Origin of the sequence: Falsiroseomonas sp. E2-1-a4 (assembly GCF_051433165.1) — a bacterium.
Taxonomy (GTDB): domain Bacteria; phylum Pseudomonadota; class Alphaproteobacteria; order Acetobacterales; family Acetobacteraceae; genus Falsiroseomonas.
In genome coordinates this window covers 1-56350 of sequence record NZ_JBHMFS010000023.1, presented here as the reverse complement: position 1 = coordinate 56350, position 56350 = coordinate 1, and the positions used below count along the sequence as shown (strand labels likewise).

Below are 56350 nucleotides of genomic sequence, written 5' to 3'. Positions count from 1 at the left end.
GCATCGGCACCATGCGGTTCGGGCTGTGTTCCAGCGTCGCGTTCATATGGGCGAAGACCTCCCGCGTCCGGTCGGTCTCGATCGGCCCCGGTGCGACGGCGTTGATGCGGATGCCGAAGGGTGCGACCTCCAGCGCCACGTCGCGGATGAAGCCGTGGATGCCGGCCTTGGCCGCGGCATAGGCGGCGCCACCGCTATGGCTCGCGGTCCATGGCGTGCCCTCGCGGGAGCCGGAGGACATGCAGACGATGCTGCCCGCCTGCCGCTGCATCATCGCCGGCAGCGCGGCGCGCGTGCAGAGGAAGGCGGAGCGCAGGTTGAGGTTCACCGTGAAGTCCCAATCGGCGAGCGACATCTCCCAGATCTTCGCGTTGCGACTGCCGCCGACATTATTGACCAGGCTGTCCAGAGCGCCGAATTCGGCCTCCAGCCGCGCGAAGGCATCCAGCACCTGCGCCTCCCCCGTCACGTCCACGGTCAGCGCAAAGGCCGGCGTACCGGCGCGCGCCAGGTCCTCCGCGACTTGCGCCAGCCCGTCTCGATCGATATCGAACAATGCCAGGCGCGCACCTTCGGCGGCGAGGCGGGTGGCGATTGCCCGGCCGAGCCCGTTGGCAGCACCCGTCACCAGAACCCGTCTATCCTGCAGACGTCCCACGGCCTTCACCTCGCTTGTTGCCGGATCTGGAAAGTCTCGAACCCGTCGCTTCCGGTTGCGACGGGGCGCCCCGGCCGGTAGCGTGCCGAAGCGGCTGGCACGGAGGGTTTCAGGATGGCGAGCACACCCGGCAACACAGCGCCCTGGGCCATCGTTACCGGTGCCGCGGGTGGCATAGGCCTCGCGACGTGTCGGCAACTCGTGGGCCAGGGTCTGGCGGTCTTCATGGTCGATCTCTCGCAGGACGCGCTGGATGCAGCCGCGGAAGGTATCCGGCGCGGCGGCGGCAAGGTCGCGGTCTTTGCCGCGGATGCGACACAGCCCGGACAGGTTGCGGCGGCAGTCGCCGCGGTGGAAAGTCAAGGGCGCATCGACGTGCTTGTCAACCTGGCCGGTGGCTCGGGCACGACGCCGATCCGCACGATCGAGGACATGACGGACGAGATCTGGAACCACGTCATCACGCTGAACCTGACCAGCGCCTTCCTGTTCTGCCGCGCGGTGGTGCCCGGTATGCGGGCGCGCGGCTACGGGCGCATCATCAACTTCTCCTCGACCGCCGCCTATGGCCGCAAGGGCCCCGTGACCACCCAGGGCGCCCGCCTTGCCTATGCCGCGGCCAAATCCGCGCTCATCGGCTTTACGGCGCAACTGGCGAAGGATGAGGTGAAAAACGGCATCACGGTGAATGCGCTGGTGCCCTCGCTGATCCTGGCCGAACCGGGCTCCCGCATCCGCGAACGCTTCACCAGCCTTCCGGCCGAGGCGCAGCAGGCCATGATGCAGCACTATCCAATTGGTCGGGCGGGCGAGGCGGAGGAGGTCGCGGCGACCGTCGGCTTCCTTGCCTCCGGTGCAGCGAGCTACATTTCCGGCGTCGCGCTGCCGGTCGATGGAGCGATGCTGGGAGGCTGACCGCGGCCGGCACGCGGCGTCAGAGGATCGGGCTGCGCCGCAGCGTCCGCGGCACCGCCGGGTCGAAGGGCGTGCGCGCGTGCTGCAGGCGCCGGTTGTCCCAGATCAGCAAGTCACCGGGCCGCCAGCGGTGTGTGTAGATGATGCGATCATCGTACAGGGGCTTCCGCACCTCGGCCAGCAGGGCGAGGCCCTCCTCCTCCCCCAGGCCGAGAACCTCGAGCGTGCTCAGCTTGTTCACCCACAGCGCGCCGCGATCGTCCGGTTTTTCGCGCCAGACCATGGGGTGGATCGCGGACAGCGCCTGCTTTTCCTTGTCGTCCACGTTCCAGTCGCGGGCCAGCTTGCCGCTGAAGGTGTAGGCGTTGCGGCAGCGCAGCGGTGCGATCCGCGCGCGCAGTTCCGGCGACAGCATCTCATGCGCCGTGACGGAATCCGCGAAGCGCGTATCGCCGCCAGCATCGGGCACCTCGATGCCGTACAGGATCAGGGCGGAGAGCGGCTCCGGCTGGAAAAGCTGGTCGAGGTGGAAGTCGAGCTCGCCCAGTCCGAACACGCCATCCTTGCGGACGTTGGAGACATGCTGGGCGGTCGCATCCGCGCTTTGGATGCGGTTCTTCTCACGCAGTGCAACCTGCCCGAAGATTTCCGCGAAGCGTGTCTGATGCGCCGTATCGATCTCCTGGTCGCGCAGCAGCAGCAGGCGGTGCTGACGAAAGGCAGCCCGGAGCGTCGCTCGGGTCGTGTCATCCAGCGGATCACGGAGATCGAGCCCCGTCACCTCCACGCCGAAATGCGGATTGAGCGGACGCATGGAAATCCGTTTCGTCAGCAGATTGTCTGTGATGGCAGTCATGCTCGGTTTCCTCCGCGTTCGGTTGCAGAAGTGGTCCTGGTCGGATCGCGTTCTCCCCGCAAGCATCGAGCCCGGATGCCTCAGGGGCTGTGCCTTATCCTACGGCGGTCGTCACCCGGTGATTATCCGATCGTCCTGATGATTGCCTGTTCTTGATTTATAGCTTTGCAGCAGCGGCTGCACGTGAAAAGCTGTTTTAAAGGCACGGGGAACGATAGGAAGCAATCCGGGGTGCCGTCGTTGGTGCCGGCATTCGCCGTCCTACTGCGCGCGTCGTGGGTGGCCTCGTATCGCAGGAAAGAACAGATAAGGATCCAGGGAATGACGAAGCCATCACTCCTGTTCGGACTGGCGCTGCTCGGCGGCGTCGCAGTCGGGCCCGCCGTCGCGCCTGCCGTCGCGCAGCAGCAGCAGCAACCTTTCCGTCTCGTAATGAACACCGAGTTGCAGACGCTGGACCCGATCATCACCACCTCCGTCATCACCCGCGCCTTCGGCTTCATGGTCTGGGACACGCTGGTCGCACCGGACAGCGAGGGGGTGATGCGGCCGCAGATGCTGGAGAGTTGGGAGGTGAGCGAAGACCAGTTGACCTGGACCTTCAAGCTGCGGCCCGGCCTCGAATTCACCGACGGCACGCCGGTCACGTCGGAGGATTGCATCGCCTCGATTCGCCGCTGGGGTGAACGGGATGGACTGGGCCGGCAGCTCATGGCGGCGATGCGGGAAATGCGCCCGGTGGATCCGTCCACCTTCGTGTTTGAACTGAATCGCCCCTTTGCGCAGGTGCTGGAAGCGCTCGGCAAGACCGCGACCCTGGTGCCCTTCATTATGCCCGCGCGCATCGCAGCAACGCCGTCAAGCCAACAGATCGAGGAGATCGTCGGCTCCGGCCCCTACCTGTTCCGCCGCGAGGAATGGCGGCCGGGCGATCGCGTCGTGTTCCGCCGCAATCCGGCCTATCGCCCGCGCTCTGAACCGGCGGATGGCCTGGCGGGCGGCAAGGTGGTGCATTTCGACCGCACCGAATTCGTTAGCATCCCCGACCACGCGACCAAGGTTTCTGCGCTGCGGCAGGGTGAGGTCGACTACCTCGAGCGTGCGCCGCTGGATTACATCGAGTTGCTGCGCGCAAACCGGCAGGTGGTGGTCACTGCCGGCCGTGGTGGCGGTGAGATCATGGGTGCGCTGACGATCAACCACACCCAGCCGCCCTTCAACAACGTGCTGGCCCGCCGGGCGCTGCAGCAGGCGGTCAACCAGAGCGACGTCGTCGCGGCCACCGGGCTGCCGGCCGACATGGTGCACCAGACCTGCTACACCTTCTATATGTGTGATACGCCCTATGCGACCGACGCCGGGACCGCAGTGTTCGACAATCGCAGCATGGACCGGGCGCGCGCGCTGCTGCGGGAATCCGGCTACAACAACGAACCCGTCATCGTCCTGCATGCGGGTGATTCGGCCGTCATCAACCCGATCGGGCTGGTCGCGATCGACCAGATGAAGCGCGCCGGCTTCAACGTGGACGTGCAATCCACCGACTGGAGCACGGTGGCGCAGCGCCGTGCTCGCCGGGTGCCGGTTTCCGAGGGCGGCTGGAGCGCCGTGCCGCTGGTATGGACCGGTTTCGACATGGCCAACCCAATGACCAACCCGGTGATGGTCTACAATTGTGCGGGCGTCTATCCGGGCTGGTGGTGCGATGAGGGCCAGGTGCCGCTGCTACGCCAGTTCTCGGAAGCGGTCGAGCAGGACCGCCGTCGTGAACTTGCCGCGCAGATCCAGCAACGCGCGATCGAGAACGTCTCGGTGGTGCTGCTGGGCCAGTATGCCAGCCCCGCGGTCTATCGTGCGGAACTTAACGGCGTGCTGGAGGTCGGCTTCCCCGTCATGTGGAACATCAGCCGCGGCAGCCGCTGATCCCGACACGGACCGCCCGTGCGTTGTATCCTCGGCACGGATAGAGAGTGCGTAGCAGATGTCTCACCCAATCATCCATCCAACCCCGAGTGTCAACGGCGGAGCAAAATCAGGCCAGTGTGGCGGAGTGAAACCAGGTCACTGGCGGCAGGGCTGATGGCGGCTCCATTAATGGTCAGGCGGGCAGGATCTCGCCCGTGTCCGGGTCGCTGCTTTGAGCGATGCCGGCGTCGGCCTGCGCTGCCTTGGCCGACGGGCGGCGCCGGGCGGCGGATTGTGCCAGGCGGTAACTCTCGCCGTTCATGGTGAGGATGTGGACGTGGTGGGTCAGGCGGTCGAGCAGGGCGCCGGTAAGGCGCTCCGAGCCGAACACCGCGGTCCATTCTTCAAACGGCAGGTTCGAGGTGACGATGATGGAGCCGTGCTCCTAGCGCTGCCTGAACACCTCGAACAGCAGTTCCGCCCCGGTCGGCGACAACGGCACGTAGCCGAGCTCGTCGATGATCAGCAGGCTGGCCGCCTGCAACTCCCGCTGCAGCCGCAGCAGGCGTTTCTCGTCGCGCGCCTCCATGAGCTGGTGGACCAGCGCCGCCGCCGTGGTGAACACCACGCTGAACCCCCGCTGGCAGGCAGCCAAGCCGAGGCCCAGCGCGACATGGCTCTTGCCGGTGCCGCTGTTGCCGAGAGCGATGATGTTCTCGCGCCGCAGGATGTACTCGCAGCGCGCCAGCTCGAGGACCAGCATCTTGTTCAGGCTGGGAATGGCGGTGAACACGAGGCTGTCCAGGCTCTTGGTCGCGGGAAACCGCGCCTGGCGGATCCGCCGTTCGACCAGCCGCCGCTCGCGGTCGATCAACTCCAGCTCGAGTAGCCGCAGCAGACCCCAACCTGCTCTCCCCCACCCGATTGGTGCCGGCCTGGAGGACCTGCGACTCCATACCGCCCGGCTGCAATTCGGTCTCAGGCGCTCGAACGACGCGGGATCGAAACGGCTATGGCTGGGCGAACATCTCCCCCTTGAAGCAAAGTATTTGTAGGCGGAGTTTGATCGGGGTGGAAGGCCGGAGACTTGGTTCCCGGCATTCGAGTGCCGTTTGGGCGCTCAATCGTACTTCGGAACGGCCCTATCCCCGGGTTGCGGGTTGGATGAGTGAGCGCCCGGATGTGGGTGCGCTGCCCATCCCATGGGACCGGAAAGGTTTCCATGAGCGCTGGTAGGGTCACCCCCTCCGCCTGCCGCCCGTCCAGGATCGCCTCGACGATGTCCGGCGCCAGCAGCGTGAGCCGGAGCAGGCGCGAGACATAGGACGAGTTGATCTTCTCCGCCGCGGCCAGCTCGTTGATCGTGCCGAAGCACCCGGTCTCCATCATTCGCCGCCACCGGAACGCACGGGCCAGTGCATTGACGAGCGTAGTGTCGGCAGGCGAGGCCCCACGGAGCGCCATGCCGCCCGGCATCAGGACCAGTTTCCGCCCACCCAGCTGCTTCCGGACCGCCAATGGGACCCGCACGGTCAGCATCTGCGCGGCGCCGGTCATGCTGCCTTACCCCTTTTCTAGCGTGCCGACGGCTGCGATGCTGAAGGCGCGCAGGCGATGCGGGTATGGCTATCATGCTGGCTGCCATTGATGGTTCGGGTCGCTGAGCCGCCCGCATCGCCGCCCCTGATCGACCGCTGATTACGCGATGCCCCCGATGGCTGTGTAATGAGACCTGTGCGCGGAAGTGCTTGAGGCGAGTGGCTTGACCTGATTCCATGGCGTTGTGAGTGGGAGACGGGCGATGGCACGACGTCGGATTGGGCAGGAGGACCTCATCGCGCGGCCCGAGCCGCGCGCGGCGTCGTCGCTGAGCGAGATTGCCGCGCTGCTCGACTGGTCCGCGATCGATCGCCACCTGATCGACGTCTCGGCAGCGGCGAAAGGTGAGCCCGGCTGGCCGCCGCTGGCGCTTTTCCGGTCCTTGCTGCTGGCGACCTGGCACGATCTCTCCGACGTTCGGCTGGCGGAGGCGCTGGACGATCGCGCCAGCTTCCGCCGGTTCTGCGGCTTTGCCGCGCACGAGGCGACGCCTGAGCGCACCGCCTTCGTCCGGTTCCGGCGCGAACTGGTCAGGCGCGGCCTGGATCGGGTTTTGTTCGAGGCGGTCACGCGCCAGCTCGAGGGTAAGGGCGTGACGGTGCGGGCGGGCACGATTGTAGACGCGACGCTGCTGCCGTCTGCCAGCATCCGCGCCGATGCCGACGCGCGCTGGGCCGGGCACCGGCGACGCAAGCCGACCCACGGCTACAAGGCCCACGTCGCCACCGACGAGGCTGCCGGTCTGGTGCGCGCGGTCGAGGTCGCCACGGCGAACGTGCACGATGCCGCGGAACTCGCGGCGGTGCTGCCGGACGAACCCGGCAAGGTCTACGCCGATAGCGCCTTCGCCGGGCGCAAGGCCGAAGACCTCATCCGCGCACGCGGCGGCATCCCGTGGACGGTAGGGACCGGCACCTGGGGCGGCGCCGAGGCGCTCGCCCGGCTGCAGGCACACAACGCTGCCGTGCGCCGGGTTCGCTGCCGCATCGAGAAGGTCTTCGGCACCTGGAAGCGGTCCTATGGCCGGCGTCGCATGCGCTGGCTCGGGCTGGCCAAGGCGGGCTTGCAGGTCCGCCTCGCCGCTATGGCCTACAACCTGCGCCGCACGCTCACCCTGCTGCGCCCAGCAGCGTGATGCTGTGGGACGAATCTGTCCAAAGCGAACCCAGCGCCCCGATGCCAAGCCAGATCGCCTCCATGTCGACGTCCATGGCTCTTGCGGCCGCGCAATGCCACATCATGAGCGCCAAACCTCGCTGCCGCGCACAGGTCTCGTAATACCAAATCCCGCGGATCGTGACCGATCCAGGCCTCAGGCGCCGGCGCTTTGCTTGGCTCGCCGTGTAAGCGGCGGGCCGCATTCGCGGCCTCGGCCGGCGTCGTGCGTCGAGCACGCCTGCGCGGTGACGCCGGCCGCAGGTTCCGATCCATGAGATCTGGTATAAGGCGATGCTGGGGAGACGGGGTGCGCCAGGAGGAACCAGCGAGGAGGGCTTTCCATGAAGATCAGCATCGGGATCGATGCGGCAAAATATACCCACTGGGCCTGCGCCGTGGACGAGGCAGGCCGGGTCGTTCTCGACCGCGCCGTCGAGAACGACCCGGAGACAATCGAAGGTTTCGTCACTGACCTGCGCGCGCTGTGCGGCGATCCCGTCATCGGGCTCGACGTGGTCGGCTCCTTCGCGCGCTTCCTCGAGGCGGTTCTGCTGGCCGAGGGCTACGCGCTGGTCCACGCGCCCGGGATCGCGGTCAACCGCGCCGGCCAGGGCTTCGCTGGGGGCGAACGCAAGTCCGACCCCAAGGACGCGCGCACCATCGCCGAACTGGTGCGCACCCGCGACCTGCGCCCCATCGCGCCCAACAACGAGACCGTGGTCGCGGTCCGCCTCAAAGTCGGCCGGCGGCGCGAGCTGGTCACCGAGCAGACCCGGCGCCTGGCGCGCCTGCGCGACCTCCTGTGCGGCATCCATCCCGGCCTTGAACGGGTGCTCGACGTCACCACCAAGGGGCCGCTCGCGCTCCTCAGCCGCTTCGTCCCACCCGCCGAGATCCGCCGCGCAGGCAAGGCGCGCCTCATCGCCCAGATGCGCAAGACCCCGCAGGCGCGCAACGTCGAAGCGCTCCCCGAGCGTGCGCTGGAGGCCGCACAGGCCCAGCGCATCGCCGTCGTGGGCGAGGCCGCCACCGCAGACCTCATCCGCGAACTCGCCGCCGAGGCCCTGCAGGCGCGCGAGCGCATCACTCGCATCGATCGTGACCTCGAGGAGCTCCTCACGAACCACCCTGACGGCGCCCTCATCCGCTCGCTGCCGAGGATGGGGGCGGTGCTCGCGGCAGAGTTCATCGCCTGCGTGGGCGACATCGGGCGCTTCTCCTCCGCCGACGCGCTCGCCTCGGCTGAGGCCGGGGCAGTCCCCCCCCCCGTCAGCCGACGTCAGCCGGCGGCGCTGATCCCCAGGCGGCGGATGATCTCGCCGAACCGTTCCCGCTGCCCGGCCATGAAGGTGCCGAATTCGGCGCCGGTTAATGACAGCGGCTCGGCGCTCAACACCGACAGGGTCTCAGCCATCTGCGGGCTGGCTACCGCCTCGCGCAGGACGGTGCCGAGGCGGTCCACGATCGCCTGCGGCGTTCCGCGCGGGGCAGTGACGCCGAACCAGGACGAGATCTCGAAATCCGGCACGCCGGCCTCGATCATCGTCGGCAGATCGGGGGTGAAGCGGGAGCGTTCGCGCGTCGTCACCGCAAGCGGCCGTACGCCGCCGGAGCGGATATGTGGCAGGATCTGCGGCGTGTTGTCGAAGGCGATCTGCAACCGCCCGGCCAGTAAATCCTGCAGCATTTGCGCGCCGCCGCGATACGGCACATGCACGATGTCGATCCCGGCGATGGACTTGAACAGTTCCCCCGCCAGATGGATCGACCCGCCGGAGCCGGCCGACCCGAAATTCAACTGCCCGGGATTGGCGCGGCAATGCGCGATCAGTTCCGCAATGCTGTTTGCGGGGACGGAGGGATGCACCACGCCGATGCTGCCAATCTGCGCGAAGGACCCGATCGGGACGACATCGGTCACGCCATCATAGCCGGGGTTCGGATACAGCAGCGGCCCGGTGATATGCGTGGACGGCGCGGCGAAGGCCAGGGTGTAGCCATCCGGATCGGCGGTCACGGCCTGCCTTGTGCCCGCGGTCCCGCCGGCGCCGCCGCGATTGTCCACGATCACGTTCTGCCCGAGTTTGGCAGTGAAGGCCTCGGCGACGATGCGGCCCATGCGGTCCGACAGGCCTCCGGCCGGGAAGGCAACGATCATGCGGACCGGCCGGCTTGGCCAGGGCGTCTGCGCGATGGCAGGCGCGGCGACCAGGCCGGCGGAGGCGAGGCCGAGCGTGCGGCGGGTAATCATGCGATGTCTCCTTGAATGCAACGTGAAAGCCATGTGGCGGCGCCGTTGGACCGGCGCTCGGTGTCAGCCCTTCAGGCAGGCGGCGATGCGTGTGATGCCCTCGTCCAGCGTTGGAAGCGGGCAGCCGAAATTCAACCTGGCGAAGCCTGGCGCGCCGAAATCGGGGCCGGGATTGAGGCCGATGCGTCCGCGCTCCAGCAGCGCGCCCGTCGGGTCCGGTCCGAGGCCTGCCTGCCGCAAATCGAGCCAGGCGAGGAAAGTCGCCTCGGGCGCCGCCATCCGCACGCCCGGCAACCGTGTCGCGACAGTCTGCAATAGATGGTCGCGATTCGCCTGTAGCGCCGGGATCAACGCGTCGAGCCACGCGCCGCCCGCCGTGAAGGCCGCGTGCGTCGCCGCCATCCCCAGCCCGTTCACGCTGTCCACCATGCCGAGCCGGCAGCCCAGCACGCGCGCGCGCAAATCCGCATCTTGGATGATGGCGAAGCCGATCTTCAACCCGGCGATGTTGAACGCCTTGCCCGGCGACATCAGGGTGATGGTGCGGCGGGCGATCTCGGGCGCGAGCGCGGCGATCGGCACATGGCGCCTGCCGTCGAACAGCAGGTCGCAATGGATCTCATCGGCGATGATCCAGGCGCCGGCGGACAGGCAAGCCTCGGCGAGCGCGGTCAGCGAGTCCGACGTGTAGGCGTGGCCCGTCGGGTTGTGCGGGTTGCACAGCAGGAAGGCGTCGCCGGGTGCGAGCGCGTTCCGCAGCGCCGCCGCATCGGTGTTGACCGGAATCGGCGCGTCCCGAAGGTCCCAATGCCGCGCGACCTGGCGGATCGGCGGGTAGGCCGGGCTGTGATAGACGACGGCGCCCCCCGCCGGCACCAGCGCGCGGACGGCCATGTTGAAGCCGGGCACGACGCCAGGCAGCAGCACAACCTCCTCCGGCCGCACCGCCCAGTTGTAGCGTTCGCCCATGCGCGCGGCGATCACCTCCAGCAGTCGTGGGTCGGGTGCGGCGTAGCCGAAGACGGGATGGGCGAGGCGTTCGCGCAGCGCGTTCTGAATGGGCGGGGCGACGGCAACATCCATGTCGGCCACCCACATCGGCAGCACATCCGGCGCGTAGCGCGACCATTTGGTGGAATCGGTGCCGCTGCGGTCGGGGCTGTGGCCAAGCGGATTCATCCCGGCAATCCACCCACAACCACGGGTCGTTCCGGATCGACCGCCCAGGCCGACCAGGACCCCGGAAACATCGCCGCCGTCACCCCGATCGAGGCCAGCGCCAGCACCGAATGCGCCGCCGAAATACCCGCGCCGCAGGACACGCCGACCGGCCGCGATGGGTCCACACCATGCGCGGCGTACAGATGCCGCAGCGTGGCGCCATCCGCGAAACCCCCGGCCTCGGTCAGCACATCGGCTGCGGGGGCGGAGAGGGCGCCCGGGATATGGCCGCGCCGCGGCTCGCCCGGACCGCCGATGTAGTTCACCCGCACCCGGCTATCGAGCAGCAGGCCGGTGCGCGCCAGTGCCGCTGCGCCATCGGCATCGAGCACCGGCAGATGGCCAGGGCTGAGCGCGACATCGCCCGGCTCCGGCCGGCCCGGCGCGCTGGCAGCCGGCAGCCCCGCCGCCTGCCAGGCCGCGAAGCCGCCATCGAGCAGCCGGACATCCGCAAGCCCGGCCCATCGCAGCACCCACCAGCCACGCGCGGCAACCAGACCCCGGTCATGGTCATAGACCACCACCGGCACGTCGCGGCGCAGGCCCCAGCGACGTGCATTGCGGATCAGCTCGGCGATGTCCGGCAGCGGGCGGCTGCCCCGCGTGCCGCCGCCGGGTGCGGCGAGTTCGCTTGGCAGATCGACATCCACCGCACCACAAATGCGGGGCGCGGCCGTCCAGTCACCGGGTGCGTTGCGGATCGCCAGCACGGAAACCGGCGCACCTTCGGCAAGCTGCGCGGCCAGGGCGGCGGGGGTGACCAGCACCGTATCGCGGGGGTCCATCGGTGATCCTTCAGGCGAAGTGCAGCACGCCGCGATGATCGAGCGCAAGCGGCGGCAGGCCGGCGCGCGCGGCGAACACCTCGACCGGGTGGAATAGGAACAGCCAGGGCGGGTTGTCCTGCAACCGCGCGAGGCAGCGGCCATAGGCGGCATCGCGCGCGGCCTGGTCCTGCGTTGCGACCGCGGTGCGGAACAGCGCCTCCAGCGCCGGGTCGTCATGGCCCTGCCACCACGGCCCGCGGGAGCGCGCCGAGATCTTGTCGTCGATCACGCGGAAGCTGCTGTGCGGCGAGGAATCGAACAGTGCGACGTCGCCGATCTGCCTGGCGGCAACCTGCCGTGCATAGCCGGGACGGTCGGCGATGATCTCGACCGTCGCGGGGCAGCCGCAGGCGGTAAGGTCCGCGGCGATCATCGCCGCGATGGCCGGCGCACGTTCCGGCATGTGGTCCGGCGCGCGGATCAGGATGGGCGCACCGACCCCGGCCGCGGCAAACAATGCCCGGGCGCGGGCGGGATCATGCGGAATCGTCGGCGGCCGCGCCGCGCGCATGCCGAGGTGGAACGGGCTGACGATGGTGGTCGCCGGCAGACCGAGGCCATGGAACAGCCGCGCGATGATCGCATCCCGGTCCACGGCGAGATTGGCGGCGAGCCGTGCGCGCGGGTCGCGGAACAGGCCCTCCGCGCCATTCAGATAGGCCATGACGGAAAGCGTGTTCGGCGCCTGGCCCCAGATCAGCCCATGGCCACCCGGCGCCGCATCACAACGTTCGAGGTTCAGCGCGACATCGGCCGTATCGTCGCGCAGCGCGGCGAAGCGGGCCTCAGCATCCGGCATGGCGATGGCGCGGATTGTGGCCGGCGCGCGCGCGGGGTCGGTCGTGACCAGATCGGCTTGCTGGTGCGGCACGTAGCGCGTGATGCGATAGAGGCCAGTGCCCACCACCGCCTCACCCGACGCATCGGCGCGCGCGCAGATGAATTCAGAGAGAATCTCCGGCAGGTCGGCCAGCGGCTCCGGCGTCGTAATGCGGATCGCATCTGCGCCATCCGCGACGATCTCCGCCCCGGCCAGGTAGCGCGCATAGGACCACGGCATGCCGAACATGTCCCGCCCATCCAGCGTCGCGCGGATCGTCGCCAGCACATGCGCCGCGGTGCAGGCGACGCCATCATGGAACGCCGAGCCCGCACGCAACACGAAGCGCCATGCCCGTCCATCGGCACTGACCGACCAGCCGGCCAACAGCCCCGGCAGCACGCGGCCATCCTGCCAGCGGCAGAGTGATTCAAAGGCCAGCGAACGCAGCGTCAGCACCGATGTGTCGTCGGTGACGCGGCCGAGCGGCGGCAGGTAGATGCGCTCCAGCGCCAGCCGCATCACTGGCCGCGCATCCAGGCTTCGTAGCGCGCCTTGATACCGGCATCGGGCGGATAGGTGCCCTCGAGCGGTGCGCCGGCCGCGATCTGGTCAAGAATCCAGCCATCCATCCGTTCCTTCTCGGCTGCCGCCTCGGCGATTTCGCGCAGTATGGCGCGCGGGATGCAGACCACACCGGAGGCATCGCCAACCATCACATCATCCGGAAACACCGCGACGCCGGCGAGGCCGACCGGCAGGCCGTGATCGACGATCATCACGGCGGCACTTGACGGCACGGGCGCGGAGCCGCCGCCATAGAACACCGGCAGCGGCAGGCGCGCGACGGCGGGCAGGTCGGACACGCCGGTATCGACGACCACGCCGGACACGCCGTTGCGGTGCAGGGCCGTCACCATGATGTCGCCCAGCACGGAGACATGGCCCGCGCCGCCGGTCGCGCAGACCATCACGCATCCGGCCGGTGCAGCGCTGAAGATGGCGCGATGCAGGTTCGGCGCCTCGCCACGCGCCACCGCATCGCGCAGATCCTCGCGCACCGGAATGGCGCGGATGGTGAGCGCGGGGCCGATGCAGCGCGCGGCATCACCGGCGGGCGCGATGCCATGCAGGAAGCGGCTTCGCAGCCCGCGGGCGAACAGCACGGCCGAGAGGGTCGGCACCGCAACCGCGCCGAGCAGCGCCGCGACATCCTCCGGAATGGGCGTGAGGTCACGGACGGTCATTGCCCGAGCCGCCCTCGCGCGCAATAGAATGGCGCACCCCATGCAACGGAGGACCCATGCCGCGCCCCTTCATTGAACAGAACGTCACCTGGTTCTACAGCGATGATCTCGAAACCCATGCCGCCTTCTATCGCGATGTGATGGAGCTGCCGCAGGTGCTGGACCAGGGCGTCTGCCGGGTGTTCCAGGTCAGCCCGACCGGCTTCCTCGGCGTCTGCAACAAGGAAGGGCGTCCGCGCGGCACCAAGGGCATGATGTTCACCTTCCTCGTCGCGGATGTCGAGGAAACCTATCGCCACCTTCTGGCAAAGGGCGTGGCGTTCGACGGGCCGCCAAACATGCTCGGCGGACGCACGGTGTATTCCGCCTTCTTCAAGGACCCGATCGGCTACTGGCTGGAGATCCAGGAATTCAACGATCCGCGCTGGCCGTATCCGGAGGGCCGCGGACCGCGAAGGGGATAGAGTCACGGAAATGCGACGCAGATGTCGCGGCCGATCTCGGCCGCCTGCGCCTCCGCCCGCGCAATCCAGCGCCGCATCAGTGGCGCGTCCTGGCTTGCGCGGATGAAGGCCACGCTGTCGGGCGCAAGCTCGACGCCATAGGTGATGTAGCGGCTGCACATCGGCGCCAGCACCGCATCCGCGAAGCACCAGGCATCCCCCGCCACATAGGGGCCACCCCAGCGGCCGACGCAGTCGCGCCAGATCGCCTCAAGCCGTGCGGTCGAGGCCTGGGCGCCGGGCCTGGCCATCAGCTTGACGTTGGATGGCAGCCCATTGCGAACTGGCCAGCGCTTCAGCAGGTTCATCGGCAGCGCCGCGCGCAGATCATCGAAATGCCCGTGCACCTCGGCGGCGACCGACCGCGCGAAGGCGCGCCGCGCCGGATCGGCGGGCCAGATCGCGGAGGTCGGGTCGCGTTCCCAAAGATACTCCGCGATCGCGAATGTGTCCCAGAGCACCAGCCCGTCGATCTCCAGCACCGGCACACGGCCGGAGGGTGACAGGGCGGCGAGCTTCGCCTTGCTGTCGTCGCGCGACAGGTAGATCACCCGTTCCTCGCAGATGAGCCCTGCCAGTTCGCATACCATCCAGCCTGGAATCGACCAGGAGGAGGACCATGCACCACCGAGATGCAGAACAGGTTTGGTCATGACGAGCCAGTTTTTGTTGCGATGCTCAGATTGCAACGTCACTCTCGGGAATTGCAACCCACACGGAGATGCCCGCATGCTCGGTCGCCGTTTCCTGCTGGCCGCAACTGGCGCAGTGCTTGCCTCGCCCGCCCTTGCGCAGGGCGGCTTCCCAACGCGCCCGGTACGCTTCGTGGTGCCCTGGCCGCCGGGCGGCGCGACCTCCAACATCAGCCGCATCGTCGGTGACGCGATGGCCCCCTTTGCTCGGCCAGCCGGTGGTACTCGATCATCGTGCGAGCGCCCGAATGGGCGCCGCGCCAAGTGGCGCGGAGCCAAGCGAAGCGCCGGCGCGTCAGGACGGACCGGTCACGATCCGCGGGATTTGGTATAATGCCAGCATCCGGGGCGGCGTCGTTTGCACGCACTGGGAATGCTGCGCTACGAGCTAGGCGCCATCGAAGATGGCGACGGGACCCGGCGAAAGGCTAAACTCAGTTTTCATTTCTGGCGTAATGAGCGCCGGAAGCCAGGGTTCGAAGCGACGAAATTGTGTCGCCGAGCCCGCCGAGCAAGAATTCTGCGCTGATGCGTCCCCGTCCTTGCCGACTCAATTTCCCGGACCACACATCTCGCGTGAAGCATGCGCTCGAACAGCCATCGCGCATGGCTCGCGAATGCGCCTGTCCGGCGACTCGCAGATCCCCACGTGCCAGCGCTCGGCCGCCCATCGACACAAGCGCGCACCGCTGCCTTACTCCTCCCGATCCGGCCTGAGTTCCTCGCCCGGCACGAAAACATTTCGAGTACGTCGCCTCGGAAGCCGCAGCGAATTGCTAGGATGTTGTTTGAACGGCGCTTCCCGTGTGTCGTGCTGCAAGTTGAGATGCAACTATTTGGCCGCGTCCGCCTTTGCTGCGGTGCAGGGTATCCTATCCCATCTGCAAACGGGTCCCTCTGACTGGGTGACCCCTCGGCGGGGGGCGCTGAGCCACCCAGGATTATTCCACCGGAAGTCGATCTTAGTGCCATTTGCGCCCGGAGATGGCTGTTATCCGCCATTTCTTGTGAAAAAAAACCCCTAGAGCGCCATTTTTGCTCAGCCGAGCGCCCCCTGAAAGACCCCGTTTCTGTCTTGGTCTGGGCTTCTGACTTGGTAAATCCCCTGTTTTTGACAAAGTACTTTCTCCTCTCTGTATGCATATTTCCCTCCTTACTACTTATTCTACCCTTTCTAACAAGACAACCAAGACAGAGAGTAGAAATAGTAGTAAAAACAATGGGTTAATCTGTCTCGGTAGCTGTCTCAGTAGCCCCAAAAACGCGAAAACGCACCGAGACAGGCTCCTGCCGAGACGATTTCGCACCTTCTTGGCCGGTTCGCGTCCTCCCCTGGACGCGCGATCCATGTGTCACCCCCGCAACACAAGGGTAAGCGAGGCTACGAGGCCCAGCGTCAGTCGCAGGCCCGCTTCGTGGCTGTCAGCCGTCTTCCTTGGAGGTCCAGCGCCACGGCATGAGCTCGTCGATGCGGCTGTTGGGCCAGCCGTTGACAAGGCGGGTCAGCACATCGGTGAAGTAGCGCTGCGGGTCGACGCCGTTGAGTTTGCATGTCTCGACGAGCGAGGCGACCGTCGCCCATCTCGCCCCGCCATCGTCGCCGGAGGCGAACAGCGCGTTCTTCCGGCTGAGGCAGATCGGGCGGATGGCGCGCTCGACGGTGTTGTTGTCGAGTTCGATCCTGCCGTCGTCGAGGAACCGCACCAGGCCCTCGCGATGGTTCAGCACGTAGCGGATCGCACCCGCCGTTGGGCTGCCGCCCGGCAGGCGCGAGAGCTGTGCCGGCAGCCAGGCGAACAGGTCCTCGACGAGGGGGCGGCTCTTCGCCTGGCGGCCTGCACGGCGGAGGTCGGGCGGCTTGCCGCGCAGCTCCGCCTCGATGGCGTAGAGGGCGGCGATGCGCTGCAGCGTCTCCGCGGCGACCGGCGCGGTCTTGCTCCTCGCCAGTTCGATGAACTCCCGCCGCGCGTGGCTCCAGCAGAATGCCAGCGTGATGCCGTCCTCCACCGCGACCAGCGTCTTGTAGGCGCCGTAGCCGTCGCATTGCAGGATGCCCCGGTAGCCGGCCAGCAGCGCCTTGGCGTGCTCGGCGCCGCGGCCCGGCGCGTAGTGGAACACCACCGCCGGCGGGTCCGCCCCGCCCCAGGGCCGGTCGTCGCGCGCGATCGCCCAGGCATAGCCCTTCTTGGTCTTGCCGCGGCCGGGGTCGAGGACCGGCATGGTGGTCTCGTCAGCGAACAGCCGTCCCGAGGCGAGCAGGATCTCCCGCATGCGGCGCACCACGGGCACGAATTCCATCGCGCCCGTGCCGGCCCAGTCGGCCAGCACCTCGCGGCCGATCTCGATCCCTTGGCGGGCCAGGATCTGCGACTGCCGATAGAGCGGCAGGTGATCGGCGTAGCGGGAGACCAGGACGTGGGCGACCGTCGCCTCGGTCGGCATGCCCCCCTCGATCAGGCGGGCGGGCGCGGGCTCCTGCAGCACCACGCCGGGGCACGCCCGGCAGGCCAGCTTCGGCCGCTTCGTCACCAGGACGCGGAACTGCGCCGGGATCACGCCCAGTCGCTCGGCCGTGTCGGTGCCGATCTCGACCAGTGGGCCCTGGCAGCAGGGGCAGGCCGAGGCCTCGGGCGCCAGCACCTGCTCGACGCGCGGCAGATGCGCGGGCAGTCGGCCACGGCCGGCACGGCGGCGCTTGGCCTGACTGGCGCGCAGCGTCGGTGATGCCTTGCCCGCCTCGGCCACGTTCTCCGCCAGCGTCGCCTCGATCTCCTCAAACGCGAACAGCAACTGCTCCTCGGGGAGCCGCTCCGACTTCGTGCCGAACTGCCGGCGCTTGAGCTTCAGCAGCAGGTGCTGGAGCCGCTCGTTCTGCGCGGCCAGCGCGTCGCGTTCGGCGGTGATGCTCCCAAGCTCGGTGCTGAGCGTGTCGACCAACGACCTCGTCTCCAGCAGCAGCGCATGCAGCGCCGTGGCATCCTCCGGCAGGCTCGGCGTGTCGTTACCCGCGGCGCGCATCACGTGGTGATTCTATGCAGGAACACTGGGCGTGGGAATCTCCCGCACCGCCTGAACACGTCGCCAATCGATGCCGTCGAACAGCGCGGCGAACTCCAGAGGCGTCAGGCGCACCACGCCGTCCACGATCGCCGGCCAGCGGAACGCGGCGGCCTCCAGTTGCTTCCAGACCAGGACCAGCCCGCTGCCGTCCCAGAGCAGGATCTTGACCCGGTCGGCGCGACGCGAGCGGAACACCAGCACCGCGCCCGAGAAAGGATCGGCGCCCAGCACCTCGGCCGCCAGCGCCGCCAGGCTGTGCGCGCCTTTGCGGAAGTCGACGGGCTTGGTGGCCAGCAGGATCCGCGCGCCGGCCGGCAGCGCGATCATGCCGCCGACGCCCGGATCGCCCGCAGCACCGTCGTCAGCAACGCGCCGTCGGTGCCAGGCGCGACGCGCAGCACCGCGCCGGCCAACTCCATCTCAACCGATGGAGAGGAGCCAACTGGCGCGGCTGTCGGCTCTGGTGCGGGCATCGATGTCGATGGCACGATCGGCACGAAGTTCAGCCGCGCCGCGGACCCGGTGTGCATCTCCCGCCGCCAGGTGAAAACCTGCTGCGGGCAGATCTGCCGACGCCGCGCCACCTCGGCCACGACCGCGCCAGGCTCCAGCGTCTCCGCCACGATCCGCGCCTTGTCCTCGTCCGACCATTTCCGCCGCCGGCCAGGCCCAGTCAGGATCTCTACCCGGCGATATCCGCCACCCTTCGCGTCGTCATTAGCGTCGACCATAGCGTCGGCCCGAAGCTCCCTGCTCCACGCCGTCCAAGCATATTCACCGCCCGCGCCGGAAGGCGGGCCTCGTCGCTGCGCTTACACACAAGGAGCTTGTGTCAAACCGCGAGGGCAAAAAGAAGCCCGGCGCAGTATGACACTGGCCGGCTCAAGTTTTCAGGGAGGAAACGCCAGTTATGGAGCGGCAGGAAACCCCACCAAATACAAACCCCGGCAGTCAGAGGCCGTCGTTGTCAACCCAGGCGTTAAGACGGGCCGCCGTAATCTCCCCCTGGTCAAACGGACCGTCGCCAGAGGTGTAGATGCGCGTGCGGTTGTCGGTCGGCGCGTCTGAGGGCGTGTCTATATCGTCGCGACCGATGTAGCCCACGCGGAACTGCCCTCTGGCCCGCAAGTCCAGGCGCTTGAGCGCCGCCGAGAGGACTTCCGGGACTCGCTTGCGCTCACCACCCATCAGGATCGAGACGCCGCGCTCTACGAGCGTCCTGTGCAGCGTGACGAGGCACACGACACCCCTGGTCAGCAGCGGATGCGTCTCTTGCTCAAGGAGGTGGAGGATGTCGCGGTCGAGAGGATCGCGCGCCTCCTCGATCACGCGCTGTTTGATGTCGGACGCGGGAGCCCTGCCGTTGGTCGCGGAGAAATCCGGATGAGGCACGAACTCCGTCTCAAGCCAGCCCCGGAAAGCGCCGATGCTGCGCCGGATCGCCGCGTTTAGGCGATGGTAGTAGGTGGGGTCCGACGCCAGCAGCGCAGCCATGGCCCGCGCAGTCGCCACGCGCTCACCCTGGATGGGGTAGAACCGCGTGTCCTTACTGGTGAGCGCCAGCACGTCATCGTGGTTGGTCAGGCCCACGTACGACGCTGTATTGGGAACGGTGCGCGTGCCCTCGTACATGAACCTGGGCGACACGGAATCGTTCGTGATGACCGTCTTCATCCGCTCGATCACGGCGAGCCGCGCGCCCTCGGGCACCCAGACCTCCTCGATCACTTTCCACAGATCGCCGTCCATCCACGATCCATCGCTTTTGTCGAGCAGGACTTGCGGCGGGTAGATGCCGACGTTCTCCGCGCCGAACAGCAGACACGGAATCTTCACCATGGCCGTCGTCTTGCCCGAGCCTTCCGCACTACTTAAAACCGGGCAGAAGCGGACGCGCGTGCGGTACAGAAGAACGTGCCGCAGAAAGCTCAGCATGATCGCGGTGTCGCGCTTGCTGCCGCACACCCGTCGAAACAGCGACACGATGAGTTTGATTTCGGCGCGCGTTTCGTCGGACCAGGGGACGTACACAGCGTCCACCGCACCGCGCGTGTGATAGCGGTTCACATAGCGCGTGCCGTTGAGGACGTAGATGCGTGGGCGACGCGACCCCCCTCCCCCTTCCTGCGAAAGCGCGTCGTCGGCAGACGTGTCGCCCTCGACGTACGGCATGTAGCCGAGCGCGGACACCTCCGGGATTTTGTAGCGGCTGACGGCCGCTTTGTGCGGCGTCATCAGCATCGGCGTGTCGATGCCCTGGGCGATTTCTTCTTCAGTGAGGAAGCGGTCGCCAAAGGTAATGTCGAAGGTCTGCGGAGTGTACAACATTCCGTTGTGCGCGTTGTAGAACTTGCCGGTTCCTGACACCCAGCAAAAGGACTTCAGCCAGTCGGGCATGTTCGTCATTTCGGGGTTGCGGAATGCAAGCTCCTTCTTCGCCGCCGCCTCGCTCAGATTGGAACCCGTAATGCGGCGGAACGCGGTGCGGTACTGCGCCGTCAGCAGCACGCGCATCGTGGTGCTGTCGATCTGAAGCAACTGCGCGCACAGCTTGGCGTCCTCAAGCTCGACGCGGTTCTGCGCCTGGACCATCAGCGACATGATGCGGTCGAACTCGGCCTCGCGCTCCGGACGTGTCCAGTCATTCGCCCACTTGATGACGCTGCGGAACGTGACCGCATCGCCCTTGTCAGAGCCCCGCGCGCTCTCCCATTTGGCGCGCAGGCCGTCAGAGTCGTAGTGCGGCGTGGTGGCGCACCACTCGTCCACTAGCGCGTAGCCGTCCTCGCTGCCGCCCGTCTGGTCATGGACGGCGAACACCACGTCCATCCAGCGCGGATAGCTCCACCACGGCACCCCAGGCGCGATCTCGGCGTTATGAGGCGGGAGCTTAGCGAGGTAGTCACGAACCTGTTCCTCGGACAGCGCCAGAGGGCGCTTGTCGATCATGGTCAGGACAGGATCGTAGAGATCGTCAGGCGAGGCCGGGATCAGATCGCGGCTGCTGCTCTCAAGGCGGTCGCGCGACGTGAGTGACTCGCCCTGGATCATAGAAATCGTTTCGTCAATCGGGCGTAGCTCGTCAGGCGTGTCCTTAAGCCGCCTGCCGCTGATCGTGACGTAGCGGTCGGCCCGGTAGAAAATCTCGCCCTTACCGCCCCCAGCGAGCTTGAACGCGGTGTGGATCGCGGTGCCCGCCCCCTCCCCCGTCAGCAGGCCCACGATCCGGAGCCCGCGCCCGGACGGCGTGATTTCCGTGTACGTGTTCGCCATGCGGACGATACGCATAGCCCAGTCCGAGATCGAGCCCGTCTCAGGGTTGCGGCAATCGTCCAGGTCCCCCCAGACGATCTCCTGGCAGACCGACACCACGAAGCCGATGCCATCGGCCTTGCCCGCGCGCCGAGCGTCCCTGGCCGTGCGGAAATCCGACCAGTGTTTCGGATTGCGGTTGCTGGCGTTGCGCTCCGGAAAGCGCGACTGGAACGGCGGCTTTGTGAGCTTGCCCTTGACCTCAACCCATCGCCATAGGAGCCAACCGTTGAGGTCACGCAGACGCGCGAGAGCCGCGGGAAATGGTGTCCCGCTCACGGCATTCACCGGCCCGACGCCGCATTGGTGTGAGCAAGGCTTGCAACGAAGCGCTCCAGGCTATCCGCCGTTATCAAGCTTTTTGTACCGATTTTTACCATGATGAGGTGGCCAGAGCCGATGAGCTCGTATCCCTTTGTGCGCCCGATGCCCAGGCTGCGGAACGCGGCGTCCAGGGGCACGAGCAGGACCGATAAAATGCTTGCGCCCGCGCTTAGCCGCAGCGTGCTTTTCGTCGGGGCCTCGAGAATGGCGACGCTCGAATTGAGCTGCGCCGAGTGGGGGAGGTTAGCGTGCGAGTGCTCGTGGGCGAGCCCTTTGCTCATGGCCGGCTGACCTCGATGAGCATCGTTGGGCTTACGCAGTTGACTGTCTTGAGGCTTCATGTCCGTGCTCCCCTGCCCATGATCGGGCGGTCTGAGACGGAATTGACCTGAAACACCTTTTTGCTTGCAGGGGAGAAAATCGCTGCAGAGAGGGGGCCATTTTTCCCCCGAAAAAAAGGTGCCGGTCAGCCTACCTGAATTCGGTAGTCTGCCCTGACGGACACGAATAGCTTTTGGACCTCACGCCTTGCTCTTTCTTGGTAAGGTGCCTTCCAGCGGCTAGTTATTTGCTTTTCGACAGCGTCATCACCGGCAAGCGTCCATCTCTTTGCCGTGTAACCTTGATCTGTGAGAACGCTGCGAACCTCGGCAACGCACGCGCGCAGGAACCGATGTGTGGGTCCTGGTGAGGCGGATGCGGGCCTGCCGAAGGCAAACTCGTAGAACGCAAGGAGGCTTGGATAAACATGGATGTTGAAGGAGATTTCTCCGCGCCCCTGGTCTTTAAAAGACCACGCGTGGCCCTCGATCCAAGACTGCATCGCGTTGAGCCAATCTGCTGGGATGGGAGGCGGCGGAACCCGTGTCTCTGAGCTTTCGGCAATGGCTCGCTGGAGAGCTTCAAGGCGACCACTTACCAGCTTGGCTTGAGCTTCCGTCGCATCGGGACGTGCACGCTTAACCAGCCGCAGGAGCAGCTTGGAGAGCATCACACTGAGTAACTCGGCATCGTGCACGAGAGCCATGCGCTTGCTGCCTTGTGTCTGCTCGTGGATGCGCTGGAAAACCTCGGCTGTGATGCGCCTATGCTTGAGCTTGACGACAGACCCTATAACCTCACCGATGGAAGCAACTGCTTCGCCTCCCATTTGCGTTCGCTCGGGCGCCGAGTGAGCTGTGTCTCTGCGTTTAGCTGTTGCGCCCGGGCTAAGAGAGCCAACGTTGTGCGTGTTTACGTTCTCGCGGAGTAGGGACGCCGGTCGCGGGCGGCCGACCAGCCTGGTGCCCGATGCGGCCTTCACGCGCCGGCGCCTTGCAGCCGGGGCTCGAAGGGATGTGCTTCATCGGCGGTGCTATTGCTCGAACATGACCGCGCCCAGTCTTGCATCAGGGTACGGCGCTTAGCGAACAGGTCGCCGCGCGCATAGGCTTGCTCCACCTTATCGCCGACCCTGTGCGCTAGCGCGGCCTCAACCACCTCCCGGCTGTGCGTCGTCGTTTCACCGCACCAGTCCCTAAAGGTGGACCGGAAGCCGTGAGGCGTGACGTCGCCCCGTTTCAGGCGGCGCAGAACCATCGTCACTGCCATCACGGAGAGCGGTCGCTCTTTGCCCTGGCCCGGAAATACGAACGGGTCCACTTCGCTTCTGTCGCGCAACAGCCCAACCGTCTGCAAGAGTTCAACTGCAGCGTCGGAAAGCGGCACCCTGTGCGTCTTGCCAGCCTTCATACGTTGCGCCGGGATCGTCCAAATAGCGTTCTGGAGATCCACCTCGGACCATCGCGCCCCGAGAACTTCGCCGGACCGCGCGGCGGTCAAGATGCAGAACTCGAGTGCGCGAGCTGCTGCTCCCTCCCGTCGCCGCAGCGCACCCATGAAATCAGCAAGGTCGGCCCACGGCAATGCGGCGTGATGGCGCACCGGCCGCACCTTGCCCCGGGCCGGAAACAGCTTGTCCAGATGGCCGCGCCAACGTGCCGGGTTGGCCGCATCGCGCCAGCCGTGAACGGTCGCGAAGTCCAGCACCGCCTCGATCCGCCCGCGCAGCCGAGACGCCGTCTCGGGCTTGACGTGCCAAATCGGTCGAAGGACCTCGACGACGTTCGGGGTCTCGATCGCTGTGACTGGCATCGCCCCGAGATGAGGTCCGGCATACTCGCGTAAGGTCATGGCCCACTGCGCCCGATGCTTCTCGTTGCGCCAACCTGCCTCGTGGGCGGCCAAGTAGCGCTCAGTCGCCTGGCTGAAGGTGACCGCACGGCGCGCGACTTCCGCTGCCGCAGCCCGGGCTGCCACCTCTGACGCTCGGCGGTCCAACGGGTCGGTGCCAGCGGCAACGAGCCGCCTCATGTCGGCTGCCTTTTCGCGCACGGCGGCGAGTGGCACGGCATCGGATCCACGCGCGGGGCCGAGGCCCATGTCCCGTCGCCTACCCCCGAAGGTGTAGCGGAACATCCAAGTTGCGGTGCCGGTTGGCTTTACCACGAGCATCAGGCCCGCGCCGTCGACTTGGATGCCTGGCTTGGCGGCCCGCACACCCGCCGCTGTTAGTCCCGCCGCACGCTTTGGCATGATGTGTATCCTGATGATGCGGAACCCATATCTGTCCCCACGACGTTCCCCACATAAAATAGCCGAACGGCCATGAACGCAAGCGATCAAATGAGAACGAACAACTTCATGAAATCCAAACAATTCAACGTATTGGCTACCTGATCGGGCGAGGAGACGAACGCCAGCGGATAACCACGACCATCAGTATGGCGGCCACCCTATCCGCCAAAACCCTGCGCTATCGTAGTGAATTCGTTGCTGTTTTTCGTACAAATTCGTGTCTTACCCCCATCTCTACCCCCAATCCGGCCAGCGATTGGCATGCACGGTAGTAGACGCCCCCTTCGGATGGAGGCAGCGTCGGGAAGGTCGGTCACGCAGTCATTTGGCTTTGCCACTCGCGCGGCATATTTGCCACTCGCGCGGCATACGGGCTGGTAGGCCAACTCCGGCCGCGCAAGGTTTCATGACAGGAGGGCGCAGTCATCCACCAGTTCTCTGTCTCGCGCTCGGCTTTCAGCGCCGCCCGAGCCAGGGTCCACAAATCAGTCATGGGTATGCAGACAGGGAAGCAGACGGCTACTGAACAAAGCGCGCCGGGGTGGCCGCGCAGGCTGTCACACGCCGACGCTAGGCAGCGAAGCTACCGCAGCGGCGGATCCGCCATAGCCGCGGCAGGCGCTTTCCCCGTGTCCTACAGCCTTGCTCGCAGCCGCGCCGCGCCCGCCTCGTAGATGCCTTCATGCCGCTCTATCTGCGCCTCCCATTCTGCCCACAGGCGATCATAGGTCGCGTGGCGCATCCACTTGGGGCGCGGCGGCGGCACCTCGTCAAAGAAGCGGTAGCGCCCGCCCAGCCGCCGATGCAGCCGCGCAAGCCGCCCGTGGCTGCGCTGCATGTCGTCGCCCCGCTGCGAGGCATAGGCAAGGCGGTAGGCGCCCTGCCCCCTGCTCAGAAAGCGAATGCCGCCATCCGGCAGGTAGATCTTCGCGCACCGCCTCCCGGTCGCCGGGCAGACCCACCACCACCGAACCCCACCGAAGCGGGAGGGCGTTGCCTCTATCATCACCGTCTGCTGCTGCAAGCCGGTAGGGCAATGGTAATGCGCCACGTCGAAGCTCAGCCGTGCCGAGCCATGATCGTTGCAGAGAGACAGATGCACATCCACGGTCGCCCAGGGGGCCGCATCGCCCTGCCACGTCCAGTTCCAGCGGATGGCGCTCGCCTCAGCTATCTGCCCCTCCGCAATCGGCGCTGCCTGCTGTCGGCGGATTTCGGCGGTGACGGGCCGCATCACCGCACACACGTCCAACACCACTGAGGCGCAGCCCTCCACCGTCGCCAGCCCAAGGCGCCTTCCACTGTTAAATCCTCCCATAGCGCCACATCTCCGCCAGATTATCCGAAATCGTTTGGCTAACTAGTGGCCGGCGGGGCATGCGCCAGGGCCAAGAGCTTGCCGCCATAGGTCATCCGGCCACGCCACGTCCTCAGGCGCCATCGGGTCGAGCGGTTGAAGACCGTGGTGTAGGGGTGGAGTGGCCGCGTTAAGCCGGACATGCAGCTTGGTTGTGTCTCTCTCTAGCAGTCTGTCGGATTCCCAGCGGCCCTGAAATCGGCGAATCTGCCGGGCATGACGACGTTCATTCCCATTAGCCGGGACCAAGCGTTCCTGCTGCCGCCGGATTTGAAGGATTGGCTGCCGGCCGACGACGTGGCGCATTTTGTGGTGGCGGCGGTGGATCGTGTTCCGCTCAGCGCCTTCGCCGTGCGGCTAATCCCAGGTGGCCGCGCGCAGTATCACCCGCGCCTCCTGCTGGCGCTGCTGATCTACAGCTATGCCAACGGCATCTTCTCCTCACGGCGGATCGAGCGGGCGGCGCATCGCGACCTGGGCGTGCGCTACGTGGCGGCGAACCTGCACCCCGACCACGACACGTCGACCATAACGTCGGCCCGAAGCTCCCTGCCCCAGGCCGAACAAGCATGGTCACCCCCGCGCCGGAAGCCGGGCCTCCTCGCCGCGCTTACGATCAATCCGGTCGCCGTGGTGAACCGCACCCGCCGCCGTTGGCGACAGGCGGCCACGCACAGCCCCGTCGCGAGGTGGGTCTTGCCGGTGCCTGCCTCGCCGATCAGCAGCACTGGCTCCGCCTTGGTGACGTACTCCCCCTCGGCCAGCTCGCGCATCTGCGCGGCCAAGACGCCGGAGCGATCGAACTCGGACGCCTTTAGCGTCTTCATCCGCGGCAGCCGCGCGTCGTGCAGCAGGCGCGTGATCGCCCGGCTGTCGCGCTCCTCCATCTCGGCCGCCAGCAGGGCCTCGAGGTAGCCGAGATGCGATTGCTGTTCCCGCACCGCGGTCTCTGCCAGGCGGCCGAACTGCCGCCGATGGTCGGCATGCGCAGCGCCTTTCAGTGCTGCCGGATGGCCTGGGCCTGGAGGTCGGCCATCACGCGGAAGCAAGTCCAGGCTGGACCAGGATCAGGGCGGGGGTTTGATGCGGATGACAGACCTGGAGACAGTCATGTGTCGGCGATATGCTGATCCGCTCCGCCGACGGTCAGTCCCCCCTCCACATGCGACGTGGGCCTACGTCTACATGCACAAAATTTCGGTAGATCCCGACGCCCATGAAGCTAAAGATCCTGGAGAAGGCGGAAGCCGCTTCAGCAAGATCCGGCAGGGAAATGCCGCGCATCCCGAAGTCGGCGGCCTGTCCCTCAAGATGCAGGCTCGCTCTCGCCGCGCCTTCCAGCAAAGCGTTGGTACCGCGCGTACGATATCCGGAATGCAGCAGCAAAGGCCGCTCATGGCGCCAACCCGCCTGGATCAGCGAAAGGACATCCACCAACGCTACCGGCAGCGGGCCGAGTGCCTCGGCGCGCAGATCACGGAACAGGTGGCGGAGGCGTTCCATCACCTCTGCAGCGGGCACGCCTTCTGGCCCTCGGAATGCTCCAGCAAATTCCTCACCTGCTTGGTTACGCAGCCAGATCAGGCGCGAGCGGTCGATGAGCCGGTTAGCGTCAGCCGACCTGCTTGGCACGACTGAGGCGGCCAGGCCCGCCATTCCAGACAGCATGCTGCGCCTGTCCATCATGGCTGTGCTCAGCGAGGCGTTGCAGCCTCCTTCACGCGCATATTGCGCGTCGTGCCGCCGCGACGTTTCGAGCGTCATTCAGGGTGTGCTTAGCTGCCGGCCCCTGAAGTAAGGCCGGGTGAGGCAAGACTCCGCACAATTTGCGTCAAGTCCTCATCATCGACCCGTCCACCCAAGGATGTTTGGGCATTGCGTGAATCACCCGTCATGGCCTGTGCTATGCCGAGATTGGTGGCGACGCGCAGCGGAGCGGCGGTTCGCTGACGCAGGGCAGAAAGTATGGCCACAGCCTCCATCGGGCGACCACTGAGCATCAGCGAGAAGCCAAGATTGTTCGCGCTGGGAATGTCACTAGGATCGATGGCTTGTGCAGTACGGTAGCTCTGCTGCGCTTCGGCATGTCGTCCCAGCAGGTCCAGCGCCACCCCCCGCGCATTAAGCGCGGCAGTATCGCGAGGCCGCTGCACGAGTACCTGTTCTAGCGCTGCGATGGCTTCAGCCGCGGCGCCCGTGCGGATCCGCAACTGGCCAAGGGCCAGCCCCAGTCCAGGGTCGCGCGGCTTGTTGTTCAGGGCGCGCAGGAGAACCTGTTCGGCGTTCTGAACCTGCCCAACACGCACCAACGCCGCCGCGTAGCGGGCCTGTATCTCAGCATCCAGCGGCGCCGCATTTGCCGCGGCCGAATACATTGAGGCGGCGACGTCATGCTGGCCCGACGCCTCGGCGGCCATCGCCACCCGGACGCGGGAGGCGGCATCGGGGTTGCGTACCGAAGCGTGGTTCGCGCCTGTTACGGCACAGGCGGACAGCATGCTCATCGCACAGAGACCTATAATGCCGTGAAGGGCGCCACGACGCGATGGGACGGCGGGCTTGTCCGTTAGCGCCTGTCTCACCCACATCAGCGTGCACCCCTGCTACCTGATGCCAAACCGAGACCAGGGAGTGGCCGATCGGCGGTCGGCTGCTGCGATCCTCCGACAGACGAACTAGGCGACGCAAGAAGCGGCCGGCGCTGCTCAGTCACGAGGCGCGTGACGGCTGTGGCACCAACGTCACCGCGTTCAGACAGTGCGCCCACGCCTCGGGTGAGATCACCGGGACTGGCCACCATGAGGGACAGGTTGCGGTCGTTCACGCCAGCAGGTTGCCAGGTGCCGGGCCGTTCGAAAGGGTCATCCGCGCAGCCCAGTAGGCCGAGCAGCAGCGCCCAGGATGCGCCGGCGCGGAGAGTGCGGTTGGTCATGGCGACGTTCACTCCAGGATGAAGCCGGCATCTGGCCGGCCGCGCAGCTGCGGTGCGTTGGAACCCCGAGCAATCTGGCGCTGGAATAGGACGCGATCGATGTCGGTCGCGGGGCGGAAGCCGTCTGTTGGCGCGCCGAGAGCTCCTGGCTCGGATACCGGGCGGACCAGATAGGGCGTGACGATGATCACCAACTCGGTCTCGTTGCGCTGAAACCGGTCTGAGCGGAACAGCGCGCCCAGTATGGGCACCTCGCCGATGCCGCTGACGCCAGACCCGCTCTGCCGCGAGTTGCGCTGGAGGAGGCCTGCGATGGCGAAGCTCTGCCCACTGCCGAGTTCCACAGTGGTTTCCGCGCGTCGGACGGCGAGCGCGGGGATGGTGACAGTGGTGCCTGTCCCACCAAGCGGTACCGTCACCGCGCCCTGGTCAGTCAGCTCGCTGACCTCAGGACGGATTCGCAGGTTCACCCGATCTGGGCCCATGACGGTAGGCACAAAAGCGAGGCTGACGCCAAACTGCTTGAACTCTATGGTGATCTGCCCAGTTGATGTCGCCGCAATGGGAATCGGGAACTCGCCTCCGGCCAGGAAGCTGGCCGTTTCACCCGATTGGGCCGTCAGGTTCGGCTCTGCCAAGATCGAGATCAACTGGTCCGCGGCAAGTGCGTCGATAACAGCATTGATATCATAGTTGTTGCCCGTCAGGCCGAGCCCCACACGGCTGGGGCTGGTAACGAGGGAGCTTCCGCCTGAAAGCACAGCGCCGGCCACGGAAAGTGCAGCCGGGCCGCTTCGCAGGCCCATCAGGAAGCTGCCTGTCTGCCCAAAGGCGCGCCAGTTCAGCCCCAGCTCGCGGGTCACCTGGCGCGAGACTTCGGCGATACGCACCCGGACATTCACTTGGATTGCGGAGAGCAGCTGGAGGTTGTTGACAACCGTGCGCTCGTCTCCGGCGAGAACGCGCGCGACCATCTCGGCGCGCTGGGCATCTGCCGCATTCGCAACGGTGCCGCTCAGGACAAAGCCATTGCGGCCAGCCGCGGCGACGCGCACCGAGTCCGAGCCCCTCAGCGTCCGCCGAATGGCGCTTTCGACAGCGCCCGCGCTCGGCGCCGGGGTGCGGTCGCCGGTCTGCTCGAAGGCGCCAGGCGTCACGGTCACCTCATACTCGGCAACTGCAGACCCATCCTCAGCGGTCGCCACCACCGTCGTGCGCCCCGGCGCAACAGCCATCAGGAACAGCGAAGTCGGTGAAGTCGGCTCGACCCGGACGATCCGCGGTTCAGCCGTGATGACAGAGGTTGCGGCGCCAGGCAGCCGCAGAAGTCGGCCGGTACCGGCGGACAAGGTGATGGGGATTGTAGGCGCGACCTCGCGCGTCAACGACACCGCTGGCGCTGCCGGTGCCGAACGGGGATCGACCGGCGCCACCCGCGAAGGAGTCTGTGACCAGGCGAAGTCTGGGGCAGTCGCCATGACTGCAGCAACAACGGCCACGCCCAACCATGGGGCACCCGTCCAGGCAGCGCCCGGCTCTCTGGCTGGACGCCGTGCCGCAAGAGCAACATTGCTCGTTTTACTATGGAATAAGGTTCCGGGATCTGTTTTGCTTTCGAACACGGTTCCATTTCCTTGGGCGAAGATTCGCCGGCCAATCGATCTAAATATTGCTTACGATCTCATTTCTGGCATGCCTAAATGACAAGCTAAATCGCTATTTTCTACTCTGCAACGTTTATCAGGTCGCTGTTTCGTGTGCTCACGCAACGTTCAACATGCGGTCTTCAGTAGGTGAGCGATGCGGTTGCGGAGAGGGTGGGAGCGACCGTGAGAAGCGGTGCGACGAAATTGAAGGGGTATGTCGCCGTTACCGTGATCGTGCGTGCGCCACCGGCACTGAGTGCGCAGACGGGCGTGATCGTGAGCAGGGCCGGGGTCAGCATTGGTGTTGGGTTGACCGGCGTCGTGACGGCACTTTTCAGTACGCCACCGTCCGGCGTGGTCGTACAACCGCCGCCCAGCACCGCACCGGCGCCCGACATGATCATCGCGGCGCGCGCGGCCTCCTCCGCAACGTTGCCGAGGGACTGACGCACGGACTGGAAGCGAGCCAGATCCACCGCGCCCAGCAGCAGCGTGATGAAGATCAGGCCGACCAGGGCGAACTCGATCGCTACCGTGCCGCGGCAGTTCTGCCACGATTCCGTCAGTCTTCCGCGGCGGCTACTGGACACGGGCGACCACGCTGCGATTGGCGGCGAGGGCGGTTGCGAAGGCCAGGCCCGGAATCTGGGGCGGCGGCATGCTCACGGTCACGGTGATGTAGCGCGCCATTCCTGTAGCGCAGGCGGTATTGCAGCCGACGGTGGGGCCGCCAGTGGCGCCGCTCAGCGGGCAGGTGCAGACCATCGGCGCCACCGTGACGCTGGCTCCAGGCAAGATAGCCTGAGCGGCGCTCTGTGCTCCGGCGGCATCGCCGGGTAGCACGGTGGCATACTGCGCCCCGGCGCGGGCCGCATTTGCCAGTCGGATACCATGGTCCGCGGCGAAGCCGATATTGGCCGCCCCGGCCAGCAGCGTGATCAGCACTGGGGCGATGATGGCAAACTCGACCGCGGCCACGCCCCGGCGCTCTCGCGCCACCCGTTTGCAAAGCCTCATCAGGATGCCTCGCATCGCGTGCTACTCCACAAGTCGGACGATCTGGAGGTTCGGCACCAGGTTTCCGTAGCCCAGTGCCACACATTCATTGAGAGTTACGCCGGTGTTGCCCGTCATTTCCACGGTGCCGCCGATCAGGACGGAGCAGGTGTTGACTGCGGCATTGCCGCTGTACTTTACGTATGAGTTCGGGAAGTACATCGCGCCGGTAAGCGAGGTGCTGGGCCCGCCGTTTATGTCAACCGCCGGATTGCCCTGGTTGTTGCCGCCGGTGGCCCGCGGGTCGCGGAAGAACAGGATGCCGGCATAATCCGGGTCTGCCGCGTGGGCGGCGGTCGGCGCCGACAGCGTGATGTTGGCGTTGCCATTGATGTTCGGTCCGCCGATCTGTGCCGGGGATCCGGTGAACACCAGGGTCACGCCGTGTCCCTCTGCGCAGACGTCGCCATCGGCCGTCGGCGGCACCGTCGGCATCCGGCATTCCACCTTGCCGCTCGTGACCTTGAAGCTGGAATTGTAGAAGTAGTAGGTGCCGGGGTTGAGCGTCACGACCGTGCCGGCGCCGCTGATGTCCAACCCGCAGATCGCCTTCCCGCTGGGTGGCGGCGGAATCACCATGCTGGTGTTCACTTTGCCATTGCTCGGGATGCCCCCGGCGATGAGGGCGCCGTCCGGGGCATAGACCGGGCTCTGGTAGCAGTCCGAACTGGAGAAGCTCGGCAGCACCTTGGTGTTCAGGAACTGCAGTGGATTGACCGTGGGCGGCGCATAGGAGGTGACGGGCTGCGTCAGCGTCGCCGCATCGCAGCCGTTGCAGCCACCCGTCGTTGTCAGGGACAGCGCGGTGACGGAGGCGGCGCCGGTGATGCTGATTGAATTGTCGAGGGCCGAGTTGGAGCCGAGGATGCAGTTGGGGGCCGAAATCGTGCTGCTGCCGCCCGCGAGCAGCTGCCCCGTCACCGTTCCCGTGCCGAAGCCGGGGATGGCCAGCATGCAGGCGGCGCCGTTGGGCAGCAGGGCAGCCACACCGCGCGCGGTGATGACGGGATCGGTTGTCAGGAAAAGGGCGGAGATCAAGCGGGGCCGGGTCCGCTCGACGATAACCTCCACCGCCGTCTGGTTTCCGCTGTTGGGGCCGGTGGCCGGCGGGCTATTGACCGTGACGACCGTTGCCGCCGCCGCATTGGTGAAGCCGTTCATCGTCGCGTTGTCCCGCGCCGCGCTGTCGGCCTGGGTTCGCGCCGCGGTCAGCGTCAGGCCGAGCGTGCTCTGCGCAAGGGAAAGCCGGACGGCGCCGGCGTAGGCGCCAGGGTCCGCGGCGTTCTGCGCATCGCGCCGCGTCAGGTACCAGCTGCCGCCCTCGGTCCCCAGCCCGACCATACCAACGATAACGACAGCGCTGACGCCGAACAGGACCGCCGTTGCGCCCCTGACATCATCCCTCAGAGATCGAAACCTCCGCAGCCCCCCAATCATCCGATCTCTCAAATTAGTGAAATTTTGCACAGCAACCAAAAACCACAGCCAAGCGGAACGAACCGATTCAGTTTGGTAAAGGAAACGACCCTGATGCGCCATTTTCTTTCCTTCTCCGTAATTTCAATAAAAAATTCCTGGCCGTCGGCTTGCGGTGCTTGTCGTCTTGCTACTTTCGTCGCGAAAAAAAATCTACCGAAAAAGATTGCAATGGGTACATTCATCCTTGCCAGGGGCGGACAGCGCCGATGTTCCAAAGAACAACGCCTGCGCATTAGTCTGCTGCGGCCATCTGCCCATGCCGGGCACTTGAATCTCGGTTGTAAAGGATAGAACAGGATGTGGATCTCCCAGCTTTTGGCAGCCCGCGACCGGCTCGTTTCTGACGAGAAGGGTGTTACGGCCCTGGAATACGGCCTGATCGCGGCCACCACTGTCGTCGCAATCATTGCGGCCCTGGCGGTTATCGGCCCGGCGCTGACGGGCATCTTCACCGAGATCGGTACCGCTCTTACCGGCTGAGCCGGCGGAGGAAGCAGTACGCGGTCCTGCAACGACGCATCGGCCGCGTACCCTGCATCTGCGCAGAGCGGGCGGTTCGCTCGGCGCGTCGAAGTCCGAATGGAGATGCAAGCCATGTCCGCCTGTCACCTTCGGAACGCCGCCCGCCGGATTGGCACCGATGACCGCGGCGTTGCTGCGCTGGAGTACGGATTGATCGCGGCGACGACACTCATCGCGATTGCCGCGGCACTCGCCCTTATCTCACCGGCTTTGGCGGGGCTTTATGCAAGGGTTGCCGCCGCATTCTGAGCGGAATGTGTTTTCCGCGGCTCTAGCGAGACCCACTGCCGCCGGGCACCGCAGGCGGCCCGCCCGAACCGTCAGCAGGAGACAACAGGCCGGATGTCTTCCACCTTCGTCATCCCCGCACTTTTGCTGCTGGCATTTGCCGCATGGCGTGACGTTGCGACGCGCAGGATCCCGAACAGCTTGTGCCTGGTGCTCGCAGCGATCGGCCTGATGTTACGCGGGATCGAGAGCCTGCCGGATTTGCTCGCCTCGCTGTTGACCGCCGGCGCTCTCTTTCTCCTGTTATTTTTGCTGTTCGCGCGCGGTCTGCTCGGCGGCGGCGACGTGAAGCTGCTGACCGCGCTCAGCCTCGGCTTGCCCCCGATCGAGAGCTGGAATCTCGTCGTCGCCACCACTCTCGCCGGCGGCGCGCTGGCCTGCCTCTACCTCCTGCTGCAACGCCTGCTCACGGCGTATCCGGGGCTGGCCGTCCGTGCCCGCACCCACGCCACCGCGCTGCGGCGCGTCCTCGCGGTCGAAGCCTGGCGCATCCGCCAGCGGGGTCCCATGCCCTACGGCGTCGCCATCGCCATCGGTGGCGCCGTGGTCCTCCTGCAAACCCAGGGAGGCTGACAAATCATGCCGCTTCGCATCATTGTCGCCGTCATTCTCCTCGCCACCTCCGGCGGCCTCGGATGGCTCGCCTTCCAGGCGCTCAACCCGGGCACCGCCGTGGCCGTGGAGCCGCGGGTGGTGCCGGTGCGCCTCCTCGTCGCCGCGCAATCCCTGCGGACCGGCGTGCTGCTGAAGGATTCCGACCTTCGGGAGCGCGATGTCCCGCCGGACCAGGTGCCGGAAGGCGCCATCCTCGCGGGCGAGGATGCACTTCCGGAGGTCCGGGGCGCGATGCTGCGCCGCTACCTCGATGCCGGGGACCCGCTGGTGCGTGCCGATGTGCTGCGACCACGCGACCGCGGCTTCCTCGCCGCCGTACTGACGCCGGGCGCACGCGCCGTCTCCATCGGTGTGGACGCCAGGACCGGAGCTTCCGGTCTCATCTCACCCGGCGACATCGTGGACGTCATCCTGACGCAGGAATTCCAGCGCGGCGACACGCCGGCGGGGCGGCGCGTGGTGGCGGAGACGGTGCTGACCAGCATCCGCGTCATCGCCGTGGACCAGCAATTCGCCCAGGGCGCCACGACGCCACCTGCGCCCGGCGGAGCGGGAAGCCCGAACCGGGTGGCCAGAACCGTGACCCTGCAGGTCACGCCGGAGCAGTCCGAGCGCGTCGCGGTGGCCGAGCGCCTCGGGCGCCTGCTCCTCGCCGTTCGCTCAATCGAGGCCGAGGAGGGTGACGCGCGCACCGCCAGATCCGCGGCGGAGGGCGAGGCGCCGGACGGCGCCATTCCGCTGACGCCGCGCAACAACCCGGTGATCTTCGGCTCGGACGTCTCCTCCGCCCTGGCGCGGGACGAACCGAGCGCGATGCCCCGCATGCGGGTCATCCAGGGCAACACCCGCAGCGACGTGATCTTTCGCTGATGCCCCGAGACGCGAGCTGCGCCCGCGCCATCCGAGGAGATGCATCCCATGTACGAACCTGATGCCGCTGGCTCGCTTGGCGAGCGCCCCTCCACCGGCGGCTTCGCTCCGGACGCGGTGGGCGACCGCATCGCCGCCGCGGCCTATGTCTCCGATGATGCAACGGATGCCGCGCTGCGGGGCGGGCTGAGCGAATTCCTCGGCAGCCTGCAGATTCGCCGCGGCGGCATACGCGCCGCCGCGAAGGTTATGGAGCAGACCATCTCGCCCCGCGTGCTGATCGTGGACGTGTCCGGTGTGGACGACCAATTGGGCGAACTGGATGCGCTGGCTGCGGTTTGTGCGCCCGACACCAAGGTCCTGGTGATCGGGGAACGGCAGGATCTCGCATTCTACAGGGAAATCACCCGCCACCTCGGCGTGGATGAATACCTGGCCAAGCCGCTGACGCGGGACAACGCGTCCACGCTCATCGGCCCCTACATGGCCGGGGTGGAGCCGGAGCGTGCTTCAGTCCGCGGCGGACGCGTGATCGCTGTCTGCGGCGTGCGCGGCGGCGTCGGTGCGACGACGGTGGCCATCAACCTGGCGCTGCAGATCGCCGACAGCACCCACGGGCACGTGGCCCTGCTCGACCTTCACCTCCGCGGCGGGCAGATGGCCACCATGCTCGGCATCACGCCGGTCGCCGGGCTGCGGAACGCGCTGGAGCGTCCGGGTGATGCCGACGCCCTGCTCTTTGAGCGGCTGGCGATCCCGGTGAGCGATCGGGTGCGGCTCCTGGCTGCGGATGAGGGCTTTGAGACGGATCCGGCGCCGACCGCTGCGGGTATCGCCCACCTGCTGGCCCTGCTGTGTCAGCGTTTCAACGCCATCGTCATCGACATGCCGATGCCGCCCTCCCCGACAGAACGGCAGGCGCTGCTGCTCGCGCGCCATGCGCTGCTTGTCCTGGGCCCGGATGTCGGCAGCCTGCACAATGTCGAACTGATGCGCAGGATGCTGGCGTCGCTGATTGGCGGAGGCCGGACGATGACGGTGCTGAACCGGTACGGAGCGGCGGGCGCGCTGAAGAGGGACCTCATCAAGGAAGGCCTTGGAACCGAACCGGACATCATCATTCCAGACCTTCCGAAGCCGCTGAACCGAGCCGCCAATCTGGGCCGTGCGGCCTTGCGGGATAGCCCCGTGCTGCAACGAGCCCTGGCGCCGCTGACACAGGAGATCGCGGGCGTGGCGCTACGCCGGAAGGGCGGCCTGCTGCGCCGGGTGTTCGGACGATGACCGGCTTTGGACGCCGCCTGCACGTCGTTCCACCTCTGCGCCAGGGGTCGGCCACCCAGCCTGCGGGAACGCAGGGCAGCCTGCCGCCCTCCACGTCCAATGAACTCACTGTTCCCCCGCGCCCCATCGAGGCTGACGATACCGCTACTTCGGCGCGCAGTGCTGCCGCGGTCGCCACGTTGCTGCGGCTGCGCCAGCATGTGCTGGAGCGGATAGACCCCGTTTCCGCAGGCTCGCTCAGCGTCGAGCAGTTGCGGGAGGAGATTGGTATCCTCATCCACGAGATCGCCGACCGCGACCGCCTCGATCTGTCCGGACGCGTGCAGATTCGCCTGGTGGAGGATCTGGTCGACGAGATGCTGGGCCACGGGCCGCTGGAGCCGCTGCTGCGCGATGACCGCGTGGACGACATCCTGGTCAATGGCCCGAACCGCGTTTTCGTGGAGGTGGGAGGCAAGATGCAGCTTTCCGCCGTCCGGTTCCGGGATGGCCGCCAGCTGGCCGGCATCGCCCAGAAGATGGCCGCAAAGGTGGGCCGCCGGGTTGACGAGTCCAGTCCGCTCGTTGATTGCCGCCTACCGGACGGCAGCCGCGTGAACATCGTCTTCCCGCCGCTCGCGATCGACGGCGTCTCCATCTCGATCCGCAAGTTCTCGCGCCGGCGCTATGGCCTGGATGCGCTGGTAGAGAATGGCAGCTTCACCGCACCGGTCGCGCGCATCCTGGAGATTGCTGCGCGTTGCCGGCTCAACATCGTGGTATCCGGCGGCACCGGCTCCGGCAAGACAACACTGCTGAATGCCATGAGCAGTCTGATCGATCATGGGGAACGGATTGTCACCATCGAGGATGCTGCGGAGCTGCAACTGCAGCAACCGCATGTGGTGCGGCTAGAGACGCGGCCGCCGAACCTTGAGGGCCAGGGCGAGATCAACCAGCGCGCGCTGCTGCGAAATGCACTTCGCATGCGGCCGGACCGCATCATCCTAGGCGAATGCCGTGGCGCCGAGGCCTTCGACATGCTTCAGGCCATGAACACCGGCCATGACGGCTCCATCTGCACGCTGCACGCGAACACGGCACGGGATGCGCTGACGCGCATCGAGAATATGGTGCAGATGGGTACGACAAACCTTCCCCATGCCGCGATCCGCTACCAGATCGCGGGCGCGCTAGACCTTGTGGTGCAGGTGGAACGGATGCGCGACGGCCAGCGCCGCGTGATCCATGTCGCGGAGGTTTGCGGCATGGAAGGCGACGTCATCACCATGAATGACGTCTTCGCCTTCGAGTATCTCAGCGAGGACGCCACGGGTCACATCCGCGGCCGTTACGTCACCCCCAATCTTCGCCCCAGGTTCCAGGACCGGCTACGGTACTTCGGATTGGAGCAGAGTTGGCTCGAGGCATTGCGGGACGCATGACCCAGACAGCCCTTGCCTATCTGGCCGCCGGCGGGATCCTGTTGATGCTCGCGGCCTCGGCGATGCTTCTGCTGCCGGGGCGCGCCACAATCCGGATGCGCGAGCGGGTGCGTTCCGCGACCGGCAATGCGGCGAAGCCGACCCCGGTCGCAAAGCAGCAGACTATTCGTCGTCGCGCCACGGGTGAACACCGGCTCTGGAACGGCATCTCAGCGGCGCTGGGCTACAACCGCGATCTGCCGCCCGCCTTCGCGGCGTCACCGCCCCTCGTCGCCGCATCGTCGTGCCTGATGGGGCTGGTGCTGTTCACGCAACTGCGGTCTAGCTTCGGCTCTGCAATGGCCGCCATCATCGCACTGCTTGCAGCCGTCGCCCTCGCGCGCTTCCTGTTCCGTCGCAAGACGAAAATCTACATGAACATGCTGTTCATCCAAATTCCCGACATGCTTTCGCTGGTTGTCCGATCTGTGCGCGCTGGGCTGCCGGTTGGTGATGCCCTGCGCAGCATTGCCACGGAAATGCCTTCGCCGACCCGCGACGAGTTCGGTCGGATGATGGGCGAAGTGGCGCTGGGCGTTCCGCTTGAAACGGCACTTTGGAGCCTTCATGCGCGGACGCAGGTTCGCGAGTACTCCTTCCTGGCAGTCACCCTGGGTCTGCATGCGCAGACCGGCGGCAATCTGGCCGAGACGCTCGAAAATCTGGCGAACATGGTGCGCCGGCGGGTCGCAGTGGCAGGCAAAGCCAAGGCGCTGTCGGCCGAGGCGCGTATGTCTTCCGCAATCCTCGCCGGCCTGCCTTTCGTCACTGGTCTCATCATCACCTTAATAAATCCCGGTTACGTCGGCGAGCTGTTCAACGATCCCCGCGGAAAGTATTTTCTGATCGGCTTCGCGACTCTGATGTGCTCTGGGATGCTGACCATCCGCTGGCTCTTACAAAGGAGCACGCGCGATTGATGTCCGAGACCATTCTCACGGTTCTCGTCGCCGGCGGAGCCGCGGCGGTCTTGGCACTGATGGCCGCAGGCCTGCTCACGGTGGAGGCGTCCCGCCGCGACCTGGCGCAGCGGGTCCGACACGCCGTGCGGCCCGATGCCGCCGCGCCACTCGACCCGACACCCGGTGCTCGCCGCCTCCTGCTTGGCCCCCTGCAGACTCTGGGTCAGCGACTTCACAGGTCGGCGCTCTTCTCGGGTGCCGCCGCGGCGGATCTAGAGCGTGCCACACAAGGCGCTGGGTTGAACCCGCGCACCGCCGTGCCGATAGCCATTGCCGGCAAGGTCCTGCTTCTGCCCCTTTGCCCAATCCTGGCTTATGCCGTCACGGCCGCAGCCGGGCTCGAGGGACCGCTTCGCCTGCTCCTCGTCGCCATGGCCCTCGTCATCGGCATGCTGATCCCGAACTGGGTCATGGGGCTGGCGCGCCGGTCGCATCAGGCTGGGTTGCGGCGTGGACTGCCCGACGCGCTTGATCTTCTGGTGGTCTGCACGGAGGCGGGGCTCGGCCTCGAAAGTGCGGTGGACCGTGTTGCGTCCGAAATGCGCAGCTCAGATCCGCCGATAGCCATTGAATTTTTCGCGCTCGGTCAGGAGCTTCGCATCACGTCAGATCGGGCCGCAGCGCTGACCCGATTCGCAGAACGGACTCAATTAGAGTCTTGGCAGCGTTTAGCCAGGACACTAGCCCAAACACTCCGCTACGGCACTCCGCTCGGGCAGGCTCTTCGCACTCTTGCATTGGAAATGCGTGACGAGCGCGTCCTGCGGCTGGAGGAGCGGGCCGCCAAACTGCCAGCGCTGATGACGCTGCCCATGATCCTTTTCATTCTGCCTTGCCTGTTCATCATCGTTGCAGGGCCGGCGGTGATCCGTGTGCTGAATATCTTGAATTAGGCGGCGTTGGTGTCGTCCGGCGCTGATTGGAAGGGGTGAGTGAGGTGCAGTCATTGCGACGTTTGATGAGATGGCCGTTTTAACGCATCTTCTTGAGCGGGGTGCGGGCATTGGCGGCCGTAAGAGTGCTAAAGTAGAGGACTGTTGTTCGCACTTCGCTGCGGTGGGTTGGCCTGGTTGAATTATGGTTGGAGATCCAATGGATAGTCGGGAAGCGCGGCGCGTCTTTGACCGCTTTGGCGTCAAGCTACATTCAGCTAGTCGGAACGAGCTTCGGGAGGTCTGGATCCTGCTGGCACGAAGATACCATGTTCGCGCGACCACGGGCGGCGAGGATGAAAAAGCAATGGCCGAGATCAATGCCGCCTACGACGTCCTAAAGCGTGAGCAGTGGGCCTTACCTGCTGACGGGATTAGTAGCCGGGACCCGCGCATCAAGGGCGTCTGCGTATGGGCTTGGGCGGGGCATCCTGCCAAATCCTCGACGGTGCCCGACGATCAAATCAAAGTGGCTAATGAGCGTGATCTCAATTTTCTAAAGCGCCATATTTGGCAAGCCTCCGGGCGTTCGAAAGAGGAGTGGACAATCTGGAGTTTTGATGGGCGACGCTTCTTGCCGTCTTTCACGGTGTACGGCGCGGCGCATGTCTTCGGCGAGATGGCGGCGGCGGCCCTCTGCTGTGCGAGGGTCGGGTTTCGGCGTCCTCGGGCCGTGTTCGTGGAGAAGGGAGGTGGAAGGTGGGTTGATCTTCTCCTAATTTACTCTGACGGCATCATGTTTCCCGCAATTCCGTTTAACAGAAGCTTCGATGGGCCTCCGTCCAATGATCAGGCCTTGCTCAGTAAGCTACCGGCAATGTTGGATGATCTCACCTCTCGTTCGGTGGCATCGTAGGTGCGGTGGTGGGATTCGGCGTTAGAGCATGCTGCGTTTATGCGGAAGCATAGCCTGAGTTGGCGAGGTAGTTTGCGCATTCTGCTGGGCTGTGGCCTGCTGCTGGTTTGGTGGACACCGAGATAAGGTTTTCCAACCCTATCGGAGGTTTCCATGCAGCGACGAGTGTTCAGCCGAGAGTTCAAGCTTGAGGCGGTGAAATTGGTCACCGAGCGCGGTGTGTGTTGATTGCCACTGAGAGCTGACCCGGGATTGCCACGAGGATCTGACCCGGGTTGTGGGGATGCGGGGTTTTCAAATCCCGTCAGGTGGGCTGTGGCTTCCTTTCACGATGGGCCTGGGTTGCGGAGCTGTTCCTGAAGCGGAAGCTGTCGTTGCCGGTCTCCAGGATGTGGCAGTGGTGGGTGAGCCGGTCGAGGAGTGCCGTCGTCATCTTGGCATCGCCGAAGATCGCCGCCCACTCACTGAAACTGAGATTGGTGGTGATGACGACACTGGTCTGCTCGTAGAGCTTGCTGAGAAGGTGAAACAGCAATGCACCGCCCGAGGCGCTGAACGGCAGGTATCCAAGTTCGTCGAGGATCAGCAGGTCGGTATGGAGCAGGCGGGCGGCAATCTGCCCGGTCCTTCCAGCAGCTTTTTCCTGCTCAAGAGCGTTGACCAGTTCCACCGTGGGGTAGAACCGCACCCGCTTGCGGTGATGCTCGACCGCCTGGACGCCAAGCGCGGTGGCGACGTGGGTCTTTCCGGTGCCTGGCCCGCCGACCAGCACGACGTTGTCGGCCTTTTCCATGAAAGCACCGGCATGCAGTTGGCGCACCAGGGCTTCGTTGATCTGGCTGCTGGCAAAGTCAAAGCCCGTCAGGTCTTTGTAGGTCGGGAACCGTGCGGCCTTGAGCTGGTAGGCGATGGAGCGAACCTCCCGCTCGGCGATCTCGGCCTTGAGCAACTGCGACAGGACGGGGATCGCGCTCTGGAAGGCGGGCGCGCCCTGCTCGGTGAGCTCGGCCGCGGCCTGCGCCATGCCGTGCATCTTGAGGCTGCGCAGCATGATGGTGACGGCGGCAGCCGCCGGGTCATGACGCATGGCGGCCTCCATTTCTCGAACGCAGGCTGTCGTAGCGCGCGACGTTAGCCTTGGGCTCCTGCGCCAGCATCAGGGCCTGGGGCGCCTCGATCGGTGGGACCTGGGAGGCTGTGCCGTCGGTCAGCCGGTGCAGCAGGTTCAGGATGTGGGTCTTGGTGGACACTCCGGCCTGCAGCGCCAACTCCACGGCAACCAGTACAGCCTGCTCGTCGTGCTGCAGCACCAGGGACAGGATCTCCACCATCTCCCGGTCACCACCTGACCTGCCGTGCAGTTGCCGCTGAAGCTGCCGGAATGCCTCTGGCAGCTCGGCAAAGGGCGCGCCGTTGCGTAGGGCACCGGGCTTTCGCTGGACCACGGCCAGGTAGTGGCGCCAATCATAGACCGTCCGGCCCTGCCCATGCGATCGCTCGATGATCCGCTGGTGCTCGCAAAGCACGGCTCCCTCGGCGACTATCACGATGCGCTCAGGATAGATCCGCAGGCTGACCGGACGATTGGCGAAGGAGGCGGGCACGCTGTAGCGGTTGCGGTCGAAGTGCACGAGGCAGGTTGGCGAGACCCGCTTGGTCTCATCCACGAAGCCGTCGAAGACCCGTCGGACCGGCATCAGGCAGTCCACCTCCTGCCGCCAGACCGCGGCGACGCTGCCGGGTTCGGCGCCGTGCGGGATCTCCTCCCACAAGGCGAAGCATCGTTGCTCTAGCCAGGCATTCAGCGCCTCCAGGCTGGCGACCTGCGGCATGGGCTGCCACAGCCGGTGCCGGGTGTCCTGAACGTTTTTCTCGACCTGACCCTTCTCCCAGCCCGAAGCCGGATTGCAGAACTCAGGCTCGAACAAATAGTGGCTCGCCATGGCCAGGAAGCGGGCATTGACCTGCCGCTCGCGGCTCGGACCGATCCGGTCCACGGCGGTGCGCATGTTGTCGTAGATGCCGCGCTGCGGCACGCCACCCAGCACGCGAAAGCCGTGGTTGTGGGCGTCGAACAGCATCTCGTGCGTCTGCAGGAGGTAGGCCCGCACCAGGAAAGCCCGGCTATGGCAAAGCTTGAGGTGGGCGACCTGCAGCTTGGTGCGCTCGCCGCCGATGACGGCATGTTCCTCGCTCCAGTCGAACTGAAACGCCTCGCCCGGGCCGAAGGCCAGCGGCACGAAGACGCCGCGGCCGGCGGTCTGCTGCAGGCGCTGCCAGTCGTCCCGCCAGGCGTGCACAAAGGCAGCGACCCGCCGGTACGAGCCATCATAGCCGAGCCCGGCCAGCTCCGCGTGGAACTGCCGGGCCGTGCGTTTCTGTTTGCGCGGCCTGCGGGCATCCGTCCGCAGCCAGGCCGCCAACCGCTCGGCGAAGGGATCGAGCTTGCTGGGGCGATCGGGCGTCCTGAAAACAGGCTCCACCGCCTCGGACCGCAGGTACTTGCGGATGGTGTTCCGCGACAGGCCGGTCCGGCGAGCGATCGCCCGGATCGACAGGTGCTGCCGGAAATGCCAGCGCCGGATAACGCTCAACAACGCCATGTCCAACACTCCCGCTGCCCCCGCCCAAAGGGCCGAGGCTAGCGTCCGAACATGGGTCAACTCTCAGTGGCAACTTCACCCCAAACCGGGTCAGTTCTCAGCGGCATTCAACATTGGAGCAGCGGTGGGAACCGGAATCCAACCTTCGCTGGCGTTCTTGAGACGAGTCTCACAAAATGATACTAGCGAACACCGAAACTTCGGGCCGGCATGATAACCTCAACGCGTCGCTGCGGTGCCCACCTCGGCCTGCTGCTCGTTCCAACCTCAGGCGGCGGCCCTCAGCGGGGTGCGCTGCGCATGGCGTCCTGAACGCGCGTGAACTCCTCAAGCGAGATGCGCCCGTCCCCGTCCGTGTCGGAGCCTGCGAACATCTCCTGATGCTTGGCCAGGTATTCCGCCGAGGTGACCCGTCCGTCGCGGTCCGCATCGAAGGCCGCGAAGGGCAGCGCGCGGTCCTCGAACTCATCCGGCGTGAGGACTCCGTCGCCGTTGCGGTCGAGCCGCCCGTGCTCCGCCTCACGCTGCGGGCGGGCCTCGTCCCAGGTGACGAAGCCACTGCGGTCCCGGTCAAGGCGTTGGAAGCGCTCCGCCAGCGACATGCCGTTGTCCGCCTGACCAAGGGCGGCGGCCGGCAGAAGGAGGGCCAGGGAGAACGCTGCTGCGTGCGCGAGGGAACATGGCATTTGGGGCATCCTTGATGTTGGGTGGTGGGCGGTCACAGCGCGTCGGAAATTGGGGCAAGAGCGCCTGCCGCCGTCTCGCGCAGCCCCCGCCGCAGGAGCATCCAGCCGACGGCGAGCATGAGTGCTCCCCACGCCAGGAAGCCGAGGTCCCACCAGAACCACTGCTCGCGTGGGACCGTTTCGTTGACGTGGTGGATGCCGAGGATGTGGTGATTCACGATGCCCTCGATCAGGTTGAACAGCCCGAAGCCGACCAGCAGGGAGCCAGCGAGCAGCCTGCCGGACCAACGCAGCAACCCCCTTCGCGCGCTGCGCCAGAGTACCAGGAGGCCCAGCGCGACGAAGACATAGGTGATGGCGTGGAAGAGGCCGTCGGCGAGCGTGTTGATCTCGAGGTTGTGCAAGCTGTCGGCCGGGTAGCCCGCGCTGGTCAGCATGTGGTGCCACTGCAGGACCTGGTGCAGCACGATGCCGTCGAAGAAGCCGCCCAAGCCCAGGCCGAAGAACACCCCAGCCCAGACCAGGCCACGGGAAGGCGTGGCCATCGTGGGGGTGGTACGGGCGGTCATGAAATGGCTCGCAGTGCCGCGCCGTTGCGCTGCTTTGCCGCGGCGATCTTCACAATGGCACCGTTGCGGGCCGGGCGTCGTCGCGGGGCATCCGAACCTCGGAAACATCAATGTGCGTGATGAACCCGGTGTCTCCTCGAAGGTTGCTGAGGGACGTGCGTCCATCGAGATTGTCAGTGCGCAGGTAGTGGAAAGGGGCCCCATGTCGCAGCGTCGCTTGACGATCCTCCAGATCAACGACACGCACGGCTATCTCGAGCCCCATCCCGAGATCGTCTGGGAGCCGGATGGCCGGCCGCGCTACACGACGCTCGGCGGCTACGCCCGGATCGCCACGCTGTTCCGCCGTGCCCGGGACGAACGACCGGGCGGCGTGGTCGCGCTTGATAACGGCGATACGCTGCACGGCACCTTCGCGGCGATGCATTCCAGGGGCGAGGCGCTGGTCGAACCGCTGAACGCCCTCGCCCTGGATGCCATGACGGCGCACTGGGAGTTTGCCTGGGGCCCGGAGCACCTGCGCCGCACTCTGCTGCCACGCCTGCGTCACCCGCTGCTCGCGATCAACTGCTATGAGAAGGCGGGCGGAAACCTTGCCTTCCCGCCCAGCGTCATGCTCGACCGCGACGGCGTCCAGGTCGGGGTGGTGGGCATCGCCGCGACGATCGTGGACAAGACCATGCCGCCGCATTTCGCCGAGGGGCTTCGCTTCACCCTCGGGGAGGCGGAACTGCCGGGCCACATCCGCAGGCTGCGCGAGGAAGGCGCGGACGTCATCGTGGTTCTTTCCCATCTCGGCCTGCCGCAGGACGTGAAGCTGGCCAGTCGCGTACCCGGAATCGATGTCCTGCTGAGCGGTCACACCCACAACCGGCTGCGCCAACCAATCCAAGCCGGCGGCGCGATCATCATGCAGTCGGGCTGCCATGGCTCGTTCATCGGGCGGCTCGATCTCACGCTGGGCGAGCAGGGCGGGATCGCCGCGGCCGACCACCGTCTGATCCCGGTCGACGAAACGATCGAGCCGGACCCTGCCATGCAGGCCATCGTGGAGGGCATCATGGCGCCGCACCGCGCCATGCTCGACCGGGTGGTGGGCCAGACATCCATCGGGCTGGACCGCACCACCATGCTCGAGGCGACGATGGACACCCTGCTGCTGCGGGCCATTGCCGCCGCTGCGGGAACGGGCCTCGCCTTCTCGAACGGCTGGCGCTACGGCGCGCCCGTTCCGCCGGGTCCGGTCACGGTGAGCGATCTCTGGAACATTATCCCGACCAACCCCCCGGTCTCGACCGTGGAGCTGACCGGCGCGGAAATCCTGGCGATGCTGGAGGACAACCTGGAGAACACCTTCGCCGCCGATCCCTACGCGCAGATGGGTGGGTATGCGAAGCGCTGCTTCGGGCTGCAACTCGCATTCAAGATCGAGAACCCCCTGGGCCACCGGATCGACCGTGCCTTCGCCGAGGGCGCACCGCTCGATGCCGGGCGGCGCTACCGCGCGGCCTATGTGACGGCACAGGGCGTTCCGGCGCGGTACGGGCGCGACCGGCACGATCTTCCGATCCGCGCCATCGATGCGCTGGAACGATATCTGCGGGACTCCAGGCCCGAGGCTGCGGCGTTCGACACCCCGGCTGCGATCAGCGCCGTGTGACCCGCCTGTTCACCCCATCCAGAGCGCCCCTGCCGCGAGTCCCGCAACCACGGTCAGGAGGATCGACAGCCCCAGTGTCACGATGCGGGGCAGCAGGGTGATGTGGGGCTGCGCCAGGCGTCGCCGCACCCAATGATCGCGCCACCCGGCCGCGGCGAAGCACGCCAGCGCGCACAGGATGAGCGTGGAGGCGAGCAGGTGGAGCGGCCAGGATCCCATGACATCGGCAAGGAAGCCCTGCGTCGCCAGGCCCCCGCCCAGGAAGGCGAGGCCGGTTCTCAGCCAGGCGGCAAAGGTGCGCTCCGCTGCCAGCACCGTGCGGTCCTCGGCGAGGGTCCGCCGCAAGGAACCGGGAGGCCCATCATCCTCGCCTGGCAGCCTGGTTGCCTGGCGCTCAACGCTCGACGAGGACATGGAGAACGGCGAGAAATATGGCCAGCATTCCTGCTACCGCCGGGACCAGCAGCTTGCGGGGTACGTGCAGGGCTGCATCGAACGTCAGCTTCCCGAGATCGCCCCACGTCTCGACCGTTTGCTTCAGGCGGCCGGAGGATTCCGCATAGACCCAGGATCCGACCACCAGCCCTGCCATGCCGAAGAGTGCGTCCCAGCTTCCCTGGCCGAGCGCGGCCGCAGCGGTCCCTGGGCAGTAGCCGATCAGGGCGAAGCCTGCGCCGAACACGAGGCCACCCAGTATGTTGGACCCCAGGCGTGTCGGCTTGATGTGCAGCTTGGCCATGCCGAAATGGTGCAGGGCGAACACGCCGACCATGCCGACGATGATCGCGCTCACCATGATCTTCACGACCGTCCAATCCTGGAACAGAAGCTGTCCGATCAGGATGTGATAGGTGCCGACGCCGCCCTTCTGCAGCAGGAAGCCGAAGGCAAATCCGAAGACGACGCCCTGGATGATGGTGCGTCCCTTCAGCGTTGCGGCCGCATCAACGGGCTTGCCGGTTTTGACAGCCTCCACCATCGTTTCAAGTCCTGAAAAGAAGGGCTGCGACGAAGGCGCCGCCGATGAAGAAGCAGATCACCGCGATCCAGGAGGCGACATTCAGCTGCAAGGTGCCGCTGATGCCGTGCCCACTGGTGCAGCCGCCTGCCAAGCGCGCGCCGAACGCCATCAGCACACCGCCCGCGAAGGCGAAGGCCCCACGCAGGCCAATGCTGTCGCCGAAGCGGGCATCCCACATCTCGGGTATCCATCGGTTGGTCTGCTCGCCCACCGGCCATGCCGCCGCTGCGGCGCCCAGAATGGCGGCAACCACGAACAGGAAACCCCAGTTCACCTTCGGCTCATTCTCCTTGAAATATTCCAGACTCTCCGTTCGCCGCGGAGCGACCAGCTTGCCGATGAGGCCGGCGACGCTGGCGTAGAAGGATGACGCGCCAATGGGCTTGTCGGAGAAGTAGAAGGTGGCCCAGGCCAGCCCGCCGATGCCGGCTCCCACCAGGTAGGGCGACCAGGCCGGGCCCGCATAGCTCCTCGCGTCCAGCGCGGGGTCCGCGGCGGCGGCGGCCACCGGAACCGCCAGAAACAGAAGGGCAAGCCAGGCGCGATGACGCAGAACCGTGGCCGATCGTTTCACTTCTCCGCCCCCTCGATCGGAAACCCCGCCTTCGTCCACGCCTGCCAACTGCCGGGGATGTTGTGAACCTTGGTGAAACCCTCCTGCTGAAGAATGCTTGTGCCGATGCTGGCGCGGTAACCGCTGTCGCAATAGACTGCGGTCGGACGTGAACGATCGAGCTCCGCGGCCTTTTCCCGTAGCTCGGGCAGGAACATGTGGTGCGCGCCGGGAACGTGCCCGCCTTTCCATTCATCGGGTGCGCGGACGTCGATCACCTGCAGGGCGTCGCCGGCTTCCTGCACCTCGTGCACCGTGATCTGCCCGACCTTGTCGAGCCGGAATCCCGCGTTGTCCCAGGCACTCATGCCGCCAACCAGATAGCCGGCGAACTTGGTGTAGCCGGTCCGCAGGAAGAGTTTGACGACGTCCTCGAGCTTGGTGTCGCTGTCGAGCACCAGCAGGATTGGCTTTTCCGGGTCCAGCAGCCAGCCGGCCCAGATAGACAACATCGGCGAGCCGCCGATGTTCAGGGCGCCTTCGATGTGGCCACCACCAAAGCCCAGCATGGACCGCGTATCCACCACCACAGCCGCACCGTCCTGCATCGCCTGCTGGAAGGCCTTGGGCGGCAGGCCGGGAACACGCGGCAGGTTCCCCAGGATCTCCGGCCCACGGGCATTCACCTGCTTCATGAGCGGGTAGTACCGGGGCACCGGCGGCGCGGTGCTGAGCGCATACTCAGTGAAGGACGGTACATCCTCAAACTGGAGAAAGGCGTTGTGCTGCCGCTCGTAGCCGATGCTACTCTCCAGGCGGTCCCCGATGTCGGCGCCGCAGGGTGAGCCGGCCCCGTGCGCGGGGTAGATCAGGACGCCGTCGGGCAGGGCCATGTAGAAATCCCGCAGCGTATGGAATTGCTGCTCCGCCAGCTTCTGACTTTCGTCCTCGCCGAGCAGGTCCGGCCGCCCCGCCGAACTCACGAACAGGGAATCGCCGGTTAGGACACCCCATGGCGTGTCCGGCCGGGTCCGTTCCGCAAGGAGGAATGCGACATGCTCCGGCGTGTGGCCCGGCGTGTGCCTGACCGTGATGAGGGTCTTGCCGATCTCGAAGCGGTCGCCGTCCTGAACCTTTTCGTGCTCAAAGCCGTACTGCGCGCCACCTTCCTGGCTCAGGAAGATCTTTGCCGAACCCATCCGGGCGCACAGCTCACGCGCCCCGCTGACCAGATCGGCATGGATATGCGTCTCGAAGATGTGAGTGATCGTAAGGTTCTTTTGCCGGGCGATCTCGACGTACTTGTCGACATCCCAGGTCGGGTCCACGACGGCGGCGACGCCGTTGCTGTCGTCTCCGATCATGTACGACAGGACGGCGATACCTCCCGTTTGAATGCGCTCGAATACCAGGGCCACGGCTCAGATCCTTATCCCGCAAGGCGTGTGTCGGCTGCGCTGAGCCGCCAATTGCAGAAGGCCGATCGCGACACCGCGCGGTGCCACGAAGAGCCAAGGTTACAAGCCCGTCGGCGCGGGTGGCGTCATTCCATGTCCAGTCATCGAACTTGCCGCACAACTTTCGCCGGAAAGCTGGCAACAAGCTGGTTTCCCAATGAGGCCCTCTGCCACGCCTAATATCATATGCGTCAACGCATAATCAGCGTGCGAGGTTGCTTATGGCGATCTGCTGGTCTGTTGCCGCTGCAGCAGCTGGTAGCGTGTCCATCGCCTGAACAGCGGGCTTCGCGCTTGATCTGAAGATCAATCCACGGCCAGCCCAGTCCCAATCGTGGCGCTTCACGACCGCGACACACTGCGTCGCAGCTTTACGAGCGATCTTTGAACTGGAGCAGAAGCGCACTGCAACTGCCGGGCCGAAGCTGGAGTGCCGTCACCCATGTTTGTCGAGCACGACGTTGCTCTGCACTGACCAAGCGGCCGGCTCGTCGTCCTGGTCCGCTTCGGCCGCCCCCGCTGTGGCCTGCACCTTGCCGGGCTTGTGATGTGCGGGTGCGTAGATCGCGTAGACCTGCATCGGTGTCGGCCCGATGTTGGTGATGTTGTGCCAGGTTCCGGCCGGCACGAGAACGCACCAGCCGTCCGACACGTCCTTCTCGAAGGGCATGTCGTCTTTTGCCGGGCCCATCTGGACGCGGCCCTGGCCAGCATCGATTCGCAGGAACTGGTCCGTTTCCGGATGCGCCTCAAGGCCGATATCGCCGTCGACAGGGATCGACATCAGCGTGACCTGCAGATAGCGCCCGCTCCAGGCAACGGAACGATAGGCGCCATTCTCCTTGGTTGCGCGTTCGATGTCGAAAGACAGCGGCTCTGGACCAATATCCTTGATCGTCATTTCGGCGTCCTCATGGATGGTTTGCTCGTCTCACTTTTGCCCGGGTTGCGGGTCCCGAGAGCCAATCATGCGCGCGAACCGCAGCCGAAAGCCTTGCTTCAGATCAAAGCCAGAAGCTGGGAAAAGGACGAAAAAACGTGGACCTTCTTCGACCAGCGGTTGGGAAGTTTCGTCCGCCACATCCAGGAATTGCCCTCGGTCCATTGTTGCCCGTGTGATTGCCGCTGATCTTCCTGGGGAGTGCACTTTGGAGTTGATCAGTCGCGAGGTTGGCAGCCCCCACGATCGGCTATTTTGCGGCAACAGTCGGGAGCTTGGCCCATGCACCGCTACAAGACGTACGCAACCGGGCCAGGCGACCACGGCACGCGTGCGGATTGCGGCGGCGCGGACCTGCCGGCCGGGCGGCGCATGCAGGCTGTTCGGAAATGACCACCAGGCATCCGCAACAGATCAAGCTCGAACTTGCCATCCTCCTTCCCGACGCCCCAGGCGAAACGGATCCCTGCGTATGGCGCCTCATCAATGATCTGAACGGCCGTGATGGCATTGGGCTAGCCCACCTTCTCCCCGCCTCGGGCGAACACCCAGCCCAGCTATGCGTCGACTATGATCCCGCCGTGGCCAGCCTGGCCCAAGTGCGAGCAATCGCCCGCAGTGCCGGCGCCGAACTGACACAGCGGTTCGGCCATGTCCTGTGGGAGGTGGAAGGGCTGCAGCATGAACGCCGCGCCCGCACCGTCACCGACCTTCTGTCTGAACTTCCGGGCGTCATGGAGGCCGATGCCTCCGCTGCCGGGCCGGTACGGGTCGAGTTTGATCGCACCGCCACGTCCGAGGCCGCCCTGCGAAGCGCGCTAACCGGCATGGGAGTCCGGATTAAGGACGGCGCGCCAAACCACGAAGTCGAACCAGCCCACGAGCATGGTAGCCCTTTCGGTTCGAACACCGAACTCATCTTTGCCTTGCTTGGCGGGGCGCTGTTGATCGCGGGCTATGCGGCCTCCTGGATTGCCGCGTTGCCCGCCTGGCTCCCTGTCGCGCTCTATGTTGGTGCCTATGGCTTCGGTGGCTATTTCGCGCTGCGCCAGGCCATCGACACCCTGCGTCTCGGCCGCTTCGAGATCGACACGCTGATGCTGGTTGCCGCGGCGGGGGCGGCTGCGCTGGACAAATGGGCTGAGGGCGCGCTGCTGCTGTTCCTCTTCAGTATGGGGCACGCGCTTGAACACTACGCCATGGGGCGCGCCCGGCGGGCGATCAAAGCCCTGGCCCACCTGGCGCCACCTACCGCGGAACGCCGAAGTGACGGTGCGGTGCAGGAAGTACCCGTAGCGGAGCTTGTCATCGGCGACACAATCATCGTCCGCCCGAACACTCGCATTCCCGCCGATGGCTTCGTGGCCCTCGGCGAAAGCAGCGTCGACCAAGCGCCCATCACCGGGGAAAGCGTGCCGGTGGACAAGCGCGCGGTTGACGACGCGGGACGGGCCGCAGGCCGCCCCGAAGGCTTGCTGGCGGAAAACCGCGTATTCGCCGGCACCATCAACGGCGCCGGCGCGCTGGAAGTACAGGTCACCCGACTGGCGGCGGACAGCTCGCTGGCGCGCCTCGTGCGCATGGTGAACGAGGCCGAGGCGCAGAAATCCCCCACCCAGCGGTTCACCGACAGGTTCGAGCGCATTTTCGTACCAATCGTCCTGGTTTCGGTCGTCGTGTTGCTCTTCGCCTGGGTCGTGATCGACGAAAGCTTCGGCGCGAGCTTCTACCGCGCCATGGCGGTGCTGGTTGCCGCCAGCCCCTGCGCGCTGGCGATCTCGACGCCCAGTGCGGTGCTGTCCGGCATCGCGCGCGCCGCGCGTGGTGGCGTCCTGGTGAAAGGCGGCGGACCGCTGGAGAACCTCGGCAAGCTTGGCGCCATCGCCTTCGATAAGACGGGTACGCTGACCGAGGGCAAGCCGAAGGTGACAGATGTGCTCCCCGCCCCGGGCGTTGACGAGCCTTCCCTGCTCACGGTCGCGGTCGCCGTCGAGGCGCTCAGCGACCACCCCCTCGCCGCGGCCGTCGTCCGCGATGGACGGGCGAGGCTGGGCGCGGAGGTACCGGTGCCGGCGGCCGAGGACCTGCGCAGCATCACCGGCCGCGGCCTCTCGGCCAGGATCGGCGCCGATCCCGTCCATGTCGGCAAGGCCGTGCTTTTCGCGGAGATCGACGGGCCACCGCTGACGGCAGAGATCCAGGCCATGATCGCCGACCTGGAGCAGCGTGGCCGCACCACGATGGTCGTCCGGCGGGGGGAGCAGTATCTCGGCGCCATCGGCCTGATGGACACGCCGCGGGATGCCGCCGCCGGGGTAATCCTGCGCCTGCGCAAGCTTGGCATTTCGCGGATGGTGATGATGTCTGGCGATAATGCCCGGGTCGCCGAGGCGGTGGCGCAGCAGGTCGGGCTGGACGAGGCCTGGGGCGACCTGATGCCGGAGGACAAGGTCGCGGCCATCCAGCGCTTTCGGGCCGAGCAGGATGTGGCGATGGTCGGCGACGGCGTGAACGACGCGCCCGCCATGGCCCATGCGACAGTCGGCATCGCCATGGGGGCGGCCGGGTCAGACGTGGCGCTGGAAACGGCCGACGTCGCGCTGATGGGTGATGACCTGACGCGCCTGCCCTTCGTAATCGGCCTGAGCCGGGCCACCAATCGCATCATCCGGCAGAACCTGTGGATCAGTCTGGGCATGGTGGCCGTGCTGGTACCGGCGACGCTGGCCGGCCTGCAGCTCGGCGCGGCGGTGGTGTTCCACGAGGGATCCACCCTGCTGGTCGTGGCGAACGCCCTGCGGCTGCTGGCCTATCGCGATCCGACGGAAACATAAGGGTGCTGAATCGCCATGCATCATCTGTCGCTGTTTGATCCTGTTTTGGTGAACCGGGCATTCAGTCAGGCCGCTGCTTGCAGGAATATGTTGCGAGAACTGTAACCGCGGCCGCACCATTGCATATCGGTTGAACATACTGGGGCAGGACGACGACGAAGCGAGCCTGGCCAGCCTAAGCGGGAGTGTGCCGCCATGACGGTTGTGGCCAGAGATGGCGCCGAGGATTTGGGATCGGCGCCCCCGGTTTCAGTCACCGACGGGGAGAGTGCGGGCGTCCGCCAGAACATTGCTGATGCCGGAAACCGCTCGGTTGACGACACGATTGTTGAAGGCGCGCCGCGCGCGAACGAAGATCGTTGCCTCAGCACCTTCGAGCAGATGCATGAGGGTTTTGCGCTCTGCGAACTCATCTCTGGTCCTGACGGCCGGGCGGCGGACTTCCGCTTCCTCGAGGTCAATCCGGCATTCGAACGCCTGAGCGGCATCTCGTCCGCCGCGGCGCTGGGCCGAACCGTCCGCGAGGTAATCCCCGATATCGAAGAGATGTGGATCGAAACCTATGGCCGTGTCGCCGAGAGTGGCGAGCCGGCGCATGTTGAGGGCCCTATTGCCGCCCTCGGGCGGTGGTACGAGGCGCATGCCTACCGTACCGGGCCGCGGCGCTTCGCGACGCTGTTCATCGACATCACGGCGCGCCACGTGGCGGAGGAGGCACGACGCCATGCCGACGCGGAGGCGCACGCCGAGCGGCGCCGGCTTCAGGCGGTGCTCGCCAGCCTGCCGGTCGGGGTGGCGGTGACAGATGCGAATGGCCGGTTGCTAGAGACCAATGCGGAGTTGGCACGGATCTGGGGCGGCGTGGTCGCAACCGACAAGATCCCCGACTATGCCGCCTGGCGCGCCCGATGGCCCGCGACCGGCAAGCCGCTCCTCCCCGACGACTGGCCCGTGGTACGAGCGCTTCGCAAGGGTGAGACGACCATCGGCGAGCCCGTTGACATTGAGCGCTTTGACGGGGGCGGCATTTGTCCGACGTTGAACTCCGCCGCCCCAATCCGCGATGCGGCGGGCGTAGTGATGGGCGCGGTCGCGGTCCTGCTCGACGTCTCGGCCGAGCGCGAGGCGGAATCCCGTTACCGCGCCGTGGTGGACACTGCGGCTGTCGCGATCATTGTGAGCGACGAGAACGGAACCATCCTGTCGGCCAACGGCGCTGCAGAGCGCATCTTTATGCGGCACGTCGGCGAGATGGTGGGGCACAACGTGCGCATCCTCCTGCCGGAACCGGACCGCGCCGGCCATGACGATTTCATGGCGCGCTACCTCGGAACAGGTGAGCGGCATATCATTGGCGTAGGGCGCGAGGTGGAGGGGCTCCGCGGAGATGGCACACGCATCACGCTCGATCTCTCCATCGCAGAATGGCGGGGCATCGGCCAGCGCCGCCACTTTACGGCGATCCTCCGCGACGTGTCTGATCGCAAGGCACGCGAACGCGAGCTGCGCCGCATGGCCATGCAACAGGCGGCGATCCTCGATGCGCTGCCGGCCCATGTGGCGTTGCTGGATCCGGAGGGCCGCATCCTGGCGGTAAACGAAGCCTGGCGGCGCTTTGGGGAGCGGAACGGCCTGGAGTGCACAGAGGCCTGCGTTGGTCGGAACTACATCGCGGCCTGCGACGCGGCCGCGGCAGCGGGCGAACCGGAAGGCGCCGTGGTGGCGGCGGCGTTGCGCGAGCTGCTCGCCGGGCGGCAGGGACGCTTCGAGCGCGACTACGGCTACACCTGCGACCCGTCCAGCGGCGAGGAGCGCTGGTTTCGCCTGGTCGCAGTGCCGGCTGCTCTCAGCGGTGACGGGGCGGGCGGCGCCGTGCTGATGCACCTCGATATCACCGAGGCGCGGCGCAACGAGGAGGCGCTGCGTCATGCGGAGAGGATGGAGGCCATCGGCGAGCTGACCAGCGGCCTCAGCCATGATTTCGCGAATGTCCTTCAGGCAATGATGTCGGGCCTGCGCATGCTGGAGCGGGGTGCATCGGACCGCTTGCAGCAGCGCATCGCGGCCGAGACGGCGGAGGCGGGCTCGCGTGCGAGAGGCCTGGTGCACCAGCTTCTCGCCCTCGCCCGCGGCGAATCGCCCGAGCCCGAACGGATCGTGCCAGCGGAGGTTGTGCTCGGTATGGAGGAGCTGCTGCGCGGCTCCGTCGGTCATGCCATCGAGCTGCTGCTGGAGGTGCCCCACGTCCGCTGGTCGACCATGGTCGAGGCAGGCGGACTGGAGACGGCCCTGCTGAACCTCTCAATCAACGCGCGCGACGCCATGCCTACCGGTGGGCGCCTGGTGATCAACATGTGCAATGTCTCGCTTGACGAAGGCGATGCTCTGCGCCCGGGCCTGCCGCCCGGGGACTACGTCTCGATCACCGTACGCGATACCGGCACCGGCATGCCGCCTGAAGTGCGAGCCCGAGTCTTCGATGCCTTCTTCACGACAAAGCCGCGCGGCGCGGGCACTGGGCTCGGCCTTGCGATGGTCAGCCGCCTGATGCGCCGCTCGGGTGGGCATGTGCGGCTCGACAGCACGCCGGGTAAGGGGACCGAATTCGAGCTTTTGTTCCCGCGCGCTGTTTAGAACAGGCGCGGAAGCGGTTCCCGCCAGATGCACGAGGCCGTGCTCGGTCGCCGCGCGCTCCAAGCGGGAGATTTGCCTGACTGAATGGAGGAGCCCGGCAGCATCGGCCGGTGCCATGCGCCGCATCTGGCCTGCTGCATCGGTCTTGGTACGATGGTGCTCTGCTGCAACGCTCGCCCCACGCTGCTGCGGGGCGCCGGCCGTCGCACCGCCGCCTCGGCTTCTATTGCAACTACGAGCTTAATTTCTTCGCCGGCGCAACAGACAACCCGGAGCAGTAGGCAGGTGAGGCGCACCCTTTACCGGGTGATGACCCTCCGCAGACATTTGTTATTAATAAGTTGAGCAGAGCATTGGCTACGGCACCCGCCGCTTCACCACACTCACCGACAGCGTCGCTGCCGCCAGGTCGAACGTCGCCGCGGAGATGTTCCGCGCCATCACCCGCACCGTGTTGTTCGACCACACCGCAGCGTCGAGCTCGACGAAGCGCGTCGACGAAACCAGCGACGCCGACGCCAAGTCGCCGGCGCGCGCCCCGTTCACCGTGACGTCGATGAGCGCCGTCGCCCCCGGCGCGAGGCTCGGCAGATCCCAGGACACCTCTGCGGCAAGCTCCCGTCGCCCTGAGCCGAACAGCGCCCCGGTCAACAGCGGCGTGCCGTTCAGCACCGCGGGCGCAGCCTCTGGCGGCCGTAGAGCCGCAGCGATTGCAGATTGATCGGCCCGTCCAATCCCGATCACACCCACCTGCGCATAGGCCACCGCCGCGCCAGCCGGCTTGTTCGCTGAAGTTCGCCCAAAACCGCCTACAGCCACTGAAAAACGGCACCCTATCCGGCCCCCAGGAGCAAACGTTCCGGGTAGGCGGCCCCACAGGGCAGGCTGTAAATGCTTGATTTGGCTGGGAAAAACTGGAGCGGGCGAAGGGATTCGAACCCTCGACCCCAACCTTGGCAAGGTTGTGCTCTACCCCTGAGCTACGCCCGCGTCCCAACCGCGGCTGGTTCTTACCATGCCGAGCCGGGATTGCAAGCCGCCTACAGGTGACTTCTTTCGGGCCCGTGACACGGTCGGGCAGAAAGCCAACTGGGGTTGATCTGTTCAGTGGACACCCGAGGCTAGCGACGGAGGTGTCTGAGATGCCGGGATTCAGGGTGCCCTAGG

Annotated in this window: 51 protein-coding genes, 1 tRNA gene and 3 pseudogenes (1 of these 55 cut by a window edge); 19 read left to right on the top strand and 36 right to left on the bottom strand. The window is 66.2% G+C overall.

From position 1 onward, the window contains the following. Positions 1 to 628, bottom strand: partial view of an SDR family oxidoreductase gene (locus tag ACFHNC_RS20750; protein WP_437171149.1) — the 5' portion only. Its footprint begins 107 nt before the window's first position; only the first 628 of its 735 coding nucleotides appear in the window; it begins with the start codon at positions 626 to 628; the stop codon falls past the left edge of the window. Positions 629 to 772: 144 nt separating this feature from the next. Here ACFHNC_RS20750 and ACFHNC_RS20745 point away from each other — a divergent pair, with 144 nt between their 5' ends. Next, positions 773 to 1573 carry an SDR family NAD(P)-dependent oxidoreductase gene (locus ACFHNC_RS20745; protein ID WP_437171148.1) on the top strand — a complete coding sequence of 267 codons (801 nt, stop codon included), beginning with the start codon at positions 773 to 775 and terminating at the stop codon, positions 1571 to 1573. Between the two features lie 19 nt (positions 1574 to 1592). On the opposite strand, the gene ACFHNC_RS20740 is transcribed toward ACFHNC_RS20745, so the two are convergent. Continuing rightward, a complete protein-coding gene (locus ACFHNC_RS20740; RefSeq protein WP_437171147.1) occupies positions 1593 to 2429 on the bottom strand; it encodes a TauD/TfdA dioxygenase family protein in 837 nt (278 codons plus the stop codon). A 165-nt stretch (positions 2430 to 2594) separates the two neighbouring features. On the opposite strand from ACFHNC_RS20740, the gene ACFHNC_RS20735 reads away from it, so the two are divergent. Continuing rightward, positions 2595 to 4352: an ABC transporter substrate-binding protein gene (locus ACFHNC_RS20735; protein ID WP_437171146.1), complete on the top strand. Its 1758-nt coding sequence runs from the start codon at positions 2595 to 2597 to the stop codon at positions 4350 to 4352. 175 nt (positions 4353 to 4527) lie between these two features. On the opposite strand, the pseudogene istB (ACFHNC_RS20730) reads toward ACFHNC_RS20735, so the two are convergent. Beyond that, positions 4528 to 5229 (bottom strand): annotated as a pseudogene (gene istB / locus ACFHNC_RS20730) (IS21-like element helper ATPase IstB). Positions 5230 to 5312: 83 nt separating this feature from the next. Continuing rightward, positions 5313 to 5891, bottom strand: a complete 579-nt coding sequence (locus ACFHNC_RS20725) for a hypothetical protein (RefSeq protein WP_437171145.1) — start codon at positions 5889 to 5891, stop codon at positions 5313 to 5315. Positions 5892 to 6135: 244 nt separating this feature from the next. On the opposite strand from ACFHNC_RS20725, the gene ACFHNC_RS20720 reads away from it, so the two are divergent. Both ACFHNC_RS20720 and ACFHNC_RS20715 read left to right on the top strand, forming a co-directional pair. Next, on the top strand, positions 6136 to 7068 hold the full coding sequence (locus ACFHNC_RS20720) for an IS5 family transposase (protein ID WP_437171144.1): 933 nt from the start codon (positions 6136 to 6138) through the stop codon (positions 7066 to 7068). A gap of 364 nt (positions 7069 to 7432) precedes the next feature. Beyond that, a pseudogene (locus ACFHNC_RS20715) lies at positions 7433 to 8320 on the top strand (IS110 family transposase); the annotation flags it as partial. A gap of 50 nt (positions 8321 to 8370) precedes the next feature. Here ACFHNC_RS20715 and ACFHNC_RS20710 read toward each other — a convergent pair. From ACFHNC_RS20710 to ACFHNC_RS20690, 5 genes are all read right to left on the bottom strand, one after another. Continuing rightward, positions 8371 to 9342, bottom strand: a complete 972-nt coding sequence (locus tag ACFHNC_RS20710; RefSeq protein ID WP_437171143.1) for a Bug family tripartite tricarboxylate transporter substrate binding protein — start codon at positions 9340 to 9342, stop codon at positions 8371 to 8373. Between the two features lie 63 nt (positions 9343 to 9405). Beyond that, entirely contained in the window at positions 9406 to 10521 is a 1116-nt protein-coding gene (locus ACFHNC_RS20705; protein WP_437171142.1) for a MalY/PatB family protein, read from the bottom strand. After that, a complete protein-coding gene (locus ACFHNC_RS20700) occupies positions 10518 to 11348 on the bottom strand; it encodes a sulfurtransferase (RefSeq protein ID WP_437171141.1) in 831 nt (276 codons plus the stop codon). Before ACFHNC_RS20700 ends, ACFHNC_RS20705 begins: the two co-directional genes overlap by 4 nt. Positions 11349 to 11358: 10 nt before the next feature. After that, entirely contained in the window at positions 11359 to 12732 is a 1374-nt protein-coding gene (locus ACFHNC_RS20695) for an ABC transporter substrate-binding protein (RefSeq protein WP_437171140.1), read from the bottom strand. After that, positions 12732 to 13457, bottom strand: a complete 726-nt coding sequence (locus ACFHNC_RS20690; RefSeq protein WP_437171139.1) for a ribonuclease activity regulator RraA — start codon at positions 13455 to 13457, stop codon at positions 12732 to 12734. The genes ACFHNC_RS20695 and ACFHNC_RS20690 overlap by 1 nt, the downstream gene beginning before the upstream one ends. Positions 13458 to 13513: 56 nt before the next feature. Between ACFHNC_RS20690 and ACFHNC_RS20685 the strand changes: the two genes are divergently transcribed. Beyond that, positions 13514 to 13921 carry a VOC family protein gene (locus tag ACFHNC_RS20685; protein WP_437171138.1) on the top strand — a complete coding sequence of 136 codons (408 nt, stop codon included), beginning with the start codon at positions 13514 to 13516 and terminating at the stop codon, positions 13919 to 13921. A 2-nt stretch (positions 13922 to 13923) separates the two neighbouring features. On the opposite strand, the gene ACFHNC_RS20680 is transcribed toward ACFHNC_RS20685, so the two are convergent. The 9 genes from ACFHNC_RS20680 to ACFHNC_RS20640 all read right to left on the bottom strand — a co-directional run bounded on the left by ACFHNC_RS20680 (position 13924) and on the right by ACFHNC_RS20640 (position 25240). Beyond that, a complete protein-coding gene (locus ACFHNC_RS20680; RefSeq protein ID WP_437171137.1) occupies positions 13924 to 14613 on the bottom strand; it encodes a glutathione S-transferase family protein in 690 nt (229 codons plus the stop codon). A 1461-nt stretch (positions 14614 to 16074) separates the two neighbouring features. After that, positions 16075 to 17670 carry an IS66 family transposase gene (gene tnpC, locus ACFHNC_RS20675; protein ID WP_437171164.1) on the bottom strand — a complete coding sequence of 532 codons (1596 nt, stop codon included), beginning with the start codon at positions 17668 to 17670 and terminating at the stop codon, positions 16075 to 16077. 12 nt (positions 17671 to 17682) lie between these two features. Next, on the bottom strand, positions 17683 to 18039 hold the full coding sequence (gene tnpB, locus ACFHNC_RS20670; protein WP_437171136.1) for an IS66 family insertion sequence element accessory protein TnpB: 357 nt from the start codon (positions 18037 to 18039) through the stop codon (positions 17683 to 17685). Beyond that, entirely contained in the window at positions 18036 to 18443 is a 408-nt protein-coding gene (gene tnpA / locus ACFHNC_RS20665; protein ID WP_437171135.1) for an IS66-like element accessory protein TnpA, read from the bottom strand. Before tnpA ends, tnpB begins: the two co-directional genes overlap by 4 nt. A 220-nt stretch (positions 18444 to 18663) precedes the next feature. Further along, positions 18664 to 21303, bottom strand: a complete 2640-nt coding sequence (locus tag ACFHNC_RS20660) for a PriCT-2 domain-containing protein (protein ID WP_437171134.1) — start codon at positions 21301 to 21303, stop codon at positions 18664 to 18666. 5 nt (positions 21304 to 21308) lie between these two features. Then, on the bottom strand, positions 21309 to 21689 hold the full coding sequence (locus tag ACFHNC_RS20655) for a hypothetical protein (protein ID WP_437171133.1): 381 nt from the start codon (positions 21687 to 21689) through the stop codon (positions 21309 to 21311). A gap of 125 nt (positions 21690 to 21814) precedes the next feature. Beyond that, positions 21815 to 22498, bottom strand: coding sequence for a hypothetical protein (locus ACFHNC_RS20650; RefSeq protein WP_437171132.1), 684 nt, complete (start codon positions 22496 to 22498; stop codon positions 21815 to 21817). Between the two features lie 149 nt (positions 22499 to 22647). After that, positions 22648 to 23922 (bottom strand): tyrosine-type recombinase/integrase, encoded by a 1275-nt coding sequence (locus ACFHNC_RS20645; protein ID WP_437171131.1) that lies wholly within the window; start codon positions 23920 to 23922, stop codon positions 22648 to 22650. 676 nt (positions 23923 to 24598) lie between these two features. After that, positions 24599 to 25240: a hypothetical protein gene (locus ACFHNC_RS20640; protein ID WP_437171130.1), complete on the bottom strand. Its 642-nt coding sequence runs from the start codon at positions 25238 to 25240 to the stop codon at positions 24599 to 24601. Between the two features lie 297 nt (positions 25241 to 25537). Between ACFHNC_RS20640 and ACFHNC_RS20635 the strand changes: the two are divergent. Beyond that, positions 25538 to 25924 (top strand): annotated as a pseudogene (locus tag ACFHNC_RS20635) (transposase); the annotation flags it as partial. Here the strand turns inward: ACFHNC_RS20635 and ACFHNC_RS20630 are convergent. The 7 genes from ACFHNC_RS20630 to ACFHNC_RS20600 all read right to left on the bottom strand — a co-directional run bounded on the left by ACFHNC_RS20630 (position 25807) and on the right by ACFHNC_RS20600 (position 32392). Continuing rightward, positions 25807 to 26262: an ATP-binding protein gene (locus tag ACFHNC_RS20630; protein ID WP_437171163.1), complete on the bottom strand. Its 456-nt coding sequence runs from the start codon at positions 26260 to 26262 to the stop codon at positions 25807 to 25809. The pseudogene ACFHNC_RS20635 and the gene ACFHNC_RS20630 overlap by 118 nt on opposite strands. A gap of 205 nt (positions 26263 to 26467) precedes the next feature. Then, positions 26468 to 27085 carry a YcbK family protein gene (locus ACFHNC_RS20625; protein ID WP_437171129.1) on the bottom strand — a complete coding sequence of 206 codons (618 nt, stop codon included), beginning with the start codon at positions 27083 to 27085 and terminating at the stop codon, positions 26468 to 26470. An 11-nt stretch (positions 27086 to 27096) separates the two neighbouring features. Further along, complete coding sequence (locus tag ACFHNC_RS20620; protein WP_437171128.1) at positions 27097 to 27825, bottom strand: tetratricopeptide repeat protein; 729 nt, start codon at positions 27823 to 27825, stop codon at positions 27097 to 27099. 436 nt (positions 27826 to 28261) lie between these two features. Then, on the bottom strand, positions 28262 to 29638 hold the full coding sequence (locus ACFHNC_RS20615) for a type II and III secretion system protein family protein (RefSeq protein ID WP_437171127.1): 1377 nt from the start codon (positions 29636 to 29638) through the stop codon (positions 28262 to 28264). A 401-nt stretch (positions 29639 to 30039) separates the two neighbouring features. Next, entirely contained in the window at positions 30040 to 30489 is a 450-nt protein-coding gene (locus ACFHNC_RS20610; RefSeq protein WP_437171126.1) for a TadE/TadG family type IV pilus assembly protein, read from the bottom strand. Then, entirely contained in the window at positions 30479 to 30877 is a 399-nt protein-coding gene (locus ACFHNC_RS20605; RefSeq protein ID WP_437171125.1) for a TadE/TadG family type IV pilus assembly protein, read from the bottom strand. The genes ACFHNC_RS20610 and ACFHNC_RS20605 overlap by 11 nt, the downstream gene beginning before the upstream one ends. A 60-nt stretch (positions 30878 to 30937) precedes the next feature. Further along, a complete protein-coding gene (locus tag ACFHNC_RS20600; RefSeq protein ID WP_437171124.1) occupies positions 30938 to 32392 on the bottom strand; it encodes a pilus assembly protein TadG-related protein in 1455 nt (484 codons plus the stop codon). Positions 32393 to 32485: 93 nt separating this feature from the next. On the opposite strand from ACFHNC_RS20600, the gene ACFHNC_RS20595 reads away from it, so the two are divergent. The 10 genes from ACFHNC_RS20595 (at position 32486) to ACFHNC_RS20550 (ending at position 40226) form a co-directional block, all read left to right on the top strand. Beyond that, complete coding sequence (locus ACFHNC_RS20595) at positions 32486 to 32725, top strand: hypothetical protein (RefSeq protein ID WP_437171123.1); 240 nt, start codon at positions 32486 to 32488, stop codon at positions 32723 to 32725. 6 nt (positions 32726 to 32731) lie between these two features. Continuing rightward, positions 32732 to 32914 (top strand): Flp family type IVb pilin, encoded by a 183-nt coding sequence (locus ACFHNC_RS20590; RefSeq protein ID WP_437171122.1) that lies wholly within the window; start codon positions 32732 to 32734, stop codon positions 32912 to 32914. A 99-nt stretch (positions 32915 to 33013) separates the two neighbouring features. After that, positions 33014 to 33205: a hypothetical protein gene (locus ACFHNC_RS20585; RefSeq protein WP_437171121.1), complete on the top strand. Its 192-nt coding sequence runs from the start codon at positions 33014 to 33016 to the stop codon at positions 33203 to 33205. A gap of 93 nt (positions 33206 to 33298) precedes the next feature. Then, positions 33299 to 33817, top strand: a complete 519-nt coding sequence (locus tag ACFHNC_RS20580; protein ID WP_437171120.1) for an A24 family peptidase — start codon at positions 33299 to 33301, stop codon at positions 33815 to 33817. A 6-nt stretch (positions 33818 to 33823) separates the two neighbouring features. Next, positions 33824 to 34729, top strand: coding sequence for a Flp pilus assembly protein CpaB (cpaB, locus tag ACFHNC_RS20575; RefSeq protein WP_437171119.1), 906 nt, complete (start codon positions 33824 to 33826; stop codon positions 34727 to 34729). 117 nt (positions 34730 to 34846) lie between these two features. Next, a complete protein-coding gene (locus ACFHNC_RS20570) occupies positions 34847 to 36013 on the top strand; it encodes an AAA family ATPase (RefSeq protein WP_437171118.1) in 1167 nt (388 codons plus the stop codon). Further along, on the top strand, positions 36010 to 37437 hold the full coding sequence (locus ACFHNC_RS20565) for a CpaF family protein (protein WP_437171117.1): 1428 nt from the start codon (positions 36010 to 36012) through the stop codon (positions 37435 to 37437). Before ACFHNC_RS20570 ends, ACFHNC_RS20565 begins: the two co-directional genes overlap by 4 nt. Continuing rightward, a complete protein-coding gene (locus tag ACFHNC_RS20560; protein WP_437171116.1) occupies positions 37434 to 38396 on the top strand; it encodes a type II secretion system F family protein in 963 nt (320 codons plus the stop codon). The genes ACFHNC_RS20565 and ACFHNC_RS20560 overlap by 4 nt, the downstream gene beginning before the upstream one ends. Beyond that, a complete protein-coding gene (locus ACFHNC_RS20555) occupies positions 38396 to 39331 on the top strand; it encodes a type II secretion system F family protein (RefSeq protein ID WP_437171115.1) in 936 nt (311 codons plus the stop codon). Before ACFHNC_RS20560 ends, ACFHNC_RS20555 begins: the two co-directional genes overlap by 1 nt. Before the next feature lie 346 nt (positions 39332 to 39677). Then, positions 39678 to 40226 (top strand): hypothetical protein, encoded by a 549-nt coding sequence (locus ACFHNC_RS20550; protein WP_437171114.1) that lies wholly within the window; start codon positions 39678 to 39680, stop codon positions 40224 to 40226. A gap of 304 nt (positions 40227 to 40530) precedes the next feature. On the opposite strand, the gene istB (ACFHNC_RS20545) is transcribed toward ACFHNC_RS20550, so the two are convergent. The 4 genes from istB (ACFHNC_RS20545) to ACFHNC_RS20530 form a co-directional block, all read right to left on the bottom strand. Then, positions 40531 to 41313, bottom strand: a complete 783-nt coding sequence (istB, locus tag ACFHNC_RS20545; RefSeq protein WP_437171113.1) for an IS21-like element helper ATPase IstB — start codon at positions 41311 to 41313, stop codon at positions 40531 to 40533. Continuing rightward, positions 41303 to 42829 carry an IS21 family transposase gene (istA, locus tag ACFHNC_RS20540; RefSeq protein ID WP_437171112.1) on the bottom strand — a complete coding sequence of 509 codons (1527 nt, stop codon included), beginning with the start codon at positions 42827 to 42829 and terminating at the stop codon, positions 41303 to 41305. The genes istB (ACFHNC_RS20545) and istA overlap by 11 nt, the downstream gene beginning before the upstream one ends. Positions 42830 to 43110: 281 nt before the next feature. Next, complete coding sequence (locus ACFHNC_RS20535; RefSeq protein ID WP_437171111.1) at positions 43111 to 43431, bottom strand: EF-hand domain-containing protein; 321 nt, start codon at positions 43429 to 43431, stop codon at positions 43111 to 43113. A 116-nt stretch (positions 43432 to 43547) separates the two neighbouring features. Further along, positions 43548 to 44084, bottom strand: coding sequence for a DUF2243 domain-containing protein (locus ACFHNC_RS20530; protein ID WP_437171110.1), 537 nt, complete (start codon positions 44082 to 44084; stop codon positions 43548 to 43550). Positions 44085 to 44286: 202 nt separating this feature from the next. On the opposite strand from ACFHNC_RS20530, the gene ACFHNC_RS20525 reads away from it, so the two are divergent. After that, positions 44287 to 45744 (top strand): bifunctional metallophosphatase/5'-nucleotidase, encoded by a 1458-nt coding sequence (locus ACFHNC_RS20525; protein ID WP_437171109.1) that lies wholly within the window; start codon positions 44287 to 44289, stop codon positions 45742 to 45744. Between the two features lie 9 nt (positions 45745 to 45753). On the opposite strand, the gene ACFHNC_RS20520 is transcribed toward ACFHNC_RS20525, so the two are convergent. The 5 genes from ACFHNC_RS20520 to ACFHNC_RS20500 form a co-directional block, all read right to left on the bottom strand. Further along, positions 45754 to 46089, bottom strand: coding sequence for a DUF202 domain-containing protein (locus ACFHNC_RS20520; RefSeq protein ID WP_437171108.1), 336 nt, complete (start codon positions 46087 to 46089; stop codon positions 45754 to 45756). Positions 46090 to 46138: 49 nt separating this feature from the next. Then, positions 46139 to 46723: a DUF6691 family protein gene (locus ACFHNC_RS20515; RefSeq protein ID WP_437171107.1), complete on the bottom strand. Its 585-nt coding sequence runs from the start codon at positions 46721 to 46723 to the stop codon at positions 46139 to 46141. 4 nt (positions 46724 to 46727) lie between these two features. Beyond that, entirely contained in the window at positions 46728 to 47378 is a 651-nt protein-coding gene (locus ACFHNC_RS20510) for a YeeE/YedE thiosulfate transporter family protein (protein WP_437171106.1), read from the bottom strand. Beyond that, a complete protein-coding gene (locus ACFHNC_RS20505) occupies positions 47336 to 48736 on the bottom strand; it encodes an MBL fold metallo-hydrolase (RefSeq protein WP_437171105.1) in 1401 nt (466 codons plus the stop codon). Before ACFHNC_RS20505 ends, ACFHNC_RS20510 begins: the two co-directional genes overlap by 43 nt. 475 nt (positions 48737 to 49211) lie before the next feature. After that, complete coding sequence (locus ACFHNC_RS20500; protein ID WP_437171104.1) at positions 49212 to 49676, bottom strand: cupin domain-containing protein; 465 nt, start codon at positions 49674 to 49676, stop codon at positions 49212 to 49214. Between the two features lie 428 nt (positions 49677 to 50104). On the opposite strand from ACFHNC_RS20500, the gene ACFHNC_RS20495 reads away from it, so the two are divergent. Then, on the top strand, positions 50105 to 52549 hold the full coding sequence (locus ACFHNC_RS20495; RefSeq protein ID WP_437171103.1) for a heavy metal translocating P-type ATPase: 2445 nt from the start codon (positions 50105 to 50107) through the stop codon (positions 52547 to 52549). A 195-nt stretch (positions 52550 to 52744) separates the two neighbouring features. Further along, positions 52745 to 55183 carry a PAS domain S-box protein gene (locus ACFHNC_RS20490; protein WP_437171102.1) on the top strand — a complete coding sequence of 813 codons (2439 nt, stop codon included), beginning with the start codon at positions 52745 to 52747 and terminating at the stop codon, positions 55181 to 55183. Between the two features lie 357 nt (positions 55184 to 55540). Here ACFHNC_RS20490 and ACFHNC_RS20485 read toward each other — a convergent pair whose 3' ends face one another. Then, a complete protein-coding gene (locus ACFHNC_RS20485; protein WP_437171101.1) occupies positions 55541 to 55855 on the bottom strand; it encodes a hypothetical protein in 315 nt (104 codons plus the stop codon). 243 nt (positions 55856 to 56098) lie between these two features. Next, positions 56099 to 56173, bottom strand: a tRNA-Gly gene (locus ACFHNC_RS20480). Positions 56174 to 56350 lie beyond the last annotated feature (177 nt).

Coding starts and splice junctions, on each gene's coding strand:
- ACFHNC_RS20745 (WP_437171148.1), top strand. CDS start 773: ATGGCGAGCACACCCGGCAACACAGCGCCCTGGGCCATCGTTACCGGT.
- ACFHNC_RS20740 (WP_437171147.1), bottom strand. CDS start 2,429: ATGACTGCCATCACAGACAATCTGCTGACGAAACGGATTTCCATGCGT.
- ACFHNC_RS20725 (WP_437171145.1), bottom strand. CDS start 5,891: ATGACCGGCGCCGCGCAGATGCTGACCGTGCGGGTCCCATTGGCGGTC.
- ACFHNC_RS20720 (WP_437171144.1), top strand. CDS start 6,136: ATGGCACGACGTCGGATTGGGCAGGAGGACCTCATCGCGCGGCCCGAG.
- ACFHNC_RS20710 (WP_437171143.1), bottom strand. CDS start 9,342: ATGATTACCCGCCGCACGCTCGGCCTCGCCTCCGCCGGCCTGGTCGCC.
- ACFHNC_RS20705 (WP_437171142.1), bottom strand. CDS start 10,521: ATGAATCCGCTTGGCCACAGCCCCGACCGCAGCGGCACCGATTCCACC.
- ACFHNC_RS20700 (WP_437171141.1), bottom strand. CDS start 11,348: ATGGACCCCCGCGATACGGTGCTGGTCACCCCCGCCGCCCTGGCCGCG.
- ACFHNC_RS20695 (WP_437171140.1), bottom strand. CDS start 12,732: ATGCGGCTGGCGCTGGAGCGCATCTACCTGCCGCCGCTCGGCCGCGTC.
- ACFHNC_RS20690 (WP_437171139.1), bottom strand. CDS start 13,457: ATGACCGTCCGTGACCTCACGCCCATTCCGGAGGATGTCGCGGCGCTG.
- ACFHNC_RS20685 (WP_437171138.1), top strand. CDS start 13,514: ATGCCGCGCCCCTTCATTGAACAGAACGTCACCTGGTTCTACAGCGAT.
- ACFHNC_RS20680 (WP_437171137.1), bottom strand. CDS start 14,613: ATGACCAAACCTGTTCTGCATCTCGGTGGTGCATGGTCCTCCTCCTGG.
- tnpC (WP_437171164.1), bottom strand. CDS start 17,670: ATGCGCGCCGCGGGTAACGACACGCCGAGCCTGCCGGAGGATGCCACG.
- tnpB (WP_437171136.1), bottom strand. CDS start 18,039: ATGATCGCGCTGCCGGCCGGCGCGCGGATCCTGCTGGCCACCAAGCCC.
- tnpA (WP_437171135.1), bottom strand. CDS start 18,443: ATGGTCGACGCTAATGACGACGCGAAGGGTGGCGGATATCGCCGGGTA.
- ACFHNC_RS20655 (WP_437171133.1), bottom strand. CDS start 21,689: ATGAAGCCTCAAGACAGTCAACTGCGTAAGCCCAACGATGCTCATCGA.
- ACFHNC_RS20650 (WP_437171132.1), bottom strand. CDS start 22,498: ATGGGAGGCGAAGCAGTTGCTTCCATCGGTGAGGTTATAGGGTCTGTC.
- ACFHNC_RS20645 (WP_437171131.1), bottom strand. CDS start 23,922: ATGCCAAAGCGTGCGGCGGGACTAACAGCGGCGGGTGTGCGGGCCGCC.
- ACFHNC_RS20625 (WP_437171129.1), bottom strand. CDS start 27,085: ATGACGCTCGAAACGTCGCGGCGGCACGACGCGCAATATGCGCGTGAA.
- ACFHNC_RS20620 (WP_437171128.1), bottom strand. CDS start 27,825: ATGAGCATGCTGTCCGCCTGTGCCGTAACAGGCGCGAACCACGCTTCG.
- ACFHNC_RS20600 (WP_437171124.1), bottom strand. CDS start 32,392: ATGATTGGGGGGCTGCGGAGGTTTCGATCTCTGAGGGATGATGTCAGG.
- ACFHNC_RS20595 (WP_437171123.1), top strand. CDS start 32,486: ATGCGCCATTTTCTTTCCTTCTCCGTAATTTCAATAAAAAATTCCTGG.
- ACFHNC_RS20590 (WP_437171122.1), top strand. CDS start 32,732: ATGTGGATCTCCCAGCTTTTGGCAGCCCGCGACCGGCTCGTTTCTGAC.
- ACFHNC_RS20585 (WP_437171121.1), top strand. CDS start 33,014: ATGGAGATGCAAGCCATGTCCGCCTGTCACCTTCGGAACGCCGCCCGC.
- ACFHNC_RS20580 (WP_437171120.1), top strand. CDS start 33,299: ATGTCTTCCACCTTCGTCATCCCCGCACTTTTGCTGCTGGCATTTGCC.
- cpaB (WP_437171119.1), top strand. CDS start 33,824: ATGCCGCTTCGCATCATTGTCGCCGTCATTCTCCTCGCCACCTCCGGC.
- ACFHNC_RS20565 (WP_437171117.1), top strand. CDS start 36,010: ATGACCGGCTTTGGACGCCGCCTGCACGTCGTTCCACCTCTGCGCCAG.
- ACFHNC_RS20560 (WP_437171116.1), top strand. CDS start 37,434: ATGACCCAGACAGCCCTTGCCTATCTGGCCGCCGGCGGGATCCTGTTG.
- ACFHNC_RS20555 (WP_437171115.1), top strand. CDS start 38,396: ATGTCCGAGACCATTCTCACGGTTCTCGTCGCCGGCGGAGCCGCGGCG.
- ACFHNC_RS20550 (WP_437171114.1), top strand. CDS start 39,678: ATGGCCGAGATCAATGCCGCCTACGACGTCCTAAAGCGTGAGCAGTGG.
- istB (WP_437171113.1), bottom strand. CDS start 41,313: ATGCGTCATGACCCGGCGGCTGCCGCCGTCACCATCATGCTGCGCAGC.
- istA (WP_437171112.1), bottom strand. CDS start 42,829: ATGGCGTTGTTGAGCGTTATCCGGCGCTGGCATTTCCGGCAGCACCTG.
- ACFHNC_RS20535 (WP_437171111.1), bottom strand. CDS start 43,431: ATGTCGCTGGCGGAGCGCTTCCAACGCCTTGACCGGGACCGCAGTGGC.
- ACFHNC_RS20530 (WP_437171110.1), bottom strand. CDS start 44,084: ATGACCGCCCGTACCACCCCCACGATGGCCACGCCTTCCCGTGGCCTG.
- ACFHNC_RS20525 (WP_437171109.1), top strand. CDS start 44,287: ATGTCGCAGCGTCGCTTGACGATCCTCCAGATCAACGACACGCACGGC.
- ACFHNC_RS20515 (WP_437171107.1), bottom strand. CDS start 46,723: ATGGTGGAGGCTGTCAAAACCGGCAAGCCCGTTGATGCGGCCGCAACG.
- ACFHNC_RS20500 (WP_437171104.1), bottom strand. CDS start 49,676: ATGACGATCAAGGATATTGGTCCAGAGCCGCTGTCTTTCGACATCGAA.
- ACFHNC_RS20495 (WP_437171103.1), top strand. CDS start 50,105: ATGACCACCAGGCATCCGCAACAGATCAAGCTCGAACTTGCCATCCTC.
- ACFHNC_RS20490 (WP_437171102.1), top strand. CDS start 52,745: ATGACGGTTGTGGCCAGAGATGGCGCCGAGGATTTGGGATCGGCGCCC.